General features: G+C 40.7%; 56 protein-coding genes. 29 read left to right on the plus strand and 27 right to left on the minus strand.

Features of this window, described 5'->3' with window-relative positions; genetic code table 11:
- Positions 1-217 precede the first annotated feature (217 nt).
- Entirely contained in the window at positions 218-496 is a 279-nt protein-coding gene (locus TW85_RS18725) for a hypothetical protein (protein ID WP_046018674.1), read from the plus strand.
- 90 nt (positions 497-586) lie between these two features.
- Here the strand turns inward: TW85_RS18725 and TW85_RS18730 are convergent, their stop codons facing one another.
- On the minus strand, positions 587-1,303 hold the full coding sequence (locus TW85_RS18730; protein ID WP_046018675.1) for a divalent cation transporter: 717 nt from the start codon (positions 1,301-1,303) through the stop codon (positions 587-589).
- A 171-nt stretch (positions 1,304-1,474) separates the two neighbouring features.
- On the opposite strand from TW85_RS18730, the gene TW85_RS18735 reads away from it, so the two are divergent.
- Together TW85_RS18735 and TW85_RS18740 are read left to right on the plus strand one after the other, a co-directional pair.
- Complete coding sequence (locus TW85_RS18735) at positions 1,475-1,894, plus strand: GFA family protein (protein ID WP_046018676.1); 420 nt, start codon at positions 1,475-1,477, stop codon at positions 1,892-1,894.
- A gap of 93 nt (positions 1,895-1,987) precedes the next feature.
- Positions 1,988-3,475, plus strand: a complete 1,488-nt coding sequence (locus TW85_RS18740) for an aldehyde dehydrogenase (protein ID WP_046018677.1) — start codon at positions 1,988-1,990, stop codon at positions 3,473-3,475.
- Between the two features lie 222 nt (positions 3,476-3,697).
- On the opposite strand, the gene TW85_RS18745 is transcribed toward TW85_RS18740, so the two are convergent.
- Positions 3,698-4,615 carry a LysR family transcriptional regulator gene (locus TW85_RS18745; RefSeq protein ID WP_046018678.1) on the minus strand — a complete coding sequence of 306 codons (918 nt, stop codon included), beginning with the start codon at positions 4,613-4,615 and terminating at the stop codon, positions 3,698-3,700.
- Positions 4,616-4,761: 146 nt separating this feature from the next.
- Here TW85_RS18745 and speB point away from each other — a divergent pair, with 146 nt between their 5' ends.
- Positions 4,762-5,727 (plus strand): agmatinase, encoded by a 966-nt coding sequence (gene speB / locus TW85_RS18750; protein ID WP_046018679.1) that lies wholly within the window; start codon positions 4,762-4,764, stop codon positions 5,725-5,727.
- Positions 5,728-6,007: 280 nt separating this feature from the next.
- Positions 6,008-7,348, plus strand: coding sequence for an ABC transporter ATP-binding protein (locus tag TW85_RS18755; RefSeq protein ID WP_046018680.1), 1,341 nt, complete (start codon positions 6,008-6,010; stop codon positions 7,346-7,348).
- Positions 7,349-7,438: 90 nt separating this feature from the next.
- On the opposite strand, the gene TW85_RS18760 is transcribed toward TW85_RS18755, so the two are convergent.
- From TW85_RS18760 to TW85_RS18790, 7 genes are all read right to left on the minus strand, one after another.
- Positions 7,439-7,975 (minus strand): DUF3299 domain-containing protein, encoded by a 537-nt coding sequence (locus tag TW85_RS18760; protein WP_082827775.1) that lies wholly within the window; start codon positions 7,973-7,975, stop codon positions 7,439-7,441.
- 2 nt (positions 7,976-7,977) lie between these two features.
- The gene (locus TW85_RS18765; protein ID WP_046018681.1) at positions 7,978-9,237 is read right to left on the minus strand and encodes an ABC transporter permease; all 1,260 of its coding nucleotides are present in this window, start codon (positions 9,235-9,237) and stop codon (positions 7,978-7,980) included.
- Complete coding sequence (locus TW85_RS18770) at positions 9,234-10,043, minus strand: ABC transporter ATP-binding protein (protein ID WP_084616428.1); 810 nt, start codon at positions 10,041-10,043, stop codon at positions 9,234-9,236. The genes TW85_RS18765 and TW85_RS18770 overlap by 4 nt, the downstream gene beginning before the upstream one ends.
- A 61-nt stretch (positions 10,044-10,104) precedes the next feature.
- On the minus strand, positions 10,105-10,767 hold the full coding sequence (locus TW85_RS18775) for a DUF2796 domain-containing protein (protein WP_046018682.1): 663 nt from the start codon (positions 10,765-10,767) through the stop codon (positions 10,105-10,107).
- A gap of 50 nt (positions 10,768-10,817) precedes the next feature.
- Positions 10,818-11,105, minus strand: coding sequence for a DUF2607 family protein (locus TW85_RS18780; RefSeq protein ID WP_084616429.1), 288 nt, complete (start codon positions 11,103-11,105; stop codon positions 10,818-10,820).
- A gap of 260 nt (positions 11,106-11,365) precedes the next feature.
- On the minus strand, positions 11,366-12,310 hold the full coding sequence (locus TW85_RS18785) for an EAL-associated domain-containing protein (protein ID WP_046018684.1): 945 nt from the start codon (positions 12,308-12,310) through the stop codon (positions 11,366-11,368).
- Between the two features lie 255 nt (positions 12,311-12,565).
- The gene (locus tag TW85_RS18790) at positions 12,566-13,363 is read right to left on the minus strand and encodes an alpha/beta hydrolase (RefSeq protein ID WP_052702295.1); all 798 of its coding nucleotides are present in this window, start codon (positions 13,361-13,363) and stop codon (positions 12,566-12,568) included.
- Between the two features lie 215 nt (positions 13,364-13,578).
- On the opposite strand from TW85_RS18790, the gene TW85_RS18795 reads away from it, so the two are divergent.
- Complete coding sequence (locus tag TW85_RS18795; protein ID WP_046018685.1) at positions 13,579-15,495, plus strand: winged helix-turn-helix domain-containing protein; 1,917 nt, start codon at positions 13,579-13,581, stop codon at positions 15,493-15,495.
- Positions 15,496-15,510: 15 nt separating this feature from the next.
- Here TW85_RS18795 and TW85_RS18800 read toward each other — a convergent pair whose 3' ends face one another.
- Both TW85_RS18800 and TW85_RS18805 read right to left on the minus strand, forming a co-directional pair.
- Positions 15,511-16,359: an alpha/beta hydrolase gene (locus tag TW85_RS18800; RefSeq protein WP_046018686.1), complete on the minus strand. Its 849-nt coding sequence runs from the start codon at positions 16,357-16,359 to the stop codon at positions 15,511-15,513.
- A gap of 40 nt (positions 16,360-16,399) precedes the next feature.
- The gene (locus tag TW85_RS18805; protein ID WP_046018687.1) at positions 16,400-16,813 is read right to left on the minus strand and encodes a MarR family winged helix-turn-helix transcriptional regulator; all 414 of its coding nucleotides are present in this window, start codon (positions 16,811-16,813) and stop codon (positions 16,400-16,402) included.
- A gap of 265 nt (positions 16,814-17,078) precedes the next feature.
- Here TW85_RS18805 and TW85_RS18810 point away from each other — a divergent pair, with 265 nt between their 5' ends.
- Positions 17,079-17,471, plus strand: a complete 393-nt coding sequence (locus TW85_RS18810) for a VOC family protein (protein ID WP_046018688.1) — start codon at positions 17,079-17,081, stop codon at positions 17,469-17,471.
- Between the two features lie 19 nt (positions 17,472-17,490).
- On the opposite strand, the gene TW85_RS25640 is transcribed toward TW85_RS18810, so the two are convergent.
- The 4 genes from TW85_RS25640 to TW85_RS18830 form a co-directional block, all read right to left on the minus strand.
- Positions 17,491-18,192 carry an AraC family transcriptional regulator gene (locus TW85_RS25640; protein ID WP_052702296.1) on the minus strand — a complete coding sequence of 234 codons (702 nt, stop codon included), beginning with the start codon at positions 18,190-18,192 and terminating at the stop codon, positions 17,491-17,493.
- A 23-nt stretch (positions 18,193-18,215) separates the two neighbouring features.
- Positions 18,216-18,575 carry a hypothetical protein gene (locus tag TW85_RS18820; RefSeq protein ID WP_046018689.1) on the minus strand — a complete coding sequence of 120 codons (360 nt, stop codon included), beginning with the start codon at positions 18,573-18,575 and terminating at the stop codon, positions 18,216-18,218.
- A gap of 6 nt (positions 18,576-18,581) precedes the next feature.
- Entirely contained in the window at positions 18,582-19,913 is a 1,332-nt protein-coding gene (locus TW85_RS18825) for a DEAD/DEAH box helicase (RefSeq protein ID WP_046018690.1), read from the minus strand.
- Positions 19,914-20,023: 110 nt separating this feature from the next.
- Positions 20,024-21,049: an AraC family transcriptional regulator gene (locus TW85_RS18830; protein ID WP_046018691.1), complete on the minus strand. Its 1,026-nt coding sequence runs from the start codon at positions 21,047-21,049 to the stop codon at positions 20,024-20,026.
- 351 nt (positions 21,050-21,400) lie between these two features.
- Here TW85_RS18830 and TW85_RS18835 point away from each other — a divergent pair, with 351 nt between their 5' ends.
- The 9 genes from TW85_RS18835 to TW85_RS18875 all read left to right on the plus strand — a co-directional run bounded on the left by TW85_RS18835 (position 21,401) and on the right by TW85_RS18875 (position 30,192).
- A complete protein-coding gene (locus TW85_RS18835; protein ID WP_052702297.1) occupies positions 21,401-22,876 on the plus strand; it encodes a methyl-accepting chemotaxis protein in 1,476 nt (491 codons plus the stop codon).
- An 11-nt stretch (positions 22,877-22,887) separates the two neighbouring features.
- Positions 22,888-23,664, plus strand: a complete 777-nt coding sequence (locus tag TW85_RS18840; protein WP_046018692.1) for a transporter substrate-binding domain-containing protein — start codon at positions 22,888-22,890, stop codon at positions 23,662-23,664.
- Positions 23,665-23,757: 93 nt separating this feature from the next.
- A complete protein-coding gene (locus TW85_RS18845) occupies positions 23,758-24,204 on the plus strand; it encodes a hypothetical protein (RefSeq protein WP_046018693.1) in 447 nt (148 codons plus the stop codon).
- A 167-nt stretch (positions 24,205-24,371) separates the two neighbouring features.
- On the plus strand, positions 24,372-25,025 hold the full coding sequence (locus tag TW85_RS18850; protein WP_046018694.1) for a nitroreductase family protein: 654 nt from the start codon (positions 24,372-24,374) through the stop codon (positions 25,023-25,025).
- Between the two features lie 227 nt (positions 25,026-25,252).
- The gene (locus tag TW85_RS18855) at positions 25,253-25,777 is read left to right on the plus strand and encodes a hypothetical protein (protein WP_046018695.1); all 525 of its coding nucleotides are present in this window, start codon (positions 25,253-25,255) and stop codon (positions 25,775-25,777) included.
- 142 nt (positions 25,778-25,919) lie between these two features.
- Complete coding sequence (locus TW85_RS18860) at positions 25,920-26,831, plus strand: LysR family transcriptional regulator (protein WP_046018696.1); 912 nt, start codon at positions 25,920-25,922, stop codon at positions 26,829-26,831.
- Between the two features lie 166 nt (positions 26,832-26,997).
- Positions 26,998-27,858 (plus strand): hypothetical protein, encoded by an 861-nt coding sequence (locus TW85_RS18865; protein ID WP_046018697.1) that lies wholly within the window; start codon positions 26,998-27,000, stop codon positions 27,856-27,858.
- A 277-nt stretch (positions 27,859-28,135) separates the two neighbouring features.
- The gene (locus tag TW85_RS18870; RefSeq protein WP_046018698.1) at positions 28,136-28,690 is read left to right on the plus strand and encodes a PAS domain-containing protein; all 555 of its coding nucleotides are present in this window, start codon (positions 28,136-28,138) and stop codon (positions 28,688-28,690) included.
- Positions 28,691-28,695: 5 nt separating this feature from the next.
- Positions 28,696-30,192 carry a methyl-accepting chemotaxis protein gene (locus TW85_RS18875; protein WP_046018699.1) on the plus strand — a complete coding sequence of 499 codons (1,497 nt, stop codon included), beginning with the start codon at positions 28,696-28,698 and terminating at the stop codon, positions 30,190-30,192.
- 80 nt (positions 30,193-30,272) lie between these two features.
- Here the strand turns inward: TW85_RS18875 and TW85_RS18880 are convergent, their stop codons facing one another.
- The 4 genes from TW85_RS18880 to TW85_RS18895 all read right to left on the minus strand — a co-directional run bounded on the left by TW85_RS18880 (position 30,273) and on the right by TW85_RS18895 (position 36,979).
- The gene (locus TW85_RS18880; RefSeq protein WP_046018700.1) at positions 30,273-30,737 is read right to left on the minus strand and encodes a gamma-glutamylcyclotransferase family protein; all 465 of its coding nucleotides are present in this window, start codon (positions 30,735-30,737) and stop codon (positions 30,273-30,275) included.
- A 95-nt stretch (positions 30,738-30,832) separates the two neighbouring features.
- On the minus strand, positions 30,833-33,043 hold the full coding sequence (amt, locus tag TW85_RS18885) for an ammonium transporter (protein ID WP_046018701.1): 2,211 nt from the start codon (positions 33,041-33,043) through the stop codon (positions 30,833-30,835).
- Positions 33,044-33,395: 352 nt separating this feature from the next.
- Positions 33,396-35,861 carry an EAL domain-containing protein gene (locus TW85_RS18890; RefSeq protein ID WP_046018702.1) on the minus strand — a complete coding sequence of 822 codons (2,466 nt, stop codon included), beginning with the start codon at positions 35,859-35,861 and terminating at the stop codon, positions 33,396-33,398.
- Positions 35,858-36,979, minus strand: coding sequence for a substrate-binding domain-containing protein (locus TW85_RS18895; protein WP_157196989.1), 1,122 nt, complete (start codon positions 36,977-36,979; stop codon positions 35,858-35,860). The genes TW85_RS18890 and TW85_RS18895 overlap by 4 nt, the downstream gene beginning before the upstream one ends.
- Before the next feature lie 79 nt (positions 36,980-37,058).
- On the opposite strand from TW85_RS18895, the gene TW85_RS18900 reads away from it, so the two are divergent.
- Positions 37,059-38,174: a substrate-binding domain-containing protein gene (locus tag TW85_RS18900; RefSeq protein WP_084616430.1), complete on the plus strand. Its 1,116-nt coding sequence runs from the start codon at positions 37,059-37,061 to the stop codon at positions 38,172-38,174.
- A 95-nt stretch (positions 38,175-38,269) separates the two neighbouring features.
- On the opposite strand, the gene TW85_RS18905 is transcribed toward TW85_RS18900, so the two are convergent.
- Positions 38,270-39,538, minus strand: a complete 1,269-nt coding sequence (locus tag TW85_RS18905; RefSeq protein ID WP_084616431.1) for an MFS transporter — start codon at positions 39,536-39,538, stop codon at positions 38,270-38,272.
- Positions 39,539-39,631: 93 nt separating this feature from the next.
- Here TW85_RS18905 and TW85_RS18910 point away from each other — a divergent pair, with 93 nt between their 5' ends.
- The 3 genes from TW85_RS18910 to TW85_RS18920 all read left to right on the plus strand — a co-directional run bounded on the left by TW85_RS18910 (position 39,632) and on the right by TW85_RS18920 (position 42,345).
- Positions 39,632-41,449: an ABC transporter substrate-binding protein gene (locus TW85_RS18910; RefSeq protein ID WP_046018703.1), complete on the plus strand. Its 1,818-nt coding sequence runs from the start codon at positions 39,632-39,634 to the stop codon at positions 41,447-41,449.
- A gap of 130 nt (positions 41,450-41,579) precedes the next feature.
- Positions 41,580-42,020 (plus strand): hypothetical protein, encoded by a 441-nt coding sequence (locus TW85_RS18915; protein WP_046018704.1) that lies wholly within the window; start codon positions 41,580-41,582, stop codon positions 42,018-42,020.
- 25 nt (positions 42,021-42,045) lie between these two features.
- Positions 42,046-42,345, plus strand: a complete 300-nt coding sequence (locus TW85_RS18920; protein WP_052702298.1) for a hypothetical protein — start codon at positions 42,046-42,048, stop codon at positions 42,343-42,345.
- Between the two features lie 67 nt (positions 42,346-42,412).
- Here TW85_RS18920 and TW85_RS18925 read toward each other — a convergent pair whose 3' ends face one another.
- Both TW85_RS18925 and TW85_RS18930 read right to left on the minus strand, forming a co-directional pair.
- Complete coding sequence (locus TW85_RS18925; RefSeq protein WP_046018705.1) at positions 42,413-42,646, minus strand: hexameric tyrosine-coordinated heme protein; 234 nt, start codon at positions 42,644-42,646, stop codon at positions 42,413-42,415.
- Between the two features lie 65 nt (positions 42,647-42,711).
- Positions 42,712-43,605: a catalase gene (locus TW85_RS18930; protein ID WP_157196990.1), complete on the minus strand. Its 894-nt coding sequence runs from the start codon at positions 43,603-43,605 to the stop codon at positions 42,712-42,714.
- 177 nt (positions 43,606-43,782) lie between these two features.
- Between TW85_RS18930 and TW85_RS18935 the strand changes: the two genes are divergently transcribed.
- Entirely contained in the window at positions 43,783-44,199 is a 417-nt protein-coding gene (locus TW85_RS18935; RefSeq protein WP_052702299.1) for a MarR family transcriptional regulator, read from the plus strand.
- 77 nt (positions 44,200-44,276) lie between these two features.
- On the opposite strand, the gene TW85_RS18940 is transcribed toward TW85_RS18935, so the two are convergent.
- Complete coding sequence (locus tag TW85_RS18940) at positions 44,277-44,696, minus strand: secondary thiamine-phosphate synthase enzyme YjbQ (RefSeq protein ID WP_046018708.1); 420 nt, start codon at positions 44,694-44,696, stop codon at positions 44,277-44,279.
- A 120-nt stretch (positions 44,697-44,816) separates the two neighbouring features.
- Positions 44,817-45,689, minus strand: coding sequence for a LysR family transcriptional regulator (locus tag TW85_RS18945; protein WP_052702300.1), 873 nt, complete (start codon positions 45,687-45,689; stop codon positions 44,817-44,819).
- 646 nt (positions 45,690-46,335) lie between these two features.
- Between TW85_RS18945 and TW85_RS18950 the strand changes: the two genes are divergently transcribed.
- Positions 46,336-48,069, plus strand: a complete 1,734-nt coding sequence (locus tag TW85_RS18950; protein ID WP_046018709.1) for a BCCT family transporter — start codon at positions 46,336-46,338, stop codon at positions 48,067-48,069.
- 126 nt (positions 48,070-48,195) lie between these two features.
- On the opposite strand, the gene TW85_RS18955 is transcribed toward TW85_RS18950, so the two are convergent.
- Positions 48,196-49,467, minus strand: coding sequence for an aminotransferase class V-fold PLP-dependent enzyme (locus tag TW85_RS18955; protein ID WP_046018710.1), 1,272 nt, complete (start codon positions 49,465-49,467; stop codon positions 48,196-48,198).
- Between the two features lie 262 nt (positions 49,468-49,729).
- Here TW85_RS18955 and TW85_RS18960 point away from each other — a divergent pair, with 262 nt between their 5' ends.
- Positions 49,730-50,203 carry an Lrp/AsnC family transcriptional regulator gene (locus TW85_RS18960; protein WP_046018711.1) on the plus strand — a complete coding sequence of 158 codons (474 nt, stop codon included), beginning with the start codon at positions 49,730-49,732 and terminating at the stop codon, positions 50,201-50,203.
- A gap of 67 nt (positions 50,204-50,270) precedes the next feature.
- Here the strand turns inward: TW85_RS18960 and TW85_RS18965 are convergent, their stop codons facing one another.
- Complete coding sequence (locus tag TW85_RS18965) at positions 50,271-50,492, minus strand: DeoR family transcriptional regulator (protein ID WP_046018712.1); 222 nt, start codon at positions 50,490-50,492, stop codon at positions 50,271-50,273.
- A complete protein-coding gene (locus TW85_RS18970) occupies positions 50,492-51,763 on the minus strand; it encodes an MFS transporter (RefSeq protein ID WP_046018713.1) in 1,272 nt (423 codons plus the stop codon). Before TW85_RS18970 ends, TW85_RS18965 begins: the two co-directional genes overlap by 1 nt.
- 150 nt (positions 51,764-51,913) lie before the next feature.
- On the opposite strand from TW85_RS18970, the gene TW85_RS18975 reads away from it, so the two are divergent.
- From TW85_RS18975 to TW85_RS19000, 6 genes are all read left to right on the plus strand, one after another.
- Positions 51,914-52,819 (plus strand): AraC family transcriptional regulator, encoded by a 906-nt coding sequence (locus TW85_RS18975; RefSeq protein ID WP_046018714.1) that lies wholly within the window; start codon positions 51,914-51,916, stop codon positions 52,817-52,819.
- Positions 52,820-52,971: 152 nt separating this feature from the next.
- Entirely contained in the window at positions 52,972-53,886 is a 915-nt protein-coding gene (locus tag TW85_RS18980; protein ID WP_046018715.1) for a LysR substrate-binding domain-containing protein, read from the plus strand.
- Positions 53,887-54,053: 167 nt separating this feature from the next.
- Positions 54,054-55,088 (plus strand): TRAP transporter substrate-binding protein DctP, encoded by a 1,035-nt coding sequence (gene dctP, locus TW85_RS18985; protein ID WP_046018716.1) that lies wholly within the window; start codon positions 54,054-54,056, stop codon positions 55,086-55,088.
- Between the two features lie 38 nt (positions 55,089-55,126).
- Entirely contained in the window at positions 55,127-55,612 is a 486-nt protein-coding gene (locus TW85_RS18990; RefSeq protein ID WP_046018717.1) for a TRAP transporter small permease, read from the plus strand.
- Entirely contained in the window at positions 55,606-56,883 is a 1,278-nt protein-coding gene (locus tag TW85_RS18995) for a TRAP transporter large permease (RefSeq protein WP_046018718.1), read from the plus strand. The genes TW85_RS18990 and TW85_RS18995 overlap by 7 nt, the downstream gene beginning before the upstream one ends.
- A 1-nt stretch (position 56,884) precedes the next feature.
- Positions 56,885-57,637, plus strand: coding sequence for a M15 family metallopeptidase (locus TW85_RS19000; RefSeq protein ID WP_046018719.1), 753 nt, complete (start codon positions 56,885-56,887; stop codon positions 57,635-57,637).
- Positions 57,638-57,671 lie beyond the last annotated feature (34 nt).

The raw sequence follows: 57,671 nt of genomic DNA on the forward strand, positions 1-57,671 counted from the left end.
AGTAGGTCGTTATCAAGATTACTTATTTTAAGTAAAGTAAAAAAACCAGCTCATTGAGCTGGTTTTTTTTCGTCTGTTGAAAATATTTCGGCAAGAGCCTAGGTGATCGGCATTAGATAATTTTGGTTTTTTCGTTTCTAGTGCTTACGTTGTTCAAATAGTGGTGACTATTTGAATCTCAAAAAACCATGTTAAGTGTTAATGTTTTAGGAATGATATGAGTTTAATCGAAATAATCGGCTTTGTGCCTGCTATTGTGTTTCCAGCAGCGACCATAATCCAATTAGTACATTTACTTAAATCAAAATCAGCAGGTGGCGTATCGCCTGGTGCATGGGGGTCTTTTGCTATAGGTAATGTTTGCTTGTTTACCTATACGGAGAAATACGATGAATTGCAGTCTATTATTGGACTTCTTTTTTCCTCTCTTTTGCAGCTTTATATTGTTTATTTGATTTATAAATATCGACGACAAGAATCGCTGGCTACCGCATAAACCTAATGAGAATATGAGTAAGCATGATAAGCTGCTTGCTCTATTCACACTAGGAACTAACTAGCTTGAGTAGACCTTGTTAAATTTGAGTTAATGGCTCAAAGCCATACTCGCTAAAACCCCCATTAAAAAGCCTAACAAAGCCCCCATAGGTGGAGCCCAATGTTTTTGCAGCGGCACCTGTGGTGCTATGTCCTGAAAAATAGAATAGAGAATCCCGCCTGCAGCAAACATCATTAAAGCTGCAATCGTTAAAGGTGACTGTGCTAACCATAGGTAACCAACTACGCCTGATAATGGTCCTAATAACGCCATTAGAGCAAACATTAAAATGATCATTTTACTACTGAGGCGTTTACTGGTTCGCATTTCTCGATAGGCATTAAAGCCTTCGGGCAGGTTCTGTAATGCAATCAATAATGCCAATAATAAAGCCGAACTAGACCCATAGGCAAAGGCTGCTCCCAATGCTATTGATTCAGGAACAAAGTCTGTCAACATGGCAGCCAATTGGCTAGCTGGGGTGTTTATCTTTTGTAGAAGGATGTCTAACAGCATAAATGCGACACCTCCTAGTAGGAAAAAAAATGCACTGCTGCTCATACTGAGTTCTTGAATAGCTTCAGGTACTAATACAAGTGCAACGGCAGAGAGTAGGGCCCCCGCACCAAAGGCAACCACTGAATGACGTAACTCTTGTTCTAACCAGTCTGATTGTATATGTTCAAAACGTGCAATAAGGGCACCTGCTGGCATAGCAAGCCCAGCGGCTAAGGTCAGAAGTATGACTTGAACTAGATATGGCATAAGTAAAGCGCCTGATGAATCCTGGTTAGAATTATTGCTTGAAACCTATTCTCTTATCAATCAATGATTTATAGATTAGTTTTTCTTATCTTGAGGGTCATTATATTGTTTGTCATAGTAAATTCTTTTAGAGACTATAAGACGTGCTTAATGTTTTGAAAGGAGGGCAAAATGGAAAATCAGCAAGTAGAAAAGATTAGTGGCAGTTGCCTTTGTGGCGCAGTGACATTTGAAGTAGACAATCATTTTAAGCTGTTTCATTTATGTCATTGCCATCAATGTCAAAAAATCTCAGGTTCAGCTCATGTATCCAACTTATTTGTGAATAAAGAGGCGATTAGTTGGTTATCAGGGCAAGAAAAAATTCATCGCTATGATGTGCCTGGTCGTCAAATCTCTAATGTCTTTTGTACGCAATGCGGCTCGTCCGTACCTTATGTTTCTGGTAGTGGCCGCGCTTTGATTGTGCCTGCAGGCACCTTAGATGACGAACCAAACATAGGGCCACAGAATCATATCTACATGGAAGACAGTCGTGATTGGCATGAAAACATTGCGTCTGTGGATTGTTTTGAGCGTTATACAGATTAAATCCACGTTTTATACCTACTCAGGTGTATATCCGCTCATGGTTTAGTTCTTTTAGAATCAGGGAATATTGCATTAACTAGCAGGAGTTTATTAATGAAAAGCTATACCGAGTGGCAAGCGTTAAGTAAAAGTCAGACCTTTCATGGGCAAGCTTATATCAATGGTGAATTCCAAGCGGCACAAAGTGGTGAGACCTTTGCTTGTATTAACCCCGCAACTGAACAACTTTTAACGAATGTTGCCAGTTGTGATCAAGCAGATGTGGATATTGCAGTTGCCAATGCTAAATCTGTCTTTAAGTCTGGTGTTTGGTCGCAAATGCACCCGAAGAAAAGAAAGAATATCTTACTTAAACTCGCCTCTTTGATTGATCAGCATAAAGATGAATTGGCATTGCTTGATACCCTAGACATGGGTAAATCCATCAGTGAGATGGTGAATATTGATATGCCAGATGTAATCGATTGTTTTCAGTGGACAGCTGAATCAATTGATAAGGTTTATGGCGAAATTGCACCAACAGGGACAGATACTCTAGCGCTGATTAGCCATGAACCTGTGGGTGTTGTCGCTTGTATCACCCCTTGGAATTACCCTATGTTGATGGCAAGTTGGAAGCTAGCTCCTGCCTTAGCTGCCGGCAATAGCGTGATTCTTAAGCCTTCTGAAAAGTCTCCGTTAAGTGTTTTACGTTTAGCAGAATTGACCAAAGAAGCTGGTATACCTGATGGCGTTTTTAATGTCTTACCTGGATTTGGTCACACGGCAGGTAAAGCCTTGGCTATGCATAATGATGTTAACGTTTTAGCCTTTACAGGCTCGACTCGTGTTGCTGCACTTTTGATGGAATACGCAGGCAAATCTAATATGAAGCGAGTTTGGTTAGAAGCTGGCGGTAAATCACCTATGTTGATTTTTGATGATTGCGATGTGAAAAAAGCAGCCGCTTCAGCAGCGGCTTCTATTTTCAGTAATCAGGGTGAAGTGTGTATCGCCTGTTCACGTCTGTATGTACAAGACACTATCAAGACTGAGTTTATGGCTGCCTTGGTTGAAGCGGCTGGCAAATATCAAGCAGGTGATCCACTGGACCCAAATACTAAGATGGGGCCTATGGTTGATGCTGTGCAGATGAATACGGTTAAACGCTTTATTGAGTCAGCACAGGCAGAAGGTGGTGAGTTAGTTTTTGGTGGTGTAAAAGACTACCAAGAAGGCCAAGGTTACTTTGCTCAAGCAACCATAATCGACAAAGCTAATAACGAAATGGAGTTTGTAAGAGAGGAAATCTTTGGTCCTGTTTTAGCTGTGAGCGAGTTCACGACCGAAGAAGAAGCTCTAGCATTAGCGAATGATTCTAAATATGGTCTAGGTGCTGCTCTTTGGACGGATAACCTTTCTCGAGCGCACAGAGTGAGTCGTCAATTAGAAAGCGGCATGGTCTGGGTTAATACTTGGGGTGAAGGTGATACTACCGTGCCTTTTGGTGGTGTTAAAGCATCAGGTAATGGTCGTGATAAATCATTACATGCACTAGAGAAGTACACTGAGCTAAAAAACGTCATGATACGAATAGGTTAATACATGATGCTTTGAGGCTAATCTCGCCCATTAAGGCATGATTGATAGTAATACTCATCAAAAAAGCATGGCTGGCATTCTTATCTTTGGATAGAAGTGCTGGTCATGCTTTTTCTTGTTGGGAATCTTTATCACATAGAGCTCTCAGAAGTAAGAAACCTTATTTTAAGAAGTAGGGTTGCTCATTTTAAGCTGACTTTTTATACGCTAAAGTTAGTTATTTTAAAGTGACTCCACATATTCACACAAAACCTGCTTAAGCCAGATGATGCCTGAATCCTTGGCATAAAGCGGGTGCTGAACCAAGGTCATATCAATGGCTGGTAATCCATCAGGCGGCATGACAATACAGACAGGCATCATTTGGGTGAAGAGCTTCGCCATATGATAGGGAAGCGTAATAATCGCCTCAGTGTTTGCGACAATGCGTGCAGCGGCCATATAGTTGGTTGTACTGGCGATGTGATTACGTTCTAAAGTCTGATCAGCTAACCAACGATCAACATTGCTATCCGTTTTCCCTTCAAGGTCAAAGAATCGTATATGAGGTAAAGCCAAATAGGCCTCTAAGGTAAGAGATTCTTTAGCGTTCTGGTTTTGAGTGCTGGCCAAACAAACTTGCTTCTCAGTGAGCCAATCTTGAACGATAAGGTGCGAGGGCAACCTTTGTTCTTTATCCATACCAACAATAAGATCTATCTCACCTTTTTCTAATCTTAGTAAAGCGCTCTCTTCTGAAATAAGATCAATCTCAATCCTCACATTTGGCGCACTAAGTTGCAGTTGGCTAAACCATTCAGGAAAAACGACCGTTTCGAAAAAGTCCGTGCTGGCAATACGAAAAGTTCTATCACTTAAACTGGCTTGGAAGCTTTCGGCTGGGCTAATGGTTCGCTCCACTAAGCTCAATGCTTGACGAACATCTGGCAGCATAGCCAATGCTCTAGGAGTGGGCGTTAAGCCATTCTCTGTTTTGACTAATAAGGGGTCATCAAGCTGAGTTCTTAGTCGATTGAGAGCATGACTCATAGCGGATTGGCTTAGAAAAACCTTCTCAGCTGCACGGCTCACATGGCATTCAGAGATCAATGCTTCAAAGATAATAAGAAGGTTAAGGTCGAACTGACGTAAAGTGCTCATGCTAGCTTTCACCTTTAAAGATAAGTTTAAAACTTGGTGTATGAATACACTGCATATACTTACCTGAAATATGCATTTCAACAATTGTGCTAGTCAGGTTAATCTTTCTCTTAATGAAATACAAAAACAATTTAGAGGAAGACACCATGTCCGACAATAAGCCAGCTGCTAGCAAGGTTGCCGATGCCGATATGCCAATTTATGGCGGTCTAGGAATGACTTTTATGCAATTCCCTTTACTTTCAAGTTGGCAGAATAGCCAAGCTGAAGTCATTGTCAGTGGTGTTCCTTATGATATGTCTACGTCTGGGCGTTCAGGGGCACGTTTTGGTCCTGAAGGCGTACGAAGCGCTTCTATTAATCTTGTGTGGGAAGGTGCGCGTTGGCCTTGGCAGTTTGCCCTTGATGATCACCTTAAGGTAGAAGATTCTGGCAATGTCTTGTTTAAACATGGTGAACCACAAACCTTAGTCGACAATTTAGAAGCTCATATTGATAAGGTTTTAGACGCAGGCAAGACAGCCTTGACCTTTGGTGGTGATCATTTCATTACCTTGCCAATCCTTCGTGCTTATGCAAAAAAATATGGCCCTTTTGCTGTTGTGCACTTTGATGCCCATACGGATACCTATTCTGGTGGCACTAAATATGACCATGGCACTCTATTTCACCATGCCGTCACTGAGGGTTTGATAGACGTTGAGCACAGTATTCAAATTGGTATTCGTACCGCTTACGATTATGACAACCATCGGTTTGAAGTTTTAGATGCCGCTTGGGTGAACGAACATGGTGCAAAAGCAACCTTAGAGCGCATCAAGCAGCGAGTGGGCGATAAACAAGTTTATGTAAGCTTTGATATTGATGGATTAGATCCAGCTGTAGCGCCAGGCACAGGCACACCGGTACAGGCAGGGTTGACGGTTGATACATGCTTGAAAGTCATTCGAGGCTTAAGAGGTCATGATTTGATTGGTATGGATGTGGTAGAAGTCGCGCCTGCCTATGATCATGCAGATATTACCTCTCTTGCAGGGGCGACACTTGCGCTTGAATACTTATATGTTTTAGCTGCTAACAAAGGTGCTGGTACTGACTACCTCACTAAGTAGCTATACATAGCCTTTTGATTCTATTCAAAAGGGATAAAAAGCGAGACTAGGCTTTCCTAGTCTCGCTTTTTTGCATCTTAAGCTCAGAAAGTGAGACTTTTATGTCAAATAAATCATATCCAGTCTTAAAAATTGAGACCTTTAGTTCTTGATTTTGATTCTGCTATGACTTTGTTTAACAGGGTTCAGTTTAGTTTGTAGTATTCCCATCCCTTATCTTGTTTTTTAACTTGAATGTTAAAAAATAGGGTATGACTGAACCAAGGAAGGAGAGGGAATTATGACACGCAGTATGCGGTTTCTATGGAATAGAGATGCTTATATCTCTTTGTTTTGGCTATTGATAATGCAGGTTATTGTTGCCTTATCAACCTATTTGATTGCTACAAGTATGAAGTACATTGAGTCGGATCTAGACTCAGCTTACTTTTATATGATGCTGTTTGTGGCCTCGTTGTTTCTTGTATATTTCCCTAGTGCGATTTCATCGATTTATTTAGAAAAATGGAAAGTCAGCGCCCAAAAACGTTTTATTCTTGGCTTCACCTCGCTTAACTTTGGTAAGCGTTCTCTTGATAGGCAAAAAAATAAGGATGAGCATGAAGGCTGGGTGACCACTGAATCTATGTTGCTTTATGGAGAGGCTCCCGAGTCTATCTATAGTATATTTGGCACAGTCTTAAATACTCTCCTTTCCATCATCATAGTGAGTATGATTTTAGATATCAGTATCCTGCTTTGGTATTTTCTCGCTATATTTTTAGTAGTAGGCATCAAGATACTCTCAAAAGATAAAATTGCTGCCAACGCTAAGTTAGTGCAGGGTCAGCGAAATGCTGTGATCTCTGTACTATCCAGAATGTGGGTGAATACGATTTCAGGTAGTCCTAAAACCTTTCAAAATTGGCAGCAGAGTTACTTAAAAAATACCTATGTGTGGAAGAAAAAAGCGGCTCAGAATGAATTGTTTCTGATGGGAGTTTCAAGTGTAAGTGCCATGCTAGCACTGGCTTTTATCTGCGCTGGCAATGCGCTCTACCTACTTAGCTTATCCAGTGCCGAAGCCATTGCTGTGTTCTTGGTGACCTTGCCAAGGCAAGTGCAGATTATGCAAAACACCTTCATGTTTTTTAATCATTATTTAAGGTGGAAAGGCGTCGCTCACAAGCTTTCTAATCTTGATAAACACCTTGAATTAGAGAGTGAAGATACAAGCCAATATATCAATCTTAAAGATATCAGTATTAATGGTAATCAGTTTGATAGCATAGATGAGATAAAAGCCTATATTCAGCGCCAATCCTATGGACGTTACACAATACAAGGGAAGAATGGTGCGGGTAAATCAACCTTACTCAGACGTTTGGTTGAAGGAGATAAGTATGTTTTTGTGCCGAGTGCCTTTAGAGACCTTGAGTTCTCAAACTTAAGGGATAACACTTCGTCAGATGGGGAAAGTGTGCGCAAGTTATTTGACTCTCTGCATCATGTAAAAGAGATTGATACCTTATACCTAGATGAATGGGATGCCAGTTTAGATATTTATAATAAAGCCCATATGCATGCTGAGGTGAGAGAACTAGCGGAGAAAAAACGTATTATAGAAGTGGTTCATAGCTAGTCGGATTCAGGGCGGGTTAGACAAACGAAAAAGGGGATCAGTAATTTGATCCCCTTTTTTATTTTCAAATCATAGGTTACCTAATCAGGTCTATTCATAAGGTGTGATGTTTGATCCTATGATGTGATACCCCGTCTGTATCATGCCAACCATGTTTTGTTCTGTCATCAGTTTACCTTCTAGATAAATCACATCCCATAGTTCTTGGTCTGGCGCACCTTGAGGGAAGCTGACATGGATAATCTGGTTCGGTGGTGGCGGTGGCGTGTGAATACAAGAACCATAATAAGGTACTAACAAGAATTCAGTGACTTCATCGGCATCGCCTTCAAGAGGAATCACAAAACCTGGGATTCTAACTTGCTTGCCACTGAGTTCGTGTCTTACTGCCCCAAATTCTGACTGCATATCAGCATCATAGGCCTCGTCACCGTATTCAAGTTGCTGTGACATCATTTCTCTAGCGATACGTTCAGATTCAGGTACCAAATCCAGCCATTTAAGCTCTAATAAATTCGCTGTCGCATTGCTTGAAAAAACAAAAGAGGCTAACAATAGGCTGAGTGTCATTAAGGTAGAGTGAAGTCTGTTTTTCCCCACCTGGGTTAACGATAAGCGGTTTTTCATTATTAAATCCTTATGGTCATGCCATCGCTTAACGATTGGCGGTAAGCTGAAATAGCAGGAATAATTCCGATTAGTAGGCCGCTTAGCTGAATGCAAGCAACTAACATAAGTTCATACTGGGACGGCGCTGTGATATTAATCGCCAAGCCAAAGTTTTGCTGAATAATAGGGCTAGCAATGGCTAGAATCAGATAAAGCAGGCCCATGCCAAGCATAATGCCAAGGCCACAAATAATGCCGGTTTCCACAACGAGTAAGCTAAAGATATGATGAGGTCTCGCTCCTAGTGCTCTTAGAATCGCCATTTCACGGCGGCGTTCATTTAAGCTGGTTAGTAGGCTAGCTAACATACCTAAGAAGCCAGCTATCACAACAAAGACTGAGACAATTAATAGGGCTTGCTCAGCAACAGACATCAATGACCAAAGCTCGTGTAGGGCAATCCCTGGCACTATGGCGCTAAGTGGCTCTAGGCGATAGTCATTGACCTCTCTTTGTACATGAAAGGTGTGAATCTTAGATTTAAGACCCATTAAAAATGCAGTAATTTGTTTAGGTTCAAACTCTCTTGCTTCTAAGCTATCGGCACTAGGAGCATGACCTAAAAAGGCGCCTGATTCCCAACCCACATGTATCGCTTCGATAGCTTCAAGTGAGACATGAATGGTTTTATCAACAGGCGTTCCTGTAGGGGCAAGAATACCGATCACTTTGAAAGGCGCGTTATCATGCTTACTAAAGCCGATGTCTTTCATGCCGTGCGCTAGCACCATAGGGCTATCTAGTTCATAACCTAAGGTTTGTGCTACATCAGCACCAATAACGGCTTCGAAAAGCTGATCAAATTGTTTGCCTTGAGCAAAAGTCAGTGGCTGCTTTTTACCAAATTTATAATGTTTAAAATAATCCTGATTAGTTCCTAAAACGCGGAAGCCCTGATGAGAGTCTCCTAATGAAAAAGGCACTGTCCACTTAACTGACTTATGATCTTTAAAGTCTTGATAGGTTTTCCAGTCAATATTATTGGTGGCATTACCAATACGGAATACAGAATAAAGCAGTAAATTTATTTGGCCTGAGCGAGCCCCAACGATAAGGTCTGTTCCAGAAATGGTGTTAGCAAAGCTGTTTTTCGCTTGGGTTCTGACTTGCTCCACGCCTAATAGTAATAACACCGAAATGGCAATGGTAAATAAGCTCAGCAGTACGGTTGCTTTACGGTTTAATAGACTGTTAATTGCGAGACGTAGGAGGTTTTTCATACCGTCTCTCCTTGCTGATTAGATTGAGCTTGCTCTAGTGGGTTTTGATTCAGCTTGGCAAGGTCGATGGTTTGTTCAAATAAAGGCTCTAAAGTTGGATCATGGCTAACGAAAATCAAAGTAGCCTGATTACGACTCACTTCTTGCATGAGCAGTTTTATAAATGCTTCACGGTTATCATGGTCTAATGCAGAGGTTGGCTCATCGGCAATGACTAGTGCTGGGCTGCCCATTAGGGCTCTTGCTGCAGCGACTCTTTGTTGTTGGCCAATACTTAAGTGGCTGGCTTTCTTATCTTGAATTTCGTCAGGTAGATTCAAGGCAGTTAATAAACGTTTAGCTTCAATACGCACTGCGTCTTTGTGGTTTGCTCCTTCATCTAATACTTTTTGTTTTCTTTGCTTTGAAAATTCACAGGCAAGGCAAACATTATCAATCACACTTAAGTAAGGTAAGAGATTAAATTGCTGGAAAATATAGCCAATATTGTCTGCTCTAAACTGGTCCCTTTGCCCTTGTTTTAGACGACAGATATCTGTTCCTAGCAGGTTAATGCTACCTTGCTGAGGCGTGTTAATCGCCGTTAATAAACTCAATAGGGTAGATTTACCTGAGCCACTTGGTCCCTTAACAAACAAATGCTGCTGAGTCTGAATTTTAAAGTCAGCAATATTTAGTATGGCTTGTTTGGCTTTAGGCCAACTAAATTGAACCTTATTAAGCTCAACGGCGAAGCTTGCTTGAGTCGTTTTTGTCGGCTCAAGTGCTGCGATATCTGTATGATTTTGGCTTTGAAAATCTGTCATCCTGTTACCCTATTCTCATCAAATAGGCCTAAACCTATTTGATGAGTGTTCTTGCAATTAATTAAAAGTCTATGTGAGCGTGTTTTGCATCCAGCTCAAGCACTTTTTGGCTATTATCTGTTAGCAAATTGACATGAATTTCTTGCGTATTTGGGAAGTGTTTAAACCAGTTAGTTTCAATCTCAGTTAGTTTTTCAACATTGTGACATTCGTACTGGTAAGTAATTTCAAAAGCAGCGTGACTTTCTTCACCATGATCATCGTGGTGGTCTTCGTCATGATCGTCGTCATGGTCATCATGATGGTCTTTATCGTGATCATCGTGGTGGTCTTTGTCATGGTCGTCATGATGCTCATCGTGATGGTCTTCATCATGCTCATCATGAGCAGACAAGGATTGCTCAATCAAATGATCGCTTAACTGACATTGTGCGCCTTTATCAAAAATAAATAGGCTTGCAGGGTTCTCTAAACGAGCAATAGCTTGTTTTAGGGCTTCTTTTTCTTGCGCCGTTTCTGGTGCATGTTCAAAGCCAACAATGTCAGCACCAGGTGCTGAAATCGCTAGGATAAGGTCTTCCCCATCTTGTGCGATATTAAAGCTTACTTCCCCATGTACATGGGCTTTATGGTCACGTTTTTCTTCTTCGCCGTGGTGGTCAGCAATTGCGCCAGCAGAAACACATAGGCCTGCTAGTGCAGCCCATTTAGATTTAACAATCATGATTATTCCTAAAACATCAGTTTAAAATTAACAAAGTAATAAAAGGTGAATTAACTGAGGAATAATGGCGGTGAACGGGCTCTAAGGTTAGCTGGGTTAAACGATCTGAATATGAGGGTTTCCTGCTTAAATGCAGGCGATTTCATTGGAATAATACTAGGTAAAGCAGGGTCAGAAACTAGGCCTTGATGAATGCCTGAGAACATCTCACATTGATGTTCATGGTGGTAATTATCATCAAAACTGCTTTCATGGGCGACCGCCATCACACTCATAAAAAGCGTGCAAAGAAGAGCAAGAATAGCAACGGCTCTAAGGTGAGAAGGCAAGGTCAGCATGGTATAAAATTAATCGTTAAACAGTCTGTTACAATATAACATATCGGAAAATATAAAGGATAGAGAAAAGCCGCCTAGGTTATGACGGATCAAAAAGGGTCGTAAAATGACCTCGCCAGTCTATAAATTTAACTAATACAAAGTAAGTTTACAGCGGTTATCAAGGGATGTTTTCAATCATGACTGAGTGTAAAAATCTTTAAGTAAGATGCGTAAAAAGCCCAGTATAGGTCTGGGCTTTTTAATGGACTTTATGCCGTCTATGGTGATTTCTGTTGTCGTCTTGCGTTTAATAATAGATGTTCTGCTTTGGCGCCTAAATACACATAAATAGCTAAGGCGATTAATAAGCCAACGACCGCTAGCATCATGGCAATGGCAGGTAGTAGATATTCGGCTTGGCCTAATGCAGCTTTAAACATGGTGAGTAGGGCCTCAATCGAAATAGCAATTAACACAGTAGAAATAAAGCGGGTGATAGTTCGCCTAGTAGAAGAATGTCTAAAGATATCCTTATGCATCAAAATCTCTTCTTCCAGAATGGTTTTACCCAGATCAAATACTGCCAAGGCCAAGGTAATATAAATAATAATGCTAAAGGGCTGTAATGGATCAAAGGCGTGAGGAATACTCTTCACTAAGGCATAGATGTCACTAAAGACACAACTGATGAGAAAGAGTACAAGGCAGAATAGACAGCCTACAATAACGCCATAGCCAGCTTTAAAATAAGGCGTCATATTGGCCCGAGCGGTATCGCCCATTACATACTCAATTAACTGGGTTAAGCTTACATCCAGCACAATATAAAAGGCTTCTGCTTTAGGGTTTCTAAGCTCCTTGATAACAGAAAGGCAGACCTCTTTTGTCGCTATGGAAAAATAAGGGTCAGTAAAACAAGTTTCGTTATTCCATTTTACCTGTAAAAAATAAGGGCGCTGGCTGAGATCCTGCTGATGGCCTGCTTGTCCTAGAGTACGCTTATGTTCTGTTTTAAAACACAGATTGTTTCCAGCCTGTAGACCCATTTCATCAAGATAGTATTGCAGTTCTAAGAAAGGGAACTTTTTTACTAGAGGCTCAACATCAACCCCTTTTGTGAGGTTGTCTTCCAAACTCATCAAAATAGACTCAAGTAAGCTCTGAATCACCTCTTGATATTCGTGATAACGCTCTATGCTGCTTAGATAACTCATTCTTGCCATTAGCTTGTACTCTTAATCGGAAACTATTTAATCTGATAAATAGACTAAGCAAGATTAAAACCAACTATAGGTAATGGCTGAAAACCAAGAATTTAGAGTGTTTTGTTAACCAAAGTTGCACTCTTTTAGTGAGCTTTTACAGTGAATGAATGCTAAAGAGGCATGATCTAATCTTTAATAAGATAGCATGATTTTGAGGGAGGAAAGTAAAAGATGCCTAGTAGATAAATCATTAGGCATCTTAGGTAAGTCCTATTATTTCACGATATTTTCAATAATCTCAGCTAGGGTATCAGCATGAGTTAACATAGGTAGGTGGCCACTATCTATCTCGAAACTTTGTGTCAGAGAGAGCTTGCTCGCAATTTGCTCTTGGGTGCTTAAGGAGATGATTTTATCTTGTTTAGCAAATACATAATATTTAGCTAAATTGTCATAGCGTTCAGCATCTAAACTCAGTTTACTTTCGGCTAATACAGAGGGTTCAGATACCGCATGTTTTGCCAACCATCTAAGTTGTGTTTTATTCGCTTTTGGGGCAAATGTCTCAGCAAATTTATCATCATTACTTATATTCAATAAGGTGCTCGTTTCATCGTAAACCACACCATTAAAATAGTTTTTGCCATCAACCTTGGTTAGCGCATCAAATGCTTTTTCCCCTTCTTGTGGGGCAACGGCAGTCACGTAAATTAATTTACTGATTGTTTCTGTTGGGCATAAGTCTAGTGATGCGTTTGTTACCGCACCACCTTGGCTGTGAGAGATAATAACCTTCTCACCTTCTATCTTGCCCAAGCTAGTACAGAGAGAGGCCGCAGAAAGCTCAAGGGAGACTTTATTCGGTGTGATGTTATCTTTACGGCCCGGTAAATCGACTGCGATATTGGCTACTTTAGAGTTAAGCTCTTGCTGAACCTTAGCCCAAGAATTACCACTAAAATGCGCACCGTGAACAAAGACAAGAGTAGGGGATGATTGCGCCATTAAAGCGCCAGAAAAGCCAATGCTTAAGGTAAGTGCGCCAGCCAGTTTTGTCATGATATTTTTCATATCTGTTTCCTCATGGATTAATTAATAGCTGCAGCATGGGGGCTTTGTGGAAGCGCAACAAACCAAATCGCTCCAAATAATTTCGCTCATCACAAAAGAAGTCAGTTTAGGGATAAAATCTTATCAAATGACAGGTCAAATAAAGTCAAATCCCTTGAGTTATAAGGCCTGTGCTATATAGTGAGGCTTTTTGAAAATTAGGTGATATCTGTACCATGTTGAAGTTTGAAGGCTTTGAGTTCGACCCTAAATCGGGTAGGTTGAAGAATCTGACGCATGATACAGAAGTGTATCTAAGACAAAAGCTGGTGGCCTTATTAGCTCATTTACACTCTCACCAGCAAAGGGTGGTATCCAAACAAGAGTTGCTGGACACCCTGTGGGAACACGGTCAATATCGAGAAAAGTCCCTCTCTCAAAGTATCCTTGAATTACGCAAAGCCTTGGGGGATTCTGCCAGCGAACCTAAATACATTCGTACTTTACCGAATCAGGGTTATCAATGGATTGCTGCAGATGTCGCTGAACTCGATGTTAGTCTTACAAATAGCCAAGAAACGTCTAGTGAAGACAATTTGCTAGACACTGATGAGCCACAAAGGCTCTCTAACTTCATCCGAATCCCTCATATATTGGTTGCCTTCCTTTTACTTGTGATACTTGGGATTACAGCTTACTTCGTATTGTTTGAAAAAGGGGGGGAGATCAAGCTGGAGGCAAGTGCACAATTGCACAAAGCGAGTCAGAATGGCATAACCAAAGTCATCATTTTACCTTTTAAAAATGCGACAGGCACTCAGGTAATGAACTGGGTTGAATATGGCTTAAGCGAGATGCTGACCTATGATTTATCCTTGATTGATTCCATTGAAGTGATCGCACCGACTCAGATCAGAGCGCCATTCAACCTTAAAGAACACAGCGCTTGGTCTGCGGATTTAATGACAAAATATCAAGCTGATATGGTGCTAACAGCCGCCATTTCACTCGAGAAAGAAGAACAAGTTTTAAGCTACCAGCTGATTACTGCAGAGGGTGAGCAGGAAGGAAAGCAGATAAAACGCCTGGACCTTGCTGTCTCCATGCCTGATGTCGCCAGTGAAATCTTCCGTGAGATAAGACCGAATAGCCAACTTACCGAACTAGATGCGTATACCTATGTGCCTAGTGCCATGCATGACTTCGCCAGAGGGCTTCAGGCACTGCAAACGGATGGCTATGTTTTAGCTCAGTATTATTTCAAAGCCTCAATGCAGATTGATAAAAGCCATACTTGGTCAGTACTTTATCAGGCGATTAGCCAATACCAACTAGGGGAATGGCAAGCGGCTGAGGCTGTGTTTAGAGAACTTGTGAATAACAATAAAGAAGCCGCGATTTTAGAGTCTGCTCATTTTTGGTTAGCCCTTATTCACTATCGACAAGGTGAGCTTGAGCAAGCGCAAACTGAGTTAGAGATAAGCCAGCGCTTTTATGTGGCTAATCAGCAAGACCTAGTACAGAGCTTAAGGTCCCAGTTACAGCTCAGAATTGATACGTTGCGATCAAACCGCTTGATGGCTAAAGGCAATATTGCTTCAAGTACGCCTAATGAAGATGCTCCATTATTAAAAGGGCCTTTATTGGATGTACCTCTCTTTAATCATGATAGGCTGATGGTTCTGTTAGCAGATAAACCTCAGACCAGCCTAGAGTATGCTGAGTTCGAAACCTTAAGTAGAGAACTTACGTTAAAAGGACACAAGCCTGTCTTGTTTCGACTTTTGTTAAAGCAAAGCCTTAAACCTAGTTTAACTTGGGTTGTTAGAGACAATTTAGTGGCTCGTGCGATCGACATTATCAGTGAGCTAGAACAGCCTTATGATCTTGCCATTGCTTGGTTGATCCGTGGGCGTTTGGCCATGGCAATGCAGAATAATAAGGCAACCATGTATCTATCCCAAGCCAATGAAATAGCAACAGGGTTAGAAGCAAACCTCTTGATCAGAGAAATTGAAATTTACGCCTTATTAAATGAAGCTCAGTTTGGAAAGTCTAGAATAGAGAAAAGTGTTTTATTAGAGAGATTAAAAGCACTTCAAGAGAACTTAAGCCAAGATCAGCTAAGTCTCTTGAAGCCGCTTTCAGATTAACATGAGATTATTTATCTAAGACTCTAGCGCATTTAAAAAGTACTTATCCCAAAGGGTGCGGTATCTCTCTTTGTGCCAGCCAATATGACCAATGCGTTTTTGCCCGACATCAGAGGGTGTGATTTTCACCATGCTTTGTTTCGAGCCAGTAAAAAAGCTGTGTAGCATGGTGATATTTTTCATCGACATCATATCGTCATCACTAAAAGCAAAGGCAGTAATTGGCATCTTGGTATTGGCAAAACGCTCTCTTAGCCAATCGCCTTCATAGCCTATGGCGTAATCTTCTTTTAAACACCAACGACGCCATTGCATGATGACACCTTTAGGTAAGTCACACATCACCTTGAGCTTATCTCCAGGGAAGTAGCCCATGAGAGGCACAACAATTGGCACAAGAAAATACCATAAAAACCAAACAGCACGTTTAGTTGGCTTGGCGTTATACCACCATGTTCCGGTACCTGCACCAACAGTAATTGCTTTATCTATGGCATTTGTGTCTTCCATAAAACCTAGCATATGAGCGCCAACACTATGGCCTATCCAAGTGATCTTCTGCTCAGGGTAGGTTTGTTTCACAAAGTTCAAAACTGTAGGGCAATCATGTTTGGCCCAACTTAACTTATCGCTTTTTGAATACTTAACATGGCGGTCAATCGACTGGCCAATACCATCATAATCAAAGGTCACTGCGGTATAATTATGCTCAGTTAACCAGTTGGCAAAGTCATTATATAAATGCTGAGCCACACCCGTTGCTGTGGCAATAATACAAACGCCTTTACTTTCTCCTAGTGGGGAGAATATTTGAGCGGTAATTGTGTGTCCTGCCGTTGTTTCTAAGATTCTTGTGTCCATCATGACCTCTCATCAGAGCAAAGTTTGCTCCTTTCGACCTTGGTTAAAAGCGCTGGATAATAAAGTTCAAAAACTTCAGCACGGTTTGGATTTCTTCTTCACTGAATTCATCATTAAAGGTGTTATTAAGCTGCTCAATATAGGGCAGTAGATCTCGGGATTTTTGTGAGCCACTTGGGGTTGGATAAAGCTTTATGGCTCTCGCATCCTCAGCGTCAACAATACGTTCTACCAAGTTATTTTTTTCCATACGGGCAATCAGCCCGGTAATGGCAGACTTATTGAGACATATGGCTTTCGCTAACTCTTTTTGCACACAGCCTTCATGTTTCACTATGTAGAGCAGTGCAGCTAACTGAGTCACAGGGGTATCAAGTTCTTGCTCACAGACCTTATCCACATGATTGAAAAGTTTGCGTTGAGCCATGTTAAGTAGAAAAAAGAGACGCTTATCCAAAACTAAAAATATCCTTAATAATCAAATAGTACGTATATGAACTAAAAATAGTTTACATGCAAACTAAAATAAAAAACAAGAGGCTGATGAAAAATAATCTGTGTCGCATATCTTCAAGACAGCCTTAATACATCTAGCTAAGCTGTATTCTTTAAATAAAAAATGAAAGACAAGACGAGGCCCTAACAATCTGATTTTTAGTGATTTTCTTAGTGATTTTGATAGAGCTGAGCCTTGATGAAAAACATATTAATGGAGTGAAAATATGGCCGATCTAACCTTTAAATATACGATTTTATATGTGCAGAACGTATCTGAAACTTTAGCTTTTTATGAGGCTGCGTTTGGGTTTAATAGGGGGATGCTGCATGAAAGTGGTGATTATGGCGAGCTAGTGACCGGCAATACTAAACTGTCATTTTCATCCTTAGCCTTGATGACGTATCTGGGGAAAAAACCGGGGACACAAGCAGACTTAAATACGTGTTTTGAAATTGCGTTTGAAACCACAGATGTGCCAACTGCTTTAACGAAGGCGTTAGCGGCTGGGGCGAGTTTGGTTCAGGATGTGGAAACCATGCCTTGGGGTCAAACGACCGCTTATGTGAAAGATTTAAATGGTTTCTTGGTGGAGTTGTGTTCGCCCATTGCTCTCTAGTACATCTTGGCTGATAAGTTTAGAAAGGATCAAAACCATAACCTGTGCTGTCTAACTGAGCCATTAGCATGGGGTTATTGAGCAGTTGAGTTGGGCTGAGCTTAAACCAGCGTTGAAACTCTCGACACATATGGGATTGATCCGAATAACCATATAAATCTGCTGTGTCAGCCATGGTGCTTGTTTGGCTCAAGTGCTTGGCCGCCTTGCGTGCTCTGGCTAGCTGAAACCAATAGCTAGGGCTTTTATCTGTTTCCTTGATGAGCATACGTTGTAAGCTGCGAGTACTCATGCCGAGTTGTTTTGCTGTTTGAGTGACATTAGTTAAATCACTGGCTAAGGATGTCAGTGCTTCTTCGACACAGGGTTTGATAGACGTGACTTCATTGAGCATGTCTTCCAGTTGACTAATGATTTTTTTATCGTGGCTAATGGCTTTTTCGTCGTGACTATCAAGCTTAAAAAGTGGCATATATCTGACGAGTTTTTCTTGTTCTATCTGCATGCCAGGCTTTAAACGAAAGCCAAGACTATGGGTGTTTGCTTGAGTTTGAACCGCTTGAGTATGTTCAAATAGAGGGGAAACAAACCACAAAGAAGGCTTAGTTTGGTGATCCGCTTGGTGGGTTTTGATAATGAGATCACGACAGCCATCAGGCAAAATTAAAATGCTGCCATTAGAATGGGAGTGAGCTGACCAGACATCTGTGATGTGACTCATGTGTTCCTCCCATTGTGAGTGTTTTAAAGGTTTCCTAGCCTATGGTTCCATTTACCTTGGTGTTCTTCAAGACAGGCCTCTTCACTATCAAATTTAATTTGCTTAAAGCTATCTTGCAACTGAATGCCGAATGGTTTTAATTCAGACTGAATCAGTAGGCTCATTTCTTTCCGCTTTTCTCCACCTGTCGGGCTACCTATAAAACGGCTTACCTGAGCACGAGTTTCAAAGACACAAGTCACCTTGATTGAGCGAGACATATCATTGAAATCTACTTGGTGGGTTAGCCATTGGAAACCTTCAAAGGCCTCCAATGCTTGGTCACAGACCTTAGTAAGGGCTGTGACTATGGCTTTTTCATGTTTCTTGTCTGTTTTTTTCATGACAAATTATTTATGCCTTGGGGCTCTCTTTTTTTCAGTTTTAGCATTAGCGGTTTTGTTGCTTTTTGGCTGCGTATCTTTGTTCTGCGCTTGTTTATTTTCAGCATCAGGACGGTTCGCTTTACGTACATAGTTCAAGATAGATACTGGCACAGTTTTACGCACTGGGAAGCCTTCAATTTCTTTACGCTTCACAATATGGCCTAAGCGACTCTCAATCGCGCAGAGGTTCTTAAAGTCTCCCATAGCGACAAAGGAAATGGCTTCACCAGCAGCACCCGCACGGCCAGTACGGCCAATTCTGTGGATGTATTCTTCTGGTTTGAAAGGGAGATCATAGTTAACCACGCGAGTTAGATCGCCAATGTCTATGCCTCGGGCTGCAACACCTGTTGCTACAAGGTACTTAAGTTCGCCAGATTTAAAGCTCGCGAGGACTTTTTCACGCATTGATTGGCTTCTATCCCCATGGATACAATCTGCTTTAATGCCACGCTTTTCTAGTTGGCTAACTAACTTAGCCGCACCATGTTTTTTCTCAATAAAGATAAGTGCCTGATCCCACTCTTGTTCTTTGATTAAATGGCTCAAAAGGGCTGACTTGGTATCTTTATCTACGGTAATCAACCATTGATCTATGCTTGATGCTGAGGTTTCTTTAGGAGAGATATTGATCTCTAAAAGATCGTCATAAAACTCCTTATTTTCCATACCTACACCTGAAAAGGTGGTAGATAAATTGCGTACATGATCATTTAAAGTCGCGGAAAATAACAGGTTTTGTCTATCGTCAGGTAAACGATCGATAATGTTATAGATGTCATCGATAAAGCCCATGTCGAGCATTCTATCGGCTTCGTCTAACACTAAGGTTTCAACTTCATCAAAATGTAGTGCACGCTGGTGGACCATATCAACCAAGCGGCCAGGTGTTGCAACCAAAAAGTCGACACCTTCAATTAAACGCTCTTTTTGAGGTGCTTCATCAACACCGCCATAAAGTGCCATTGAGGTAAAATCTAATTCTTTGCCATACTCAGCGATGCTTTCTTCAACCTGAGTGGCCAGTTCTCGCGTTGGTGTTAACACCAAGATGCGAACGCGTTTGCCCCTGATTTTAGTTTGGCCTGCATAACGTCGGTTGCGGTAAAGCTTTTCTAATAGGGGTAAGACGAAACTGGCGGTTTTACCTGTCCCTGTTTGAGACGCAGCTAATAGGTTTCTATCCAGTAAAATGGCTGGAATGGCTTGTTTTTGGATAGACGTAGGTTGGGTGTAACCCAACTCAGCAACCGCATTAAGAATAGGGGTGCTTAGTCCAAGTTTAGCGAATGACATAAAATAGGTCTCGATAGGGAGCAGATCAGGAGGACGTGCGATGGCGGGAGTATAGCAGTAACTTGGTGAAAAATAAGGGCTGTTATTTTTGTTCTTGCCCTCTTGTTTTTTTAAACTTTACTGTGAGTTAGTCTTCTTCTAAATTGGCTCACGCTTAAGTCATACCATTTATTGAAAGCGGTATAAAAACTACTAACTTCGGTATAACCCAAAATGTCACTTATCTCTAAAATACTAATTTCTGAGTTCGCTAAAAGTTTGGCTGATTGCCTTTTTCTAACTTGATTTAATATTTCTTTGAAACTTGTATTTTCTTTTTGTAAATGACGATAAAGTGTTTGTCGACTAACAAAGAGTTGATGGCAAACTTCATCTATATTTGCTTTTTTAATAGGCAACAAATCTAAGATTAGCCCTTCTACCGTTTCTTTATTTATAACTTTTAAATTGCTTTCTTCTTTATAACTTGTTTTAGCATTTACTATACGACTTTCCAAAAGTTCTTTTAAATAAGGATTAAAGCTAACCACTTTTCTTTCTAATATACTTTTGTCAAAACATATCATATTAGAAGAGGCAGAAAAGTGAATTGAATCTCCAAAAGTAGCTGGATACATATCAACATAATCAGGTTCAGCAAAAGTGAACTCTGCCGTTACGAGTTGTACATCTTGACGAGATAATTTTCTGGCCCAATGCACAAGAGAGCTTAGGTTTTTTTCTATAAGCGCATTAGGATAGCCCTTACTTTCATCGACAGTGAAATGTAGTTCAATCAGGTCTGCTTGAGTTTTCATTTCCCAATGTTCTGAGGAACTGACCCAGTCTAAATGTTGAATATAATTTTCTAGTGCTTCTCTTATGGTTTCGCATTGGCTAACAAGGCTTGCTAACAAGCCTTTAAATGCTGGGTTGATGTAAGCGCCTAGCAGTAAACCATACCCTTTCGTCTGTGCGCTTCTGTCTAAGTATTGCCATAAGTCGATCAGTATTTGTTCATTCGATCTGCCTTCAGTATTAACAAAGTCCTCTTTATTCAGTATGTATTCGTCTTCAGAAAAAAAGGAAAGAGTAGCCGCTGATTCCATCAAACTAAGCACTGATGCAGAAGAAACCGTATTTTCATATTTTTGCATTAAGTGATCCTAACCAATAATAAAAATTGTGTTTTTGAAGCTAAATAAAACCCTTGTAACCAAATAGCAAGATGAGCGATACCAAATACTATAGAAGGGTTCAGTTTTTAGTTTATTATAATTCTGAAAGCAAATATTCGAATTCGAATAATACATAGTCATACATTAATAATATACATTTTAAAATGAATAAGTCCTATGCAAAAATGAATAGATATACTTTTATTATGAAATAAATAGTTTCATTAATTCTCTTGTTGTTATTTAGAACACTTTTTCTCTTTCATTTAAATTAATTTTTGGATGTGGGTTTTTATTGTCTTAATTAAATTATTTATTTAGGTGTTGATAATGAATAAATCAATTTCTCTAAAACTAATCGTATCTATATGGTTAGCTATCTCTGTTTTAATTATCATGTTCTCAATTTATGATTATAAAAAACAAGAAAATGAATTAAAGGAAAGGCAGCACCAAGAAATATTAAGCTCTGGTCAAAGGTTACAGTTAAGTTTACCGAGTTCTATTTGGAATTTTAATGCAGATCTAACCCAGTCTATTTTAAACTCAGAGAAGAACCTCGAATTCATCTCAGACATAAATTTTACCGAAGGAGGAGATGAGTTAATAAATGAGTCTACTGAAGAATATCATTTTATTTTGACCTATCAGAATTCAGGTAAAGACTCTGTTGTCGGCCGTGTTCATATTGTTAAAGATGATACCAGTATAAAAGCTAAGCTAAAGCAGCTACTCCTAGTCGAGTTTATCAAAGCACTTTTCCTAATCAGTATTATCGTTCTATTAGTCCACTTTTTGCTCTCTTACATGGTTATCAAGCCTATCAAATTAATCGTGAATAAGCTTGAAGACATTGCATCGGGTGAAGGTGACCTTACTCAGCGTATTTCACATCTGAATCAAGATGAAATTGGCCAACTAGCGATTTCTTTTAATAGCTTTGTTGATCAAATTCAAAAGCTTGTGTCGCAAATACAAGTTAGCGCAGTAGGGACAAATACACTTTCCAATGAGCTGCAAGAAGTCTCAAGCAAAGGTAAGTCCTTATTAGAGTTTCAACAGGAAGAAACAGATAACCTAGTCAGTGCGACAAAGCAGTTTAGCCTTTCATCCCGTGAAATTGCCGTAAATGTGAAGCAAACGGCAGATGAAGCTCAGTTAGCGAGTAAAGAAACAAAAGCCATCGCCTTGGTCATTCAATCTAGCGTCGTTGCTAATCAAACCTTATCCGAGCATTTAAACAGTGCGACCAAAGCCGTCAGCGTGCTTGAAAATGATGTTCAGGGTATTAGTGCCTTATTGGATGTGATTCGAGCCATTGCAGAGCAAACAAACCTACTTGCCTTGAATGCAGCCATTGAAGCAGCAAGAGCAGGAGAGCAAGGTCGCGGTTTTGCTGTGGTGGCTGATGAAGTAAGGGCTCTCGCGAATAGAACCCAAGAAAGTACCACCGAAATTCAAAAAACGATTGAGAAGCTAGAGCAAGGGACAAACTCTGTTATTGAGATTATTGCCCTATCTCATGGTGTGAGTGAAGAGTCTGTTGATGCGGCTCAAAATGCAGATAGTTTGATTGAGAGTATTCTTAATGCAACTGCGCAAATCAGCTCAATGACAGACAATATTTCTTCCGCGACAGAAGAACAAAACATGGTATCGGATGACCTAGCTAATAATATTTCGAAAATTGTAGAGGCAGGGAAGCAAAGCCTAGAACAACTCTACGATATCAATGATAGATCAGAAAACATTCTTACTTCTTCTAAAAAGTTAGAGCAAAACACTTCCCAATTCCGTGTCAATTAAAAGGTGTATTCATGTTTCAGCTAAAGTCAAAGATACTCGTTTCATCTGCCATTTTGTTTGCTCAGCAGGCTTATGCAGCAGAACCCTTATTGGTTAGTTCGATTGATTGGTGCCCTCAACTCTGTAGTACAGGTGATAAAGAAGGGTATGTTATGGATACGGTAAAGGCTGTTTTTAAAGACAGTCCTTATCAAGTCAAGGTAACGACTTTTCCTTGGTCCCGTGCGATTAAGTCTGTTGAAAAAGGTCAAGCTCAGGCACTTCTAGCGCCAGCAAAGCAAGAAGCACCTAACCTTATGTTTCCAACACAAGAAGTAGGAATTCAAAGGATGTGTTTCTTTACTAAGTCTCACTCTGACTGGACGTACTCAGGGCCAGAATCGCTTACCGGACTAAAAGTAGGCCTTGCCCAAGACACTTCGATAGAAGAACTAAACTCCTTTATTGCTGATAATCCAGATCAGTTCGATTTTATCCCCTATAGCGACAGCTATTTGGATATCAGCATCAAGAAAACCAAGTTCGATAGAATAGATGCATTTTTATTTACCTATAACTCAACTCAATATGAGCTTTCTAATATGCAGCTCAATAATGAATTTAGAGAAGCGGGCTGCACCTCGACTGCAAAAATCTATATGGCCTTTACACCAGATGCGGGACAAACCTCTGACGTAAAAGAAATGATGGATTACTTTGATCAGCAAATGGCATATCTCAAAGCATCCGGCGAAATAAAAAACATTATGGCGAAATATGGATTAAGTGATTGGCAGGATTTCTTATAAAACTGTCTGCTTAATGAGAAGCAAGAAGGGACTAAATTGGTGGTGTCAGTACTGCCAATTTAGTTTTTTATTTTTAAATACTTGGTGACCGCCATGATGGACGCTGTTTTATTAGTCATATTGAATCTCTTGTTTATTTATTCTTTGATTAGTTTGATGGAAAAGAGGCTACACAAGTCCTATCGAGATAAGTACGGTGCACAGATAGAAGAGTTTGAGGCAGTCATTTATTGTTTTCAAAATTTTGATTTTGACAATATTCCCAAGCCCCAAATAAATCAGAATACTGTTTATAACAATCTTCTTATTGTGACTTCATCCTATCTAAAAGCTTATCAAGCACTTGATATGAGTAAAAATCAACTGATTGAATTTTCAGTTAGAAATAAAGAGTTAATCAAATCCTACATAGACGTGCTCGAATCTTTGAAACTATCTACTGCAAAATTTCAAGGGCTAGATCGTGATGCAGAAGTCGCAATGGCTGATGTGATCAATAAAGTTGAAGCTTCAATTAAAAAATTAACCCAAGAATATTAATTTTGCTTTTTATCTTGATATCAAGATAAAAAGCTGTCATTCTAAATATATCTTAACTTCAAGATAAATTTGATTGTCTAGCAAGAGCATCCCATTAGATGTCATTTAAGCATCTAAGGTAGGGATAAAAATTACGCTAAAAACTAATATTCAAGGTAGGGAAAACGATGACAAATCTAGCCGAGTTCAAAGACACAAATTTTATACAAGCTGGTACAGAATCAGTATTAGAAAAACGTACCTCTGTAGGTAAATATGATAAATCTCGCACTATTGATACCAAGCTAGTATCTGAATTAGTGCGATTAGCCAGCTTGGCACCTAGTGCATTTAATCTTCAAAATTGGGAGTTTGTTGCGGTTTATTCAAATGAAGCAAAACAGACTTTGTTTCCTCTTGCCTTCAACCAACCTCAGGTGCTGGATGCGGCAGTGACATTTATTGTGTGCGGTAAAACCGAAGGTTATAAAGAGCTAAGTGACGTACTTCAGGCGTCTGTCGATGCGGGTATTATTAGCTCTGGTGTTCAGCAAACTTGGGTCGATATGGTGACTCAATCTCATGAAAATGATGCCCAAGTTAGACGTGATGAAGCCATGCGTTCTGGCTCCTTAGCATCAATGAGCCTAATGGTTGCAGCGCAAGAGCTAGGTTTGGTTTCTGGTGCCATGGGTGGCTTTGATTCAGAGGCCGTTCAAGCTGCTTTCTCAATCCATGATGCGAGTGTGCCAGTCATGTTAGTGACAGTCGGTTACCCAGCAGAAGGGAACTGGCCTCAAAAAATTCGTAAGCCAGTAGAGCAAGTAATGACACTGGTATAACTTGCTCGAATAGTCCTTCTTTTGATAATTCTTCCAGCCTTAAAATGCCATTATCTGGATTTTAAGGCTTAAATTCTGCTTGTGATTTGGTTAATCAGATTGCAACTAAATCAACTATTCAGCTTTTTCTTTGTTCAATATCATTGCTCGATAAAATGAATTTCCCATACAGGTGAATCACAAGGTATTTACCTTGTATGCATGAGTCACACACAGAGTGAAGAATAATGAAACATGTAATAACGCTAGGCTTATTGATATCCGCTTTACTGGCTAATTCTGCCCATAGTTTTGAAGTCGCTGTTGATCCTGTACCTTTTCTTTTAAAAGGTTACTCTTTGAGTATTGCGCAAACTTTTGGGGATAAGCGCTTTGAAATTGGTGTATTCGGGCTAGAGGCTGACGATGATATCCATGGTAATGATAATTTCGATATGGAGTTTGAAGGCTTTGGTATTAAGTATGATCACCTTTTTAATCATTATGAGGGGGTCTTTATCGGCTGGGAGTTAAACTTTGCAGATGTGACTTATACCCATACCAAAAGCAATGAAGTATTTGATCGCACTGTCATCACGACCGCGCCAAGAATTGGCTATCGATTTGTTAAAAATAACAATTTCACCATCACCCCTTGGTTAGCGTTGGACATCCTACTTTATGATGGTGACAAGGTTGAAAGCCAAGGAGATCGCTATGAAAACGATGAGGTCCAGCTTTTTCCTTCCATCCAGTTTGGATACAGGTTTTAGTATCAGAAATCATTTCTATTTTGTTTAATGGATAAATGGGTATTTAAAATATACAGTGGGCCATGAAAAAAGTGCTGTACCTTCTAATGGAGTTGGAAGGTTTCCTAGGTACTGCTAAATGGGTCTAACTGGAGCGTTATAAATGCGGAATAATCTATGTGATAAACAAGCAAAGCTGAGCATTTGGCTGCAAAGTTTTTATCATATCGCTAGCATAGGTAGCTTCTCAAAGGCCGCGAAAGCACTAGGACAATCGCGCAGTACTTTAGCGAATCATATTGATGAGTTAGAGACACTTTACTCTGTGAGTCTGATTAATCGCACCACACGCAGTTTCGCTTTAAGCCAAGAAGGAGAAGCGCTTTTAGTCCAATGTAAAAAGTTAAACAGAGTGCTATCCGATAGCCATGCCTTGTTATCTGGTTTTTCTGATAACCAAGAAGGTCAATTACGTATCCAAATCCACAGTGTGCTCGATACTAAAAACTTCCATCAAATACTCAGTCTGTACAAGCAAGCTTACCCTCAAGTAGTACTTGATATCGTGGTGAGGCAAGAGCTGGGTGATCTAGTGGAAGATAATATTGATGTGGCCTTAATATTGGGTGATCTTGAGGATACTAGCTATATCAGCCGCGAGTTACTCAGCGTTGGTTCTCATGTTGTTTCTAGCCCAAGCTTTTGGGAAAACAGACAAAAACCTTCTCATCCTAATGAGCTAAAAACCTTACCTTGTATCAATTACCGTCATTGCAAAACAGGAAATAAGTGGAGTTTTAGTGATAAAGGCGAAAGGTTCTTGGTGGATATTGGCCCTTCTCATATGTGTCACTCTGATGAAATGCTGCTCTCTTTTGCCCTCGATGGTTCTGGTGTCACAACCTTGTTGGATTTCACCTGTCGAGAGTATATCGCTGAGGGCAAACTTGAAACCTGCCTTGAAGGTTGGACTTATAACATTCCTTTAAGCGCGCTTTATCAAAGGCGAGATAAAACGCCCTTGCGAGTTAAAGCCTTTGTCGACTTTCTTATCCAACATATGCCAACGCTTTAAGTATTTGAAGTCAGTTGCCTGATTTTCTGACATCTGCTGTCTGAGTAATTGAGAGGATGAACCTGTAGTCTAGGAAGCTAATTAACGAGTGCAGCAAAGCATGCGTTTAAGCTTCAATTTCACCTAGTTTAATCCTATTTGATGACTATGACAGGTTCAGAAAGCTATGCTCCAATATCACCTTAAAATTCTTGCATCTAACCTTATCTGGGGCTCACTACCGCTTTATTTCTTCTTTATTGGAGAATACTCTCCTTTATTTTTATTAACCGTACAGATAAGCAGTGCCTTTGCGACCTTGTTCTTTCTGACTTACTTTTTTACTTCAATTCGTATCAAACTTAGGGACCTGATATTAAGTTTGCTACCCGCAATGATGCTTTCAATTAACTGGGGAGGTTATGCTTTCGCAGTCAAATCAGGGTATGTAATAGAAGCGAGTTATGCCTATTTAATCCTGCCTATTTTGCTCTTGTCAATTAACCTAGTCTTAGGAAAAGATAGACAATTCAGCACCAAGCTTTGTGTCACTCTGACGTTAATTATTCTCGTGATAGAGTGCTTTATAAGTGGTATTTTCCCCCTAATCGGCCTCGGTATTTCACTCTCATTTTTAGGCTATGCGCTTTGGCACACTAAATATCAATTGAACCCTATCAAAAGCCTCTTGCACGAAACCTTGCTTATGCTGCCCGTTTCTATTGTCATCTGCTTTATATATGACGACTCTATCTATAACGACAAGGGGCTGATTGCATTGGGGATAGAGTCATCGTCAGCTTTGTTCTTACTTGGCATATTAACCGTGACACCACTTGCCTTATTCGTCAGTGGTGCCAAGAGGGTTAACTTTAAAATCTTGCCACTTTACCAGTTCATCTCCCCCGTATTAGGCATGCTGTTAGGCATATACCTTTACCATGAACCCTTGGATTCATGGCGTATTGCGGCTTATGTCGCTCTGATATTGATTTTAGTTGTTTATAATTTATATCATCTGAATCGAAGGGAAGAGGCGTTAATCTAGGTCTGATTAGACTAATTTTTTAGCTCCATAGAATCCCCCGCATACTCACTTTGTTTAAACTAATTGCCTGTGCTTTGTTATAGAAAAGCTCAGTTTATGACGATTATCCCTGTCTAATGTCAATCCATGACCCCAGTCAAATCTATATCATATTTATCTTAAGTAAGTGTGAGAGCGCCACTTATTTTTAGCATCTAAATACCCTGCATAATTCAGATCTAGGGTAATGAAATAGGTGCAAACCTGTCTCAATCAGCGCTTATATAAGGTCGAGTATATGCCAAAGAAGAAAGGGCTAATGAAGCAACTCCCTCTGGTAAATGAAGAAGTCTCTATTGGAGACGAGGAGTTTATCGTCAGTAAAACCAATGTCCGTGGACATATTATTTATGCTAATCGGGTGTTTATGGAAATATCCCTACTGAGCGAAGATCAATTAATTAACCTTAACCATAATATTATTCGCCATCCTGATATGCCAAAGGGAGTGTTTAAGTATGTTTGGTCAACCATAAAAAAAGGCCAAGAATTTTTTGGTTATGTGAAAAATCTACGTAGCGATGGTCGTTACTATTGGGTGTTTGCCAATATCACCCCAGAATATGATCAACAAGGTAACCTGCTTGGCTATCTGTCCGTAAGGCGCAAACCGCCAGCTTCAGCGATCAAAGTAATAGAACCAATTTATCAACAGATGTTGAGCATAGAGAGGCAAGCTCATTCAGATAAAGATGCTGTAGATAAGTCACTCGCATTTTTGCAAGAAGAGCTAAAAAGCCAAAACCTAGATTATCAGGACTTTGTTATTAACTTGTTTCACAGGAAGTCGTAAGCAAGATGTCTAATACCTATTCAGCCAAAATCAGTAAAGCCGCGAAAGTTTCAGCCAATATTCCTTTATTGAGAACCAAGGTTAAAATTTATTCTGCCATACTCGCCGTGCTTGCCCTTAGTATGTATATCTATGTGTTTTTCCTGCATGGATTAGATTGGTTTTTAATTGCCACAGCCCTAGTTGTCTCTGTGATATCAGCCAAAATGTACACAGGTTTTCGCTCCTATTTGATCACACTCAATAATATTAACGAGATATTGATTAACGCTAATAAAGGGCAGTTTAATCAGCGTATCACCAGAATAAAAGGGCAGGGAGAAGTCGGAAAAGTCGCTTGGGAGTTAAATGAATTTTTCGACATATTAGAAAACTACTTTAATGAAGTGGATACCTGCTTTAGCTATGCAGTAGAAAACAATTTCTCAAGACCTACGTTTCCAATTGCTTTACCTGGCTTGTTGAAACTCTCCCTTGAGCATATTAATAAGTCTCTGGATGCCATGAGTAAGAATGTTGAGTACATTTCCCAAAACGCCCTCAATAGTGACTTATACGAATTGAATATTAATAACCTGATCAATGATTTACATAGCACTCAGGAAGATTTTACCAAGATCACGAAAGAAGTGTCTCAGGTGGATAAATTGGCAAAAGACAATGTTGCCAATACTCAAACCAGCCGAGCAGCGGTAAAAGAAATAAACACCTCACTCAAGAATATTAATGATAATGCTGTGTCTGTTGTAGAAGTGGTGAATAGCTTAAATCAGGACAGCCAAAAGATAGCCACCGCCTTATCGTCAATCACAGCCATTGCCGATCAAACTAATTTGCTGGCGCTTAATGCCTCTATCGAGGCTGCTCGTGCAGGAGAAAACGGACGGGGCTTTGCTGTTGTTGCTGATGAGGTAAAGGCACTCTCGTCCAATACCAAAGAAATTGCCGATGGTATTTCGAGTATTCTTAACTCCTTCTCACAAAGAGTGGGGGAGATCACCACTCAAGCCGAGCAATCTGTGCACCTCACTACTTCAGCCAATGACCTAATGGGCAATGTAGATGAGAATATTGAAGCCTTGCTAGCCTCTGCCATAGAGACAACGGAATGTGTGAATACGGCGAAAGATCAGGCCTCAGGCTCCTTAGTGAAAGCGGATCTCATGGTGTATAAGCAAAATGCTTATCGCGCTGTGTCGAATGATGATGCGATAGAGAGCCGAGAACTGGTTAGCCTTGATTACCATGAGTGTCAGTTTGGACAATGGTATTACGGTGAACAAGGTGAACACTTTAATAATAGAGCCAGCTTTAGTGCGATCGAATCCCCTTATCAAAATGTACATGAGTCGATTCGCCAAGCGCTTAATCACAGAGATGAAAACTGGCAGGGAGATATGAAAGTACGTAATCATATCGTTGAGAGTATTCGTAAAATGGAAGCATCAAGCCAAGCGCTATTTGGTAAAATTGATGTGCTTGTTTTAGAGAAAACCGCTTAATTTAACGCTAGCGTCAATATGATCAGAGCCTGCTCCCTGAGCAGGCTTTTTTGATTGAGTTTGGTAAGAGTGAGATTCGGTTAGGGTTTGTTGCGGCTAGAGTAGAGCTTTGCGTGTTCTAACAAATACTCTCCCTCAAGCACTTTTCTCACAGACTCTTCAAAGGCTAACTCCCTACATTGCTCATAAGGTTTGCCGTAAACGAAAACGGTAAATATCTCGGCGCTAGATTCGCAGAAGACATCTATTTCAACCCGACGATAGCCGTCTGCTTCATGGATACGCTCCAGCTTATCCATTTCATCCAGTGCTTCTTGATTTACTTCGAATACCTGACCTTTAACAGGGTGAGTCTGAAAGCGCTTGTCTATTTCTTCAGAAAGCTTGGTATCAGGCAAAATCAGCCAAGGAGAGAAGCGTTCGCCAACTAACATAAGTGGTAAGGCTTCCTTAGTGACAAAATCTCCCCGAAAGCGAGTTCCCTTGTTAGATTCAAAGTTAGGAAAGCCACCTTTGAGAGTACCGAACACGAATATCTTGATCATTTTTTTATCCTAGAGGCTTCCATTCGAGCTGAAGGCCTTGTTAGAACTTATGTTACCTAGACCAGCACCTTGATTAATGCTGGTCTAGGTATGATTTAATGAAGTCTTGTACTGGTTTTAAAGCTTGAAGTGACCTCTTCAAAGGATTGAGAGACGTTTGTTAGCGCCTGACTTGAGTTCTCAATAGAGGAGATCTTATTTAAATTCGTGGTACAGGCATTTTCGATATCTTCAACGGCACTGAGCTGCAAAGAAATATTGTCTTTTTCAGTTTGCGCCATTTCATTGATGATACTGTTAGCACTTTGTACCTTGATTATTTCGTCGTTACTTCTGGATAATCGTTCTATTGCTTGGCTCATCAAATTGTTGCTTTCCCTGACTTTTAGCCTGTTATCATCCATTAAGTGATTTGCATGTGTCGTTCTACTTTGCAGGCTGTCAATGACAACACCTATTTCTTGTGTAGCAAGGTTTGTCTTACTGGATAGTTGACGAACTTCATCAGCCACTACTGCAAACCCTCGTCCACTTTCACCTGCACGTGCAGCCTCTATTGCAGCATTAAGCGCCAGTAAATTGGTCTGTTCTGAGATTTCTTGTACCCCAGAGAGAATGTTAACGATTTGATCACTGTCTTGTCTTAGGGCCTGCATAATGTCGTAGGCCTCATCAGCTTTAGCCTGCATTTCAAGCATGGTAGCTTTCATTTCCTCTATCATTTCTAACGATTCGGAAGAGCTGCTTTTTACATGGTTTGACCTTTGCGTGATATCCATCGTGAGATTAGCAAAGTTGTGTAGAGAGTCGTGTAATTCCGCGGTAGATTTGGTGATATTTGCTATGTCAGCTAATTGTTTCTGTACTGCCAGACTTATATCAGAAGAGTCTAGATTCATATTGCTTGTATGGTGTTTTAGGTTGTCTACACCCTGAGAGAAGTTTGTATAAGTCTGCTCAACCTGGCTAAGTAGCCTATTAAACATAACGGCAATATCACCATTTTCAGTGCCATTTTCAACCTCAAGGCGCTTGGTTAAATCGGCAATCGCCTCAGGATTACTGTGAGCATTTACAAACTCTTGCATAGCACTTAGGGTTTCAATGATGCCACTCGTTGCGCCATGCTCCACAATATTCAAGCCTTCTTTTTCGTGCTCGGGTTCAACTCTTAACTTATTAAAGGTTTTTAAGCCCCAAAACATAATTAAGCCAGTTGAGAAGGACCAAGCAAAGACAGCCAATACACCGGTTAATTGAACGGTGAACTGATCAAAGCGCCTGACACTGTTTAAGTTCTCTAGAGGGGCGACAAATGCCAACATTAAGGTACCCACAACCCCTGCGACCCCATGAACTGCAATGGCATTAACAGGATCATCTAACTTGAACACATGTAGCATAATCTCTTCGCTAAAGTAGACAATCGCACCTGTCACTAAGCCAATAATAATGGCACCACTGGGAGTAACGACAGCGCAGCCTGCGGTAATGCCAACCAGTCCACCAATGACTCCACTTAAAATTTTCTCAATGTCGATTGTCTTGCTTTTACTTGAAACTGAAATGACAAAACACATGATGGCAGACGCTGATGCTGCCAACATGGTATTCGCCATTATGCCAGCAATGTCCTTGGTTGCTGCAAGGGTACTGCCACCGTTGAAACCAAACCAACCAAAGAAGAGAATGAAAGTACCAATAACGGCCAGAATAAGGCTATGGCCATGAATTTTCTTTGCTTTACCTTCCGCATCGAAACGACCAATACGAGGTCCAAGCATGATAACGCCAGCGAGACCAACCCAAGCACCAACAGAGTGAACAACAGTAGAACCTGCAAAATCTATCATGCCTTTTTCTGCTAACCAGCCGCCACTTTCCCAGATCCAATGACCAGAAATTGGGTAAATAATTGCGGTTAAAAGCAGCGATATCACAACATAAGACATGAACTGCATTCGCTCTGCCACGGCACCACTTACAATTGTTGCAGCAGTACCAGCAAAGGTTGCCTGAAATACGAAAGAGGCAATATCACTAGGCTCACTTAACCCGTTAAGTATAAATGCACTTGTGCCCCATAAACCCATTGCATCAGTCCCAAACATCAAACCATAGCCAATAAACCAAAAGGCAAAAATGGCGACGACAAAATCCGTCATGTTTTTCATTGCGACATTGATTGAGTTTTTTGCTCTGGTGAGACCTGCTTCAAAGGCCGTGAAACCTGTTTGCATAAACATGACTAGGGCAGCAGAAATCATGATCCAGATAATATCGAGTGTTGGTTGAATTTCTTCCATAGTGGTTCGACTCTTAATTCTTTTTTTAACGGGGTTAAGTGCTTAAACATGCTTTTCTAATGTGACATTTGAGTGATATGAATGCAGGTTTGATGCCGAATAGAGTAAAAATGGAATGAAGTTTTGAAAATCAGCTTAAGTGATTAAAAAAGAAGTGGATTTTAGAAGAGGTGAGAGAGGCTATATTATTTATATTCGAAATTTCTAATGTTTTGGAGGGGCTTATTTATGCTACAAAATAATAAGTGCACCAGTTTATCTCATTAATGTATTTGAGATTTCTTAGTGCACCATTTTAGTTCTTTAGTGAGGTTTTAGCTTGGCTAACGATTGTTAGCTTAGCTTGGTTTATCTACTTATCTCCCTGATTCGCTTCAAAGTATTCCAACCAAGTCGTCACAGGTAGCGGCTTGGAGAAGAAGTATCCTTGTGCACGTTTACAGCCCAGCTTGATAAGCTTATCTAAATGCCTCTGAGTTTCTACGCCTTCAGCAATGACAGATAAATTCAGTATTCTGGCAAGTTTCAAAACGGCATTGGTAATCTCATAGTCAAGCTGTGACGTGTCTAAGTCTTGGATAAAGCTTCGATCCAGTTTTAGGTAATCTGCGGATAAGTTTTTCACCACAGAAAGGGATGAGTAGCCTGTGCCGAAGTCATCAATAGCGATCTTATAACCTTGGGCCCTGAGTGTTTCGATATTTTGCACACAGGTGACAAAGTCTCGCATCATGTCTCTTTCGGTGATTTCTAAAATGAGCTGATGAGGCTGGCAGTTAGTTTGATCAAGAATGTCTTTAAGTTGTTCAGCGAGATCTGGCATATAAAACATGCGAGCCGAGAAGTTCACTGAGAAAAGCACGCCTTCAAGGTTTACGCCTTCTGCTTGCCATTGGCTGATTAAAGAGGCGACTTTCCTAAACACCCATTTATCGATATCGACGATGAGATCTGTTTTCTCGGCAATCTCTAAAAAGTCGACAGGTTGTAGTAGCCCCAATTTAGGGTGCTCCCATCTCACCAGCGCTTCAGCCCCTGTGACACGCTTACTGTGAAGGTCGACTTTAGGTTGGAAGTAAACAACCAGCTCATCGTTTTTAATCGCTTGGCGAAGACCTAAGTTTGTCTCAATAATATCCGTGACCTCTAAGGTCATTTTATCCACATAAATGCGGTACTGATCTTTTCCGTTGCGCTTCGCATGGTACATGGCGGTATCGGCATTTCGAATTAAGGTTTCGTCGTCGTTACCATGGCTTGGGAACTGGCAAACCCCGATACTAGCTGACACAAACACACTTTTATCATCGATATAATAAGCTTTACGCAAGGACTTATTGATACGTTCGAGAATGGCCTCCCCCTGTTGTACTGACTCTTCATCATCGACCACTATCATGAATTCGTCACCGCCCATGCGAGACACAAAACCTATGCCATTTACTAGTTTTTCGAGCACTTTAGCGACATTGATTAGCAGATTATCCCCAGAAGTGTGGCCTAAAGAATCGTTAATGGTTTTAAACTCATCGATATCTAAATAAATTAATAAGAAGGATGAGCTTTGTTCTTTTGCTTTGAGGATTTTTTCATTGAGCTTTTTAGTACCGAGCAGACGGTTTGCTAGACCCGTCAAAGGGTCATGGTGGGCTAAGAAGTCGAAATTCTTTTTCTCTTCATTCAGGTCTGAATAAGCATCGGAAAGGCGCAGTGCCATTTTATTAAAGGTATTCTCGATATGGCTCCATTCATCTGTACGGTTTAAGTTAATGGGTTTATTCACGCCGTCGGACTCTATTCGGTCAAACCCTTCGCTAAGATCATCCAGAGGTTTTCTTATGTGCCGTTTAACCACTAGGCTGACAAGCAAAATAGATAATATAAAGGCGGAAATACTAATCAATATGGCATTGAATCGAGACTGACTTATCTCTTTTTTCAGGTTTTCTGCTAAGGCTAGGGCATCTTTTTGCACATTGGATTCGGTCAGCTCAACCATAGACAAGAGTTCGTTTTGGGAAGTCACTAGGGCATCCATTACAATCCAACGTTGTTTTAAGTTTGCCTTGATACGCCTTAGTGCTGCGTTGTATTTACGCAGGGTTTTCTTCATTTTTTGTTTTTGAATTCTCAGCTCAGCCGTGTTGATATCAACATTCTCGAGATGTAAAAGTAGAATATCTAACTCTTTTTCTACTTCAATGATTAACACTTGTTCTGTTTCTGGTGTGATTCGGCTGTGGATATTGCCTACCATCTTGCCTGTCATCAAGAAGGACTCTCGCAACATGGAAATAAGGTCTAGCTTGTTGTAATAACTCCAGTTTTCACTGTCTTGTGAGTCGACTAACCTTTGGGCTGAGATATGTAACTCTAGCTCGTCAATTTGCTCGGCGAGTAAAGCATCAATTTGTTGGGTTTTCTTGAGTATTCGGTTAAGTGATAAAGAACTACCCAAAAAACGATGGAAGTTATCAATGAAGGAATCCATCTTTTGCGATAGTACTCGGTTCGTTGATAGTTCACGTAGGGTTTGTAGCTCTAAATCAATATGAAAAGCTTCTTCTGAAAGAGTGCTTTCACTAAACAAGAAGGTTTGCTCAAGCAGCTTTACACGAGAGGTTAACTTGAAAACTCGACGGCTGATATCCGAATGCTCAGACAAGACTGTAATGTGTTCATGTGCTTGGGTTTTAAGAGTAGATTCAACAAAATAGAGGGATCTAATCACTATCAGTATCGCAAAACTTACTATCATCAAAGACAGCAAGTTAGAAAAGATGAGACGCTGAGTAATGGTAACTTCTTTTAATTTCATTCACCGCCCCAAATCTTCAAATACACATCTCGATAGCCATTTTTAGGATCATAAATTCCCGAACTTTCACTTGTGATTAAGTCATCCACATTATCCGGAATGACTAAATGAATTGGGGTAGAGTAACCACTAGGTGGGTGATTGCTAAAAGCTCTGTTTAGCTCATCAATAATCTGCCAGCCTTGTAAGTATAAGGGTTCTGGTACAGTCGCAAGCTGAAACTGCTGCTGACTGATTCGCTTATAAGCCGCCTTACTGCCATCACCTGCTGATATGTTGCGAGGGATACCTCTGCTTTCCTCTAATCTAGATTCAAAAGAAGGAATGGCGTAGTCAATATAGAGGTCATTAATGGTTAAAAAATAAGTGATGTTTTCGCCGTATGAATTCCACAGTGTGTTCAAGGTATTTGGCATCTTCTCAGCAATCTGATCTAAGGCTAAAGGCTTCAACTCTAATACTTTGCAAGTGCTGCATTTCTTTAAGGTGTCCACCATAACTCTTGCCTTGATAGAGGCTATTTTATAATTAGGGTCTGTAAAAACAATGGCTTTGGCTTTGCCCTTTGAGTTAACAACAGCAAGTAAAGCGGCGACTTCGGCAACTTCTAAAGGGTCTGTCGTAATATTGGTATATAATCCAAGCTCATCATTCCCGCCTGCTAACTCAGCTGCGTGCCAGCCAACAACCACTATGCCTTGTTTCTTGGCTTGCTCTAAAATGGTCTTATGCCTTAGGGCGTCGATTCCTCCCAAAATAATGGCATCAGGTTGAAAACTAATCGCTTCTCGTAATCCGGCCGCTTGGCGAATTTCCGAACCTCGGCTGTCAATAAACTTTAATTGCCAATCAAGATTAGAGATAGCTTCTGAAATTCCTTTGGCAACACCATAGACACCACCATTTCGTAAATCCGATGCGACAAAAATAATTTTCTTATTGTTAACAAGCTTTGGGCCATCTTTTGGACCATCCCAAACTTGGCTACTTTTGGTGGCTTGTTCTACCTTCTTAATGGCGTAATCCAGATAGTTTTCTGGCGAATTATTGGCGAGAGAATACGAAGCATAGCTGCTTAGAATAATGGCTATAATAGTTAAGAATCTTTTAATTAGCATCTTCTTATATAAGCTTAATTTATCAATATTTATAGTATAAGATAAGCATATTCCACAATCTGTTTAGTTGGTGTAAACCATGTATATACGCACTCTTAGCCACTTTTGTAATGTTTTTTTGCTGACTTCTCTGATTTTTTCGACTTCTGTTAGTGCTAATCAAGCTAGTCCAAATGAGGTGAAAAAGACACAAGTTGAGCAGGAAAAGCTAAAAGCATTTCAATTAACCGTTAACGCGAAAGCGGCTCCAATTGATGTAAAACTGACTGACCCTGTTCGTATTGCCATCATATATCCAAGTGCTGATATCTCTGATTTTTGGGTAAGAAATTACACAGCTATGACAAAACGTTTGATGGAGTTAAAACTGCCTTTTGTGATTGATCAGTACTCTTCTAGACAGATAGAGCACGCATTACAAACACAACATACGCGCTCAGTTTTAAGTAATAAAGAGTCATATGATTTTGTGATTTTTGGCCCTTCTGAGTTAGAGCTGCAGTCTAATAACATTCAAAAACTGGCTGCATCGGATAAATTCAAAACCTTTATTTGGGCCTTCCATACACCAAACCCACATTGGGAGTATCAACCTGATGCCTGGTTTGATTTCTCAAGCGCCATGGGAGCCGAGGTATTGTGTCATTATGTGGTTGAGCGTCTAGGAAATGATGTTGAGTTTGCGGCCAATCGAGGTATTCCTGGTATTACTGATACTCAAAGATCCCAAGGGTTTATTGACTGTGTGCAAGAAAAAGCAGACTGGGTAAACAATTATGAGCATTTTGGGCAGTATCAAAAATTGGGTGGTTCTGATGGGGTTAAGTTATTTCTCGAAAACTTCCCAGAAGTGGAAATGATACACAATGCCAATACTGCCATGACAATGGGAGCGGTAGATACCTTAGGGGACGCTAACAAACTCGATGATATGTTTGTCACCGGTTGGGGAGGTACAGCGAAGGAAATTGAAAAAATAAAGCTAGGTGAATTGAGTGCCACACCTATGAGGATGAGTGATGATCTTGGTGTTGCCACAGCCGAATCTATCAAGCTATACATTCAAAAAAGAGAGTTAGACTTACCCGAACTTTACCTTGGCAGAATACTGGTTGTACACGATGAAATGACCCATTCTGAGCTAGATGCTTATACCAAAGAAGCCTTTCGCTATTCAGGTATTAGGCAAGATTAAAACCTTAAATTCTGACCTTGCTTCCATCAAATTGGATGGAAGCAAACCTCCTTGAAAGTGCTTTTATTCTAAGTGCTTAAGCTCAAAGTACTAGCTTATTCCAGATAACTCACCCTTGTCATAAATAACACACCCGCGGTTAAGGCTTGGATAATAAAACAAAGAATAAAGATGGTATCTATGCCATAAGCTGCGACTAGGTAACCTGAGCTTGCAAGCCCTGCCGGCATTAAAAGCTTAAATAGAGAGCCCGTTATTCCTGTGACACGGCCTAGTTGATCTTCATCAAAGGCTTCTTGTCGGTAACTCCAAATACATATATTGCCATAAAGCCCAACGGCGCTGATCCAAAAGAAGGCGAATAGAAGCGTCCAAGTATTGGTATAGATAAGCGGCATAATGAAGCCAATCGATTCTAGAAAAATAGACACAATCAGCAGTAGGCCTATGCCCATATGTTTACGCACTTTGTCTGCAGAAAATGCACCAATTAGCCCGCCTATACCCGACGCTGCAACCAAATACCCAATTTCCAGATGAGATAATGCGAGCGTGGCTTTAGCAAAATAGATGGCCTGTATCCAAAAGATGGCCCCAGTGGTATTGATGACCATCACAGCTAAGGTGATATACCACATGTTCTTATTGAGATAGAGAATGATAAAACCTTCTTTTAAAGACGCCCAGATCGATGTTTTAACCTGTGTTTTGGAGACTGTTACTTGAAGGCGATTAAGCTGAAAGAAAGCGATTAGGTAAAAAAGGCAAACTAGCAAAAAGACGTTATGTAGCGCAGACATCAGTAGCAAAGCGCCAGATAAAACAGGTCCTATGGTCTCTAGCAAGCTATAGAGAGAACTCATGCGGGCCGTGGCTGTATTTTGTAAGGATTGTGGTAACGCATTCTTCATCATTCCCATTCGGGCATTGTGATAGCCATAGTTAAACGCCATCATCAAAAAAGCACAGGGAAAAAGGGCGATGAGAGGGTTATCTAGCCAACGTACAGCCGAGTATGAAATGACGAGCATGACTATCTGACCTAACAGCATGCATTGGGACCAGCGTTTCTTATTGAACCTATCAACCCAGACACCGATAAAGAGCGCTAACAAGAGGTTAGGTAAAAATTCCACGGCTCGCATCCAGCCCATCATTTGTGCCGATTGAGTCAGCTCATAGACAAGTAAGGGCAGGGCGAGATCATATATTTTTGCCCCAAAAGCAACAAAAAATGCACTAGAAAACAAAATCAGAAAGCGGCTGTTTTTCCAAATATTGGGTAGCTGCTTATCTTGCGCTTCATGGTTTTTAAGCTCTATTTTTGTGCGTGTGTCGCCTTGAGTCTGACTGCTTGTTGCCATTGTTATCTTCCTTTTCAAGTTTGGCGGTTTCTTCTATTATCGAAATTAAAAGATGAAGAAAAATAGAAAGATAAGATAAGGATTTCACCTTTTATGCATTATTGGAAAGCACTGGCATTTTTAAGGTCACGATTAGCCTTGAATCAAGTGACACAGCTCTCGTTAGATGAATTGACCCAAGCCCTAGGTTGTACACGTCGTAACGCCCAACTCATTATCAAAAAGCTAGAAAAAGAAGGTTGGATTGAGTGGCAAGCAGGTATTGGCCGTGGCAACTTACCTCGTATCAAACTGATCAAACCTTTGCATAAGGTTCTACAGGATCAAGCGGATGTTTTGATTAGTGAAAATAAGCTAGATCAAGCTTTGCTATTAATTGAAGCAGACCAAAGGGACGCGTTTTTAGTGTCTTATATAGAACGCTATCAAAGTAAGGATCAAGGTGAAAAGAATGATCAGGATATACTGCAAATACCCTTTTATCGCGGCACTCACTGCCTTGATCCTATTTATGTAGCGAGGCGGACAGAAAGTCATATCTCACGCTATTTATACAGTAACCTATTAAGGTTTGATCCACGCAAAAACACCTTTGAAGGTGACCTAGCGGTTGATTGGAAACGAGATGAAAACACCTGGTTTTTTACCCTGAGAAAAGGGCTTAAATTTCATGATGCTAGCTCCCTTGAAGCGAAGGATATTAAAACTCATTTTGATCGGCTAAAAGTGGCAGATCATCAAAATAGCCGTTTGTTTAGCTGCATTAAAGAAGTGGAAGTTTTAGACCCTTTAAGACTTGCTTTTCATTTGCAGTCACTGTCTGCTCACTTACCTGCTTTACTGACAGATACGCCGGCTGGTATTACGAAAGAGATCAAGAATGACGATAAAACAGACATTATTGGCAGTGGTAGCTTTGTCTTAACTGAGCAAAGTAATTGGTTAACCAGACTCACTGCTTTTGAACATTATCATGGTTTTCGGCCTTGGATGGATGGTATTGAAATTTGGAACATTGGTGACAAAGCAAAAGATTTTAAACTGCACTGTGACCTAGTTCACCCGCATCCACTTGCCGAAATTGCAGTGAATCAAAGACCTGAATTTGAACAAAAAGTGCAATGGGAGAAAGGCTGTGAATATGTCTTGATCAATGCTAACAATAACCGATTTTTGGCTTTTAAAGAGAATAGGCTTTTGTTGCAGGCTCTTCTAAAAGCTTTGGGTGTGCCAGAGAATATCTTGGAAGATAAAGGTGAGTTAGTCAGTTTCGCCACAGGTATGCTATCCATCCCTCAAGCACCGCCTTACTCCTTACCAAAAATGGAAAAAGAGACGGCGAAGCAAGTCGCAAAAAAACTATTAGAAAAGATAAACCGCAAGCATGATCCAAGAGAGGGAAGCGATCGAGAGATAGCCAATCAAGACGATAACCGTCTACAGATACTCACTTATCAACTGCCACAGCATATTACTATGGCCCAATATTACTGTGAACAACTCAATAGTCTTGGACTGGCTTGTGACTATCGCGTAGAAGAGTTTCCCGTTTTTAGTCGTAATGAAACCCAGCGAAAAGCAGATATTATTATTTCTGGTGAAGTATTTAGCCAAGAGTTAATGGATGTCAGCTGGGTCGGCTGGTTTAAAGGCTGTTCCGCCCTTGAAGAGTGTTTTAATTCAGCACAAAGAGCATGGCGCGATCATCAGTTAGAGCAGGTATTTCAGCAAGAAAACGAAATGGTGCGCTCAACTTTATTTGAGAAAATGGAAGCTGAGCTGGTGGACAAAGGCGTTTATTTACCACTCTTTCATGTACAGCAACAGCTTAACCAAGCGGATACGTTAAACCCTATGGAACTACTCGCTAACGGCTGGATAGATTTTAATACGGTGACTTTTAAAGCATAAAGCGCTTAGAATTAAGTTGTTAGGATGACTTAATGTCATTTAAAAACAGCACCTTAACCTCGTTTTTGCCTATTTAGTTTTTACTTTTTTGATATGCTCTTTGAACACTAATTTAAGGAATAAATCAAAAATGAAGAACACATTGATCAAGTCTTATTCAGCCTTCTACCTAGTATTACTTTCAGCCGTACTTATCACTGGGTGCAGCATGAAGCTAGTGGCTGATTATGATCAGATGAGCGTCACTAACTTAGAAATGATAAATAAAAAAATAGACCGACTGTATTTAACGATGAAAATGCTGCCTGAAGTTCAGCGCACTTATTCTCATTTTCAACAAAACTATTTAGATATTGATGTGGATATTAGAGCCTATGAAAGACGCCAACAATTACGCGAACAGAATGAAGAAAGCGTTAAGCAAGCGACTATTCTCGCTGATCTTTGGCAACAGGATATGCAGGCTCATAAGCAAAAAAATACGCTCAGCGACTTTATGATTAAGCGCAGACAAGCCCAATATCAGCGTTTACTTTCTAGCATGATCGAAGCAGAAATGGCGAAACAATAAAAGACTTATCATGGAGGTTTAAAGTATGTGTAATCCAATAGAAGATGCGCTAGTAAGTATAAAGCAAACACTTGCTAAAGAAGACTTAACAAGTGAGTTATCAAGCGCAATAGAAGCAAGCTTTGCAAAAAACAGTGTCTCATTAGATGAACTGATTCAAGCGAGAGCTGAGGGTGAGTTGAGCCCAGAAGATTTCCAAATAGAGCTTGAACGAGAGAAGAAAATTCAAGAAGCAGAATTACTGACTTTGCAGGTGGCTGCCAAAGCTAAAGTGCAAAAAGTCATGGACGCTGTATTTGATGCTTTACTTAGCGGATTGAAATAATCCACTTTTTATGACGAGACTTAAAAAGAGGTTTAAGTTGGGTTTAAACCTCTTTTTAGTCATAGCATTATTGCTTTTGCCAGAAGTTGTTCGCTTGGGCAACGGTTTGAAAATTAGTCGCTATTACCTGTGAAGAGGCAATAAGGCTGTCGGCATCTTGCTCATAAACAGGACGTAGTTTTTTACGCACATCATCGCTTGGTTGAGTGTACTTTACGCCCATTCTGGATAGCTTGATGGCTAACTCATAACCTGTTTGTGGGTCGTCTGTTAATAAACTTGTTAACCATTGATCGCTCATCTTGTGTACCTCATGTTTTTATCATTATTTATATTGATGGGAGTGTCTCTTGCTCAAGCTCCGTTCTATTGCTCACTTAAACGGCGACCAAAAGAAATAGCATAGGCATTACGTCTTGCTTGTAGCAAAGGGTCGTTAGAAGGGTGGAATCCGTCGGATAAAACCAATGGATCAAAGTTAAGATTCTTACAGGTGCCCGCTTCTTGGTGGCTAATAGCCGTCACTTTTAGCCTAGCGCCAATAATTTGAGTATGGTTTCCTTTCCATGGAATTGCCGCGTTATCAATTGCATCCTCTTTATTGGCTAAGGTAATAACCATATCCCAGCTAATTTCCCCCGCCGCAAGGTTCTTTTGCAGGTTTTGATAGAAAAAATTATGAGTAGGCTCTAACACGACTCCTTGTTCATTCACAGGTTTAAATGACCATCTAATGGCTGTCTTTTTTCCAAGATCATTCTCAAGATAAAAGCTGTTAATGCTATTAAATTGAGTGCCTTCGTAAGGGGTTAGTGTTTTGGTTTTAGTGGCATTGTGAGCTTTAAAATTTTGCAGTTCTTTGCTTGATTCTTTAAAGGCTTTAACCGCTGCTTTACCTTCTGCTTTTGCTTTCATTAGCTCTGCAAAGGCTTCTGGAGTTGAGACAGGAAAGAAGTCGAGGGTATTCATCGACATCATATGGGGTTTGCCTGTAGCAGGTTTGATTGATAACCCCATACCATATTCTGCTGGCTTGTTATCAGTTGCATGAAAGTTGCCCCCTTTATGGGATAGTCGACCAATGACCTGTGATTCATATTTAAACAAAGGGCTGGTTGAGTAGAGAGTCATCCTTTTATCCATAGGTTGTAGCGTCCCTGTAAAACAGAAACCTTTACTATGGTTTCGGCGTTCGCCTTCGGTTACACCAAAGAGTTTTTCGAACGAATTTACTGTCGAAAGTGCTGTCTTATCAGCCATTGCTGGCAAGGCTTGTACCGCGACTAATACCGCACCGATATAAGCATGTTTTTATTTATGATCAAACTATTTGTATGAATACTATTCGCACACTAACTATTCGTCAACTAAATATTGTGTTGTTAATAATTAAACGGCAAAATGTTTTTATATAAACTATTCGTAAAAGGTGATTTTTTGTCCGTTGCTCAATTAGATAACCAGCTCTGTTTTGCCGTTTATTCAGCCTCTAATTACCTAACGAGTATCTACAGGCCGTTATTGGAGCCGTTAGAACTCACCTATACGCAATTTTTAGTGCTTATGTCGCTTTGGCAGGAAGATCAGATTTCAATTAGTTTGTTGGCGAAAAGAACAGGGTTAAGTAAGGCCACCATGACGCCTTTGTTAAAGCGCTTAGAGCAAAAAGACTTGATACGCAGAGATGCGATAGAAGGAAATGACCGCCAAAAAAGTATCGTACTAACGAGTGCAGGACGAGAGTTATCCTTGCAAAGTGAATCCATCACAGAGCAGGCTTTTTGTAATACTGGATTAGATAAAACGGAAGCGGAACAAATGATAAAACTGTGCCGCAAGTTAATGACTTCATAAGGCAGTATCTGCCTAATTTCAGCTAGTTTTTATTATGTGCATGCCTTTGAGCTATTCAAAGGTATGGCTTAAAAGTATTACTCCCCTTGCAGTGTCACCACTATCTTTCTTGGGCCGCCATGATCCCTATGCTCACACAGGTATATTCCTTGCCAGATGCCGATATTGAGTTTGCCATTAGAGATAGGCAGGCTTTGGCTTGCCCCTAATAAGCTGGCTTTGATATGGGCCGGCATGTCGTCTGGGCCTTCATAAATATGCTCATAATAAGGGGCGTTTTCAGGGGCTATCACATTGAAGTGAGATTCCATATCTCGGCGTACACTTGGGTCAGCAGTTTCGTTGATGGTTAAGGATGCTGAGGTGTGTTTGATGAAGAGGTTCATCAAGCCTATATTGAGTTTTCTAAGCTCAGGCAATTGAGCCAGCAGCTCATCCGTAATCAGGTGAAAGCCACGTGACTTGGCTTTAATGGTTATTTCTTTTTGAATCCACATAATGCTCACTCGTCTAGGTACGACTATATGAAATCAGTTTATCAATTAATATGGCAATAGGCATGAGCAACATGGGTCAATCTATCTAATCTCAATGATAGCCTTTATCGTCATGATTAATCATATATCACTATGGCCAGTGCCTATTTTCTTTGCCACTGAGTGTAAGCTTTTAATGGCGGCATCATAGAGTGCATTATCTTCGGTTTTTTTACGGTAAACGGCATAAACCGGTTGTAAGATGCTGGGTGCCTCTTTGACTAGATGAAACTCTCCACTTGCTAAGAGCTCTTTTGCTCGCCACGCCTGAATATACATAGAGCCTCCTTTCTCCTTTAAGTAGTTTATCGCCATAGTGCCAAGGCCCATGGTGACGCCTTTGGCTTTGAGAAAGGGGACTTGTGAGGCGTGAGCGCTATGAAAGTTAGGACACCAGCCGATGTAAACATACTTATCTTTATCTAGTGTTTTGAGGTTACAGGCTTGGGTCGACACTAAGACAAACTTGTCATCAAATAGCTTGATAATCTCTATGTCTAATAAAATACGAGGCTGATACATGACAGCGATATCGAGCAGATTATTAGCTATCTGCTCCATCATGGACATGGAATAGTCTGACTCAAGGTGTAGGGCAATATTGGGATATTGCTCACGCATATCTATCACCCAGTTATTTACAAATTTGTCCCAAATACTAAATTGAGTGGAGAGGCGTAAAATCCCTTCATAACCCCTTGGTAAGGCGAGTTCTTGTTGTGCTTGTTGCCATACTTCGCAAATGTTAATGGCGTATTGTTGAAACTTAACACCTGAGCTTGTAAGCTCGGCACCAAATCGACCTCGCGTGAATAGCTCTACTCCTAATGATTTTTCTAGTGATCTAATTCTTGTACTGACTGCTGATTGGGTAATACACAGTTCTTCTGAGCTGCGATTAAAGTTTCGAGTATTCGCCACACTCAAGAAGGTTTCTAGTTGAACGTAATTCATAACTCGCCTCATATAAGAGAAAGCAATCTATCTTATATTTAGATTCTATTGAAGGTTTCAATTTAAATAATCTATTGAATTTTAACTAACTGAATGACAGAAAACTTATTGAAAGGCGAATACAAGTTACTCAAAAACACTCAATTTGATGAAACCGTCGGACGAGAAAGTGACTAAAAAAAGACCAGGAAAATAGACTAAAAAGCAGGGTTCTATTTTGAACTGTGGGTGTGGAAATTTTGATTTGGTATTACAGTAAATTCAATTAACAATCATTGATTGCGATCATAACTATAGAAACAATTCGTTATATTTCTGTTGAGTGATCAGATATTTTCTAATGATAGCGGATTCTTTTCGGCTTAGGTTTCAAGAAGTTGGGCCTTTCGCCTGACCAATGAAGTTTATCTATTCAATCTTAGAGGTATCTTTGCATGTAAATTGATAATCGAAAATTACTATATCAACCCACTCATAATCGACGGTTAGAAATTTGCGCCAAATCGGTGCAAATATAATCAGAAAAGCAGCACAAGAAATTAGCTTCTTAATACTTAATTAGTGGTAAATATTTTTCATCACTTTTCATTAGATAACGTAGCGGCTATGACACAGATTACAAAAAAGCAATGAAAAAGGTGAATATATGTATAGTGACAAGGAGCTTGATAAGCTCATTGAAAAAAGAGGGATGCTGAAAGGGATAAATTCGACACTCGGCATCACGGCAATCGTGATGGTTTCAGTTTTTATTATTTACACGATATTGCTTGGCAAAACCGCAAGTGAACATTTTTTTGGGATCAAAACGTGGATTGAGCAAACCTTAGGTTGGTATTACATTGCGATAATGATGTTGGCCTTTTTGGTTTGTATGTTCGTCTTATTTTCTAAAGCAGGAAGAATTCGTTTAGGGCGAGATGATGAACGTCCTGAATTTTCAAATTTTGCTTGGTTCTCCATGCTGTTTGGGTGTGGTACCGGAGCAGGCATGCTTTTCTTCTCAATGTCAGAACCCCTTATCCACTTTGCCAGTGGCTGGAGTGGCGGCAATCCTTTTGTTAGTGCTGAAGTTAAAGGGGCTGTCGCCGCTTTCTTTGAGGCTAAACAAGCGGCATTAAATGCAGGCCTACTGCCTGGCGATGAAGGCTTTCCTATTCCCAATGATCTTGTGGCAGAAGCCGCTGCTGGTGGTTTAAAGCTTACGGTTTTCCACTGGGGAGCAGTAGCTTGGGCAATGTACGGAGTTGTTGGTTTATCGCTCGCCTATTTTTCTTTTCGAAAGGGTTTACCCCTATCCATGCGTTCAGCGCTTTACCCTTTAATTGGCGATAAAATTTACGGGCCAATAGGACATGCTGTCGATATTTTAGCGGTATTTGGTACCATTTTTGGTATTGCGACCACCCTTGGTCTTGGGGTTGAGCAAATCGGTGCAGGGCTGGTGTCATTAGGTGTTCTGGCTGAAAAATCTCAAACAGTCACCATAGTGTCTATCGTTTTGATTACTGTGATAGCAACCTTTTCGGCGACCACTGGTGTGGCGAAAGGGATTAAAATGCTGTCCGAGCTTAATAGCTGGATCTGTCTGATTATTCTCGCGTTTTTCCTAATGGCGAGTAACGCTAACTATCTCATCGCAAGCACCTTAACAGGGCTTGGTGAATACATATCGAGTGCTGTGCAAATGTCCCTATGGACAGCTCGCAGTGACGATGAGCGAACATGGCAAGGCGGTTGGACCATCTTTTATTGGGGTTGGTGGATTGCTTGGGCGGCTTTTGTTGGCATGTTTATCGCGCGTATTTCTCGTGGCAGAACGATACGTGAGTTTGTTCTTGGGGTGATGATTATTCCTACCCTAGTGTCCACTGTTTGGTTTGGTGTCATTGGTTCTGCAGGTATTTATGAGTCGCTTTATAGCGCTGATATGAGTATTTACACGACCGCTGTGAACAATTGGGATTACGCCGGAACCCTCTATACCGCCTTTGATGTGATCAGTCCTGGTGTGGTTGCCACTATCGCTAAAATTGCCGCTTTGGTGGTTGTGGTTGTCTTCTTTGTGACCTCTGCCGACTCTGGCACCTTGGTATTGGGCCGCTTATTAGCCTTTGGTAAAAGGCCACCAATACAGCAGCGTATCATTTGGGGATGCATGCTAGGAGCGGTGACATTAGTGATTCTATTATTGGGAGGCAAAGAAGCCTTAAAAGCGCTTCAAGCGGCTTCTATTGCAGGGGCATTACCTTTTACCTTTGTCATTATTGCTATGTCGATTGGGTTAGTAAAATCTCTGATGGCAGAAAATAATGAACTGATAGAGAACGAGGAAAAGATGCAAGAAATCATTAATAAAGAAATTTCTGATTTGAGCTAATCTTCCTTCTTTTAGTCGCCAGCCACCTAACTAGGCGGCTGGCTACTAACATTTTTTTAAATGCATATGAGGCTCGTTTCAACGCAAATTAGTTTCGTTTAAAGCTATGAAACAAACACAAACTTACTAGTGCTTAGCAAAGTACTCCTGTAACACACTTATCAATTTCTCGACTTCTTCAACTGTATTGTAGTGAGCCATACTGATACGAATGATGCCTTTGCTCATATCTTTAATCCCCATGGCTTCAAGCAATCGATAAGCATAAAAGTGACTGTTAGAAACCGCAATGCCAGCTTCTCCCAAATAGGCTGTGATACTGGTAGGACAATGCTCTAGAGCCTCAAGCGCAAAGTTTGCTTCTCGTCCTTGCATGGTATTTTTACCTAGCAATTTTACGGGTAAACCTTTGATCCCTTCTAAGAAAATAGTACCAAGTTTGTCTTCATGGGTTTGCATCAGCAGAGCAACGTCTCTTGCTTTTTCATAGCTGCTTTTATCTTGCACTTCAGCCTGATCAAAGTGATGTTTGTGTATGCTTAAAAAGAAGCTTTCTAACCCAGCAAGAGCGGCAATCGAGCCATGATCAGGGCCTGCTGAATCAAGTAAACGCCAGCTTTTGGTCTGCTCGTTAAAAAAGTGACATTGGGGAGTCAGGAGTGACATAAAGTCGGGGGCAATATACATGATGCCATGATGTGTTCCGAAGGTCTTATAGGTGCTAAAGCAGTAAGCGTCCACCTTGTAAGAGGGGATATCTGGCCAAGTATGAGGGGCGAAAGACACGCCATCCACAACCACTTTAGCACCCACTTGGTGCGCGAGATCGGCGATCTTATTGATAGGGTTTTCAGTACCAATAATATTGGAAGAGTGGGTCACGCTAACCAGTTTGGTTTTATCACTTAGTAGGTGCTTAAATTCATCAAGCTCAAGTTCGCCTGTTTCTGGGTTGATAGGCCAAAGTTTAAGGCTGATATTTTTTGCGTTGGCTAACCTTTCCCAGCCGCCAATATTAGATTCGTGATCTTGTTGGGTGACGATAATTTCATCCCCTTCGTGGATAAATCCAGCACAAGCTTGGCTCAGAGTATTAAAGTTTTGAGTAGAGGAAGCACCTATTGTGATGGTGTCTTCGTCTAGCCCTAAAAGGTCAGCAATGGCTTTTCGACCCGCATCCATTTGCTCACCTGCCGCCTTACCAATTGGGTTATTTGAGTATGGCTGTACTTTATTATGTAGGTAAAAGTGGTTCAGTCTTTCTATCACAGCTTTAGCTGTAAAGGTTCCGGCGGCATTATCAAAGAAGCCTTGGATACTTGGGTTCTCTAGCTGGAAAAAAGGAAACTGCTGTCTTGCGAATGTGACATCAAGAGTCGTTTTTGGCGCTGTTGTCATTGTCTTTCACCTTTCTAATTAATCAATTAATTGGTTTAGAATACTTTCTTGTTAGTTGGCTTATGTGCTGGCTGACTAATGGCTTATTTTTTGAAAAGTAAGCTTTTTATGGGGTTTTGTTTTAGCTTTCGAAAAGACCTTGTTATCATTTTTTGACATCTTCAAAGCTTGATTAAAGTATAATTTGGCCGCTTGATGCCTTATATGACGCATTGCTGTTTTAATTTGTGATTTACCGACAAAGTGAAGGTGAAACCCGAGTATGACTTACCATTTAAAAAAAGAGCCGGATGCCCTTGATTGGAAAATCTTAAGTGAGCTGCAAAAGGACGGCAGAATGTCCTTTTCTGAACTGAGTGAAAAGGTGTCGCTTTCAAGGCCTGCGGTAGCGGAAAGGGTAAAGCGTTTAGAAGAGGCGAATATCATTACCGGCTACAGTGCCAATGTTAATTTAAAAGCCTTGGGTTATCCTATTTCTGCTTATTTGACTGTGTCTGTGAACCAAACCAAGTTTAAATCCGTGGTGGATTCGTTAAAACAAATCCCTGAAATTACGGAATGTATTCGCCTTGCAGGACAAGACGATATTATTGTGAAAATTGTGGCAAGTTCGGTGGAATACATTGCCAGCACCATAGATGATTTATTGGATACTCATCCAGACTGTAAGTATGTGACCTTTGTGGTGATGGAGTCTTTGCTAGAGCATGATGTGATCACGCTTTTCAAAAAATAAGTTTAGGCGCTTTTAGGCTCTGTTTTTCTTTTGATAGAAGACGCTGTTTATCAGTCGTTTAATTAACTTATTCTCTGCATCTTGCGCCATCGCTCGTTTGACGCAATAAATTTGCCTCTTCGAGCGTGGCGAGATCTCGCACTATAGCGTTTTCAGAAATCTTAAAACGCTGGCTTAATTGGTGCGAGGATACCTCTCCTTCTATTTCCACTAAGAAAAGAATTTTTTGTCTACGCTCATTAGTGGCAATTAAGGCACGTTTTTTAATCCCATTGTCTGGCTGTTTCATTAGGCTTCCCCTAATACTCCATTATGTTTTTTCTCTGGGCTAAATCCCCTGAGCCTCTCTGTTGTTACAAGCAAGCCAAGTGCCAAAATTAATAATAGAGCAGGGTATAAGGCGAAAGAGAGATAAGACACTAAAGCCCCAATGAAAGGTGGGACCAAGGTTGTGCCTATGTACGCACATGCCATAGATAAACCTATGACAGCTTGTGAAGCTGAGGCGCTAAAGCGTTTTGGTGTCAGATGTATGGTATTTGGGTAAATAGGCGCACATCCAAGCCCTATTAGCATTAACCCAAGAGGGGAAAGTGCACTAGGAAGTGGCGAAATAAGTACCAGCACACCTAAGATAATGGTGATGACACCTAGACGAATAAGGCCTTCTTCATTGAGTTTATGTGCTGATTTTTCTGAGCCTGTTGCTGCAACTTTTTCTGCAACTTTTCCTGAGACAAAGCCACATAAAAAACGGCCACATGTAATGCCTAGGTAGAAGACAGCGGTCCAAAAGGCAGCATCTTCTGGGCTAAGGCCTTTCTCGATACTTAAATAACTGGCTGCCCAAAGGCCTGTACCTGCTTCAAGTGCACAGTAACAAAAGAACATGACAAGCTGAATCTTGACCCCAAGAATGCCAAAAGCCTTTCTATTAGATGTGTTATTGGTAATGCTATTTGAAGCTTTACTGGAAATATAAGAGTCAGAATCGGTTTCTTCTTGCTTTGCCGTGATAGCCTTTTTCCAAAGAGGCAAGCTTGCAAAGAGTATGATGACCAAGGCAAATTGAATTAACGTAATGGCCATATAACCTTGTCGCCAGCCTTCATTTAACATGAGATAGTTAGCCATAATGAGGGGGCCAGCCGTTGCACCCACACCCCAGAAAGAGTGCAGGTAATTCATGTGCTTAGACTCGTAGTTTTGCGCCACATAATTATTCAAGGCAGCATCCACTGCGCCCGCACCTATGCCTAAAGGAATCGCTAGTAGCATTAATGCTAAGGCAAAGTTCGCCATGCTAAAGCCCAGTAGTGCGCTTGCAGTTAATAGCACGCTAAAAGCAACCACCTTGCCGATACCAAACTGATTAATAAGCTTGGCTGTCATCAGACTCGAGATGACAGTGCCTAAGCTAATAACCAGAGAAACCGCCCCTGCAAATTCAAGACTTGCATTGAGGTTTTTGCTCATGATCGGCCAAGCTGATCCTAAGATGGCGTCAGGCAAGCCAAGGCTAATAAAAGCTAAATAGATAATGACAAGCAGTAGTAGCAAGTTGGCGCTCCCTTATAGGTCAATCAAAATATAAGTTTGTTTAATGATGTGACAACAATACTGCCAGTACCTATTTAAAAATATATAAATACTAGTCTAAAATATAACGATTCTTCCAAATTAAATGTTTTGCCCAAGAGTTTTGTCTATATGCAAATTTATAAAATTGAAACGGATGAAAATGGCAGAGAGTTAACCACCCATGGCGCCAGTGACTTTCCTTGCTCCTCCTACGATGAAGTATTTTCGGCTTTTTATGGGGGCGAAGTCCCTTGGCATTGGCATGATGAGGTGGAAATTGTGCTGGTGGTGAGAGGTCGAACTAAGGTGGAATGCATTGGCAAAAGTGAAACCTTAGAAGCAGGGGAAATGATCTTTGTGAATGCGGGTGCCTTGCATAAATTAACCGATGTTGGAGAGGAAGATTGTCGTATTCTCAATGCGGTATTTAATCCGCAAATGTTGGGAGGAATGAACTTTAGCCGTATTTATAAAAAGCATGTTTTGCCTGTATTAAAGAATAAACAGCTACTGAGTGTTAAGTTTTCTAATCAGGTCATTTGGCAGCAAGCCGCGATTAATGAACTTAAACAAGCGTTCCAAGTTTGGCAGGATGAACGTGAGGATTATGAATTTGTGATGACCATGGCATTGATGAAATTTTGGCATTTATTAGTTGAGAATAAACCTGATATTTTGTCTGATACCCATGTCTCAAGCACTAATGAAAAACGTCTACATACTCTGCTAAATTACATTCATGAGCATCACAGTGACAGTATTTCAATTGCCGATATCAGCCATGCTGCCAATATCAGTGAGAGTGAATGTTATCGCCTATTCCGCAATGCTCTAAAAAGCACACCGAATAATTACTTACTGAACTATCGTCTCAGAATGGCGGCGCATCTGCTGGTAGAAAGCGATAAGCCTATAACCAAGGTCGCCTACGATACAGGGTTTAATTGCCCTGCTTATTTCGCCAAAAAGTTTAAATTAGCCTTTGAGAAAACACCTAAAACCTTTCGACAAGAGAGCCGTTTAGACACTCACTAATAGCTAAGGTTAGGCTCTTATTTACGAAGACAAAGACCCGTAAAGTCTTTCATTGAATGTTAAATTCAATCGAATTTAGTTCTCTTTAAGCTATAGTTCGATCTAAACTCCTCTCTCTAATTCGGTTCAGTTTTTAGTTTCTAAGGTGATTTATGCATAAACTTCCTCCTCGTGCACTTGAGTATCTCAATGCCATCGCACGTTATAAAACCCTTAGAAAAGCGGCCGCTAGGCTCAATGTTAACCCGTCTGCTGTGAGTCGTTTGCTCTCTCAATTGGAAGAGAGTTTATTGCTCCCTCTTTGGGATAGAACCAATAGTCGTAATCCTATTACCCCAGCTGGCGAAGAGCTGCTGCAATACTATCGAAAGATGTGTGCCAGTGAACAAGCCACCTTGTCCCGCTTAGATGACATGCTTAACTTGCGTTCAGGCGAGGTGAGAATAGCTGTGGGCGAGGGGATCATAGGGGATTTAATCTCTTCTCCACTGCAATCCTTCTTAAAGAAACATAAGGATATCCAGCTCACTGTGGAAATGGCTGGCGCGCAGGATGCCGTTAGCTTACTCGAAGAAGAGCATATTGATTTCGCTTTAACCTATGCCTCTGCGAACCATCCTAAATTACATTGCCATTTAGAGACCCAACATCCGTTAGAGTTAATCGTGCCACCAGGCCATGAACTGACTAAGTTAGCAGGCCCAGCGACCTTTAAATCAGTGGTAAAATATCCCATTGCTTTGATTGATAAATCTACGGGAATGGGCCGCTTAGTCACCTTGGCAGAAGAATTGAATCACTTTAAATTAACGCCAAGCTTACGGACTAACTCTGTTTCCGCCTTGAAAAATTATGTCATGTCTGGCCTTGGCATTTCCTTTATGCCAAGACTGACGATTTGGGAAGAGATAGAGCAAGGCAAGATAGACGTTGTGCCTATGGATAACCCTGTTTTTGCAAAAGCCAAGGTTTGTGTGCTGAGTTTAGAGGGCCGAGAGCTGACGCTTGCTGCCCAAGCCCTACTTGATCACCTGTCAGAAACGATGCGTTTTTTGTCTGATACCTAATACTGAATGAGGCTTTGTAATGTCTTGGCTTTATCTGTTGCTTAAAATGCAACAGTTTGGGGCTTGTGGTGTCAACAGCTCAAGTTTAGTTTGTAAAAGGTGGGCTACAAAATGATCAAAAATACACAGAACTATCAAACTAATAAAAATGCTTAGAGGAATCTAAAATGACGATTATAAAAAAAGTGTTTGGTGCAACTAGCGTGTTCAAATCCCTAGCTTTAGGTGCCGCACTTTCAAGCTTATCTCTTGCTGTGAGCGCTCAAACAATCAATTTGAGTTACAACGGCGCGCCAGATGCGAATAAAAATGCGGTACACCTTTTTGCTCAAAATTTGAAAACCTTAGTGTCTGAAAAAACACAAGGTGAGTTAGAGCTAAAACTATACCCAAACAGTATGTTAGGAAATGAAGAGCAGCGTATGGAGCAGGTGTTAAATATCCCTAGCTTAAATATTGCTTCTTTTGGTGGCATCTCACCTTTGTTCCCTGAGATTTTTGTGAGTGCGATCCCATTTATGTTCAGTGACTTTGATAAAGCACGCGAATTTTTTGATAAGGGTGAATATTGGAAAGCGGTTGAAAAAGACTTTTATGCTCGCACAGGTGGACACCTTTTAGCGGTAGTAGAAGAGGGTGGATTACTGGCTTTTACTAATAACAAAAAACCAATTAAATCCCCTAAAGACTTTGATGGCTTAAGGTTCCGCGCTATGGATAAAAGCCAAGTTGCACTCTATAACTCATTTGGTGCATCCGGTACGCCGATTCCATGGACTGATGTTTATATGGGGCTAAAAATGGGAGTTGCTGATGGGCAAATGAACCCACCTATGTACATCATTCTGGGTAGTTTATACGAAGTACAAAAATATCTAACGCTGGCTAACATTCAGTATTCTGATCAGTTCTTAGTCGGGAATGATGAGCTGCTAAATAGTTTGTCTGCTTCTGAGAAAGCGGCTTTGTTAGAGGCGGTAAAAGAAGCTAACGACATGAACCGTAAGTCAGTTGAAAGTAAGGTAAATGAACGTATTGCTTACCTAGAAGAAAAGGGCATGCAGGTTTACAGACCAACTGCTGCTGAACTAGAAGAGTTTCGCCAAGTTGGCCAACCGTCTTACTTCCAGTGGTTGAAAGACGAGGGCATAGACCAGAAATGGGTTGATCTTGCTCTAAAAGATGTTGGTTTTAATCAGTAATTTATTTGGTTAGGCGCTTCGGCGCCTTTGAGGCTGTTATGACCTTAGATATTATCCGATCAGGTATTTATCGCCTGTTAATGTCTTTATCCAAGACGATACTTGCTTTAAATGTGCTGCTGATACTCTACAGTGTGTTTACTCGCTATATTTTGAACTCTGCACCTATCTGGTCGGATGAACTTTCAAGGTACGCCATTATTGCCAGCGTCATGCTGGTTATGTCTTGCGCCTATGTGGACGCAAGACATATGAAGGTGTCTTTTCTTGAAGACGTGGTCAATGATTTTACCCGCCGTTTGATTAAATATTATCAGTGGTTTGTGCTGTTAGCGGTCGCTTTATTCTTTACCTTTATTAGCACTAAGTACTCCTTATCCATGGGGCGTTTCACCAGTATGGGGTTAGGCGTCAGTAAAACCTTGCCTCTTCTGAGTATGCCGATTGGTTTTGCCGCTTTATTTTTAATGGTGTTATTACAAGGACCTTTTCCAACTAAGAAAAAAGAGGATGAGGCATGTTAACCGCCATTATTATTACCTTTTTAATTAATATACTGCTGGGTATTCCGCTTTATATTTGCCTGATTCTAGCCTCGTTAGTTGGCTTTTATTTTATTGATTTCTCCCTTGCGTATCGCATGGTGCCACAGCAATTTTTTGGTGGTATTGACTCTTTTGCGCTCATGGCGATCCCGCTCTTTATATTGGCGGGTAACCTGATGAACTCTTCAGGCTTAACTTCTCAGCTCATCCGCTTGGCTAATTCTTTGGTTGGGCATTTACGTGGCGGTCTAGGCTATGTGAATGTGGTTTCCAGTGTCTTCTTTGCTGGCGTAAATGGCTCCGCAGTGGCTGATACTTCTGCCTTAGGTTCTTTGTTAGTGCCTGCCATGAAAAAAGAAGGTTATGCCACCAGTTATGCGGCAGGGTTAACCGCTGCTAGTTCCTTAATTGGACCTATCATTCCGCCTAGTATTTTCATGATTCTCTATGCGTCATTAACCAATACATCCGTAGGGGATTTGTTTTTAGCAGGTGTGATTCCAGGTCTTTTGTTGGGCGGCGCCTTTATTGTGATGAACTATCTCTATGTGAGAAAGGTGGGTCTTAAAAGCCAAACAGATAGATCCAGTCTGAAAGGTGTCTTAATTGCGCTTTGGTATTCTGCCCCGGCTTTGCTGGCGCCTTTTATCATAGTTGCCAGTATTGTATTTGGGTTTGTGACACCGACTGAATCTGGTGCACTGATTGTGGCCTATGCGCTTTTGTTAGTCTTGCTAAATCGCAGTTTATCCTTGAAGAAACTGGGTGAGGCGATTGCAGATACCGCGATTTTAACAGGCAGTATCTTTGTCATTATTGCGGCATCCTCTGTGGTGAGTTGGTTATTAGCCTATGCTCAGTTACCTTCGGAGCTAGCACTTTTATTAGCGCCCTTTAAAGAAAATCCAACCACTGTGTTGCTCATCATTAGTTTGATGACCTTCTTTATCGGCATGTTAATGGAAGAGGTTTCAGCGTTAATGCTGCTGACACCTGTCTTCTTTCCTGTGGCAATTGCCTCGGGTATCGATCCTATCCATTTTGGTGTCGTGATAACCGTGAATATTACAATCGCCCTGATCACGCCACCTATGGGAGCCTGTGTTTTTGTGGCCGCAGCGGTCAGTAAGTTAGATATTCTGGAGATGTTTAAGAGTATTTGGCCCTTTGTGTTAGTGGCAATCTGTGCCCAAATTCTGGTGATATCTTTACCTAGTTTAACCTTGTTCTTACCAGGTGTTTTTAACTGATATGAAGCATTTAATAGAGACGCCAATCCCGAGTACCTCAGAGTTTTCTTGGGAGCTTTATAAAGAGATTCCGATACTTGATACGGGAGAAGATCTAATCCCCTTAAGCACATCGGATCGACTCGTGACTTATCCTTTTTACGCAAAAATGGGCATAGCCACCGCTATGCCAGAATGCTTTGTGCGAGAAGGGGTGTTTGAAAAGTTGCATCAGGCAACCAAACTTATTCCATCGAACATCAAGATAGTGGTGCTAGATGGCTGGCGTCCTTATTCAGTACAACAGTACTTGTATGACACCCTGATTAATATTTTGAAGAAGAGTTTCCCAGATCACTCTGAAAGCCATTTGCATGAAAAAGCAAAGCGACTCGTTTCACCGCCCAGTGCAGATGTTAAATCGCCTAGTCCACATCTTACGGGAGGCTCAGTAGATGTGACTCTATGTGATGAAATGGGGCGTTTTTTAGAGATGGGCACTCACTTTGATGAGGCCAATGAACGTTCTTGGACTGACGCCCTTGAAACTGAAAAAAGTGATAAAAGCAGGGCAAAAGAAAATCGACGTATCCTTTATCACGCCATGTTAGAGGTGGGGTTTACTAACCTGCCTAGTGAATGGTGGCATTATGATTTTGGTAATCAATTATGGGCCTATCGAACCGGCCAAGAGGAAGCCCTCTATGGATCAACTCGCCCTAGAGACATTATTAAACAATGGGAAAGCGAGATAGTAGAGAACAAATTTATTTGAGTTTAGTTTAAGCATCCTAATGAATTTCCGTTAG

Source organism: Marinomonas sp. S3726, from assembly GCF_000967665.1.
Classification (GTDB): Bacteria; Pseudomonadota; Gammaproteobacteria; order Pseudomonadales; family Marinomonadaceae; genus Marinomonas.

Bases quoted from the DNA above. Each gene is read 5' to 3' on its own strand.
- TW85_RS18725 (WP_046018674.1), top strand. From the start codon at position 218: ATGAGTTTAATCGAAATAATCGGCTTTGTGCCTGCTATTGTGTTTCCA.
- TW85_RS18730 (WP_046018675.1), bottom strand. From the start codon at position 1,303: ATGCCATATCTAGTTCAAGTCATACTTCTGACCTTAGCCGCTGGGCTT.
- TW85_RS18735 (WP_046018676.1), top strand. From the start codon at position 1,475: ATGGAAAATCAGCAAGTAGAAAAGATTAGTGGCAGTTGCCTTTGTGGC.
- TW85_RS18740 (WP_046018677.1), top strand. From the start codon at position 1,988: ATGAAAAGCTATACCGAGTGGCAAGCGTTAAGTAAAAGTCAGACCTTT.
- TW85_RS18745 (WP_046018678.1), bottom strand. From the start codon at position 4,615: ATGAGCACTTTACGTCAGTTCGACCTTAACCTTCTTATTATCTTTGAA.
- speB (WP_046018679.1), top strand. From the start codon at position 4,762: ATGTCCGACAATAAGCCAGCTGCTAGCAAGGTTGCCGATGCCGATATG.
- TW85_RS18755 (WP_046018680.1), top strand. From the start codon at position 6,008: ATGACACGCAGTATGCGGTTTCTATGGAATAGAGATGCTTATATCTCT.
- TW85_RS18760 (WP_082827775.1), bottom strand. From the start codon at position 7,975: ATGAAAAACCGCTTATCGTTAACCCAGGTGGGGAAAAACAGACTTCAC.
- TW85_RS18765 (WP_046018681.1), bottom strand. From the start codon at position 9,237: ATGAAAAACCTCCTACGTCTCGCAATTAACAGTCTATTAAACCGTAAA.
- TW85_RS18770 (WP_084616428.1), bottom strand. From the start codon at position 10,043: ATGACAGATTTTCAAAGCCAAAATCATACAGATATCGCAGCACTTGAG.
- TW85_RS18775 (WP_046018682.1), bottom strand. From the start codon at position 10,767: ATGATTGTTAAATCTAAATGGGCTGCACTAGCAGGCCTATGTGTTTCT.
- TW85_RS18780 (WP_084616429.1), bottom strand. From the start codon at position 11,105: ATGCTGACCTTGCCTTCTCACCTTAGAGCCGTTGCTATTCTTGCTCTT.
- TW85_RS18785 (WP_046018684.1), bottom strand. From the start codon at position 12,310: ATGGCAAGAATGAGTTATCTAAGCAGCATAGAGCGTTATCACGAATAT.
- TW85_RS18790 (WP_052702295.1), bottom strand. From the start codon at position 13,363: ATGAAAAATATCATGACAAAACTGGCTGGCGCACTTACCTTAAGCATT.
- TW85_RS18795 (WP_046018685.1), top strand. From the start codon at position 13,579: ATGTTGAAGTTTGAAGGCTTTGAGTTCGACCCTAAATCGGGTAGGTTG.
- TW85_RS18800 (WP_046018686.1), bottom strand. From the start codon at position 16,359: ATGATGGACACAAGAATCTTAGAAACAACGGCAGGACACACAATTACC.
- TW85_RS18810 (WP_046018688.1), top strand. From the start codon at position 17,079: ATGGCCGATCTAACCTTTAAATATACGATTTTATATGTGCAGAACGTA.
- TW85_RS25640 (WP_052702296.1), bottom strand. From the start codon at position 18,192: ATGAGTCACATCACAGATGTCTGGTCAGCTCACTCCCATTCTAATGGC.
- TW85_RS18820 (WP_046018689.1), bottom strand. From the start codon at position 18,575: ATGAAAAAAACAGACAAGAAACATGAAAAAGCCATAGTCACAGCCCTT.
- TW85_RS18825 (WP_046018690.1), bottom strand. From the start codon at position 19,913: ATGTCATTCGCTAAACTTGGACTAAGCACCCCTATTCTTAATGCGGTT.
- TW85_RS18830 (WP_046018691.1), bottom strand. From the start codon at position 21,049: ATGCAAAAATATGAAAATACGGTTTCTTCTGCATCAGTGCTTAGTTTG.
- TW85_RS18835 (WP_052702297.1), top strand. From the start codon at position 21,401: ATGAATAAATCAATTTCTCTAAAACTAATCGTATCTATATGGTTAGCT.
- TW85_RS18840 (WP_046018692.1), top strand. From the start codon at position 22,888: ATGTTTCAGCTAAAGTCAAAGATACTCGTTTCATCTGCCATTTTGTTT.
- TW85_RS18845 (WP_046018693.1), top strand. From the start codon at position 23,758: ATGATGGACGCTGTTTTATTAGTCATATTGAATCTCTTGTTTATTTAT.
- TW85_RS18850 (WP_046018694.1), top strand. From the start codon at position 24,372: ATGACAAATCTAGCCGAGTTCAAAGACACAAATTTTATACAAGCTGGT.
- TW85_RS18855 (WP_046018695.1), top strand. From the start codon at position 25,253: ATGAAACATGTAATAACGCTAGGCTTATTGATATCCGCTTTACTGGCT.
- TW85_RS18860 (WP_046018696.1), top strand. From the start codon at position 25,920: ATGCGGAATAATCTATGTGATAAACAAGCAAAGCTGAGCATTTGGCTG.
- TW85_RS18865 (WP_046018697.1), top strand. From the start codon at position 26,998: ATGCTCCAATATCACCTTAAAATTCTTGCATCTAACCTTATCTGGGGC.
- TW85_RS18870 (WP_046018698.1), top strand. From the start codon at position 28,136: ATGCCAAAGAAGAAAGGGCTAATGAAGCAACTCCCTCTGGTAAATGAA.
- TW85_RS18875 (WP_046018699.1), top strand. From the start codon at position 28,696: ATGTCTAATACCTATTCAGCCAAAATCAGTAAAGCCGCGAAAGTTTCA.
- TW85_RS18880 (WP_046018700.1), bottom strand. From the start codon at position 30,737: ATGATCAAGATATTCGTGTTCGGTACTCTCAAAGGTGGCTTTCCTAAC.
- amt (WP_046018701.1), bottom strand. From the start codon at position 33,043: ATGGAAGAAATTCAACCAACACTCGATATTATCTGGATCATGATTTCT.
- TW85_RS18890 (WP_046018702.1), bottom strand. From the start codon at position 35,861: ATGAAATTAAAAGAAGTTACCATTACTCAGCGTCTCATCTTTTCTAAC.
- TW85_RS18895 (WP_157196989.1), bottom strand. From the start codon at position 36,979: ATGCTAATTAAAAGATTCTTAACTATTATAGCCATTATTCTAAGCAGC.
- TW85_RS18900 (WP_084616430.1), top strand. From the start codon at position 37,059: ATGTATATACGCACTCTTAGCCACTTTTGTAATGTTTTTTTGCTGACT.
- TW85_RS18905 (WP_084616431.1), bottom strand. From the start codon at position 39,538: ATGGCAACAAGCAGTCAGACTCAAGGCGACACACGCACAAAAATAGAG.
- TW85_RS18910 (WP_046018703.1), top strand. From the start codon at position 39,632: ATGCATTATTGGAAAGCACTGGCATTTTTAAGGTCACGATTAGCCTTG.
- TW85_RS18915 (WP_046018704.1), top strand. From the start codon at position 41,580: ATGAAGAACACATTGATCAAGTCTTATTCAGCCTTCTACCTAGTATTA.
- TW85_RS18920 (WP_052702298.1), top strand. From the start codon at position 42,046: ATGTGTAATCCAATAGAAGATGCGCTAGTAAGTATAAAGCAAACACTT.
- TW85_RS18925 (WP_046018705.1), bottom strand. From the start codon at position 42,646: ATGAGCGATCAATGGTTAACAAGTTTATTAACAGACGACCCACAAACA.
- TW85_RS18930 (WP_157196990.1), bottom strand. From the start codon at position 43,605: ATGGCTGATAAGACAGCACTTTCGACAGTAAATTCGTTCGAAAAACTC.
- TW85_RS18940 (WP_046018708.1), bottom strand. From the start codon at position 44,696: ATGTGGATTCAAAAAGAAATAACCATTAAAGCCAAGTCACGTGGCTTT.
- TW85_RS18945 (WP_052702300.1), bottom strand. From the start codon at position 45,689: ATGAATTACGTTCAACTAGAAACCTTCTTGAGTGTGGCGAATACTCGA.
- TW85_RS18950 (WP_046018709.1), top strand. From the start codon at position 46,336: ATGTATAGTGACAAGGAGCTTGATAAGCTCATTGAAAAAAGAGGGATG.
- TW85_RS18955 (WP_046018710.1), bottom strand. From the start codon at position 49,467: ATGACAACAGCGCCAAAAACGACTCTTGATGTCACATTCGCAAGACAG.
- TW85_RS18960 (WP_046018711.1), top strand. From the start codon at position 49,730: ATGACTTACCATTTAAAAAAAGAGCCGGATGCCCTTGATTGGAAAATC.
- TW85_RS18965 (WP_046018712.1), bottom strand. From the start codon at position 50,492: ATGAAACAGCCAGACAATGGGATTAAAAAACGTGCCTTAATTGCCACT.
- TW85_RS18975 (WP_046018714.1), top strand. From the start codon at position 51,914: ATGCAAATTTATAAAATTGAAACGGATGAAAATGGCAGAGAGTTAACC.
- TW85_RS18980 (WP_046018715.1), top strand. From the start codon at position 52,972: ATGCATAAACTTCCTCCTCGTGCACTTGAGTATCTCAATGCCATCGCA.
- dctP (WP_046018716.1), top strand. From the start codon at position 54,054: ATGACGATTATAAAAAAAGTGTTTGGTGCAACTAGCGTGTTCAAATCC.
- TW85_RS18990 (WP_046018717.1), top strand. From the start codon at position 55,127: ATGACCTTAGATATTATCCGATCAGGTATTTATCGCCTGTTAATGTCT.
- TW85_RS18995 (WP_046018718.1), top strand. From the start codon at position 55,606: ATGTTAACCGCCATTATTATTACCTTTTTAATTAATATACTGCTGGGT.
- TW85_RS19000 (WP_046018719.1), top strand. From the start codon at position 56,885: ATGAAGCATTTAATAGAGACGCCAATCCCGAGTACCTCAGAGTTTTCT.